General features: G+C 70.1%; 49 protein-coding genes and 1 tRNA gene. 28 read left to right on the top strand and 22 right to left on the bottom strand.

The window, feature by feature from the left end; all coding sequences use genetic code 11:
- The 3 genes from ESP51_RS14960 to galU form a co-directional block, all read right to left on the bottom strand.
- The coding region (locus tag ESP51_RS14960) for a hypothetical protein (protein ID WP_129521691.1) at positions 1-917 on the bottom strand (917 nt) is incomplete at its 3' end.
- A 51-nt stretch (positions 918-968) separates the two neighbouring features.
- Positions 969-1,637, bottom strand: a complete 669-nt coding sequence (locus ESP51_RS14955; protein ID WP_129521690.1) for a GNAT family N-acetyltransferase — start codon at positions 1,635-1,637, stop codon at positions 969-971.
- Positions 1,634-2,533, bottom strand: a complete 900-nt coding sequence (gene galU / locus ESP51_RS14950) for a UTP--glucose-1-phosphate uridylyltransferase GalU (protein ID WP_129521689.1) — start codon at positions 2,531-2,533, stop codon at positions 1,634-1,636. The genes ESP51_RS14955 and galU overlap by 4 nt, the downstream gene beginning before the upstream one ends.
- 83 nt (positions 2,534-2,616) lie before the next feature.
- Here galU and ESP51_RS14945 point away from each other — a divergent pair, with 83 nt between their 5' ends.
- The 3 genes from ESP51_RS14945 to mscL are packed head-to-tail and all read left to right on the top strand — an operon-like array spanning position 2,617 to position 4,108.
- Entirely contained in the window at positions 2,617-3,195 is a 579-nt protein-coding gene (locus ESP51_RS14945; RefSeq protein WP_129521688.1) for a 5-formyltetrahydrofolate cyclo-ligase, read from the top strand.
- Positions 3,196-3,226: 31 nt separating this feature from the next.
- A complete protein-coding gene (locus ESP51_RS14940; RefSeq protein ID WP_129521687.1) occupies positions 3,227-3,604 on the top strand; it encodes an FmdB family zinc ribbon protein in 378 nt (125 codons plus the stop codon).
- 36 nt (positions 3,605-3,640) lie between these two features.
- Positions 3,641-4,108: a large conductance mechanosensitive channel protein MscL gene (gene mscL, locus ESP51_RS14935; protein WP_129521686.1), complete on the top strand. Its 468-nt coding sequence runs from the start codon at positions 3,641-3,643 to the stop codon at positions 4,106-4,108.
- Between the two features lie 9 nt (positions 4,109-4,117).
- Here the strand turns inward: mscL and ESP51_RS14930 are convergent, their stop codons facing one another.
- The gene (locus tag ESP51_RS14930; protein ID WP_129521685.1) at positions 4,118-4,339 is read right to left on the bottom strand and encodes a hypothetical protein; all 222 of its coding nucleotides are present in this window, start codon (positions 4,337-4,339) and stop codon (positions 4,118-4,120) included.
- Positions 4,336-8,106 (bottom strand): AAA family ATPase, encoded by a 3,771-nt coding sequence (locus ESP51_RS14925; RefSeq protein ID WP_422386855.1) that lies wholly within the window; start codon positions 8,104-8,106, stop codon positions 4,336-4,338. Before ESP51_RS14925 ends, ESP51_RS14930 begins: the two co-directional genes overlap by 4 nt.
- Positions 8,107-8,231: 125 nt before the next feature.
- On the opposite strand from ESP51_RS14925, the gene ESP51_RS14920 reads away from it, so the two are divergent.
- A complete protein-coding gene (locus tag ESP51_RS14920) occupies positions 8,232-8,540 on the top strand; it encodes a rhodanese-like domain-containing protein (RefSeq protein WP_129521683.1) in 309 nt (102 codons plus the stop codon).
- Positions 8,537-8,827 carry a metal-sensitive transcriptional regulator gene (locus ESP51_RS14915; protein ID WP_129521682.1) on the top strand — a complete coding sequence of 97 codons (291 nt, stop codon included), beginning with the start codon at positions 8,537-8,539 and terminating at the stop codon, positions 8,825-8,827. Before ESP51_RS14920 ends, ESP51_RS14915 begins: the two co-directional genes overlap by 4 nt.
- A 30-nt stretch (positions 8,828-8,857) precedes the next feature.
- On the opposite strand, the gene ald is transcribed toward ESP51_RS14915, so the two are convergent.
- A complete protein-coding gene (ald, locus tag ESP51_RS14910; RefSeq protein ID WP_129521695.1) occupies positions 8,858-9,955 on the bottom strand; it encodes an alanine dehydrogenase in 1,098 nt (365 codons plus the stop codon).
- Between the two features lie 129 nt (positions 9,956-10,084).
- On the opposite strand from ald, the gene ESP51_RS14905 reads away from it, so the two are divergent.
- The 6 genes from ESP51_RS14905 to ESP51_RS14880 all read left to right on the top strand — a co-directional run bounded on the left by ESP51_RS14905 (position 10,085) and on the right by ESP51_RS14880 (position 13,521).
- The gene (locus ESP51_RS14905) at positions 10,085-10,603 is read left to right on the top strand and encodes an Lrp/AsnC family transcriptional regulator (RefSeq protein ID WP_338420349.1); all 519 of its coding nucleotides are present in this window, start codon (positions 10,085-10,087) and stop codon (positions 10,601-10,603) included.
- Between the two features lie 53 nt (positions 10,604-10,656).
- Positions 10,657-11,703: an ATP-dependent DNA ligase gene (locus ESP51_RS14900; RefSeq protein ID WP_129521681.1), complete on the top strand. Its 1,047-nt coding sequence runs from the start codon at positions 10,657-10,659 to the stop codon at positions 11,701-11,703.
- Between the two features lie 164 nt (positions 11,704-11,867).
- On the top strand, positions 11,868-12,053 hold the full coding sequence (locus ESP51_RS14895; RefSeq protein WP_129521680.1) for a hypothetical protein: 186 nt from the start codon (positions 11,868-11,870) through the stop codon (positions 12,051-12,053).
- Positions 12,050-12,322 carry a hypothetical protein gene (locus ESP51_RS14890; RefSeq protein ID WP_129521679.1) on the top strand — a complete coding sequence of 91 codons (273 nt, stop codon included), beginning with the start codon at positions 12,050-12,052 and terminating at the stop codon, positions 12,320-12,322. The genes ESP51_RS14895 and ESP51_RS14890 overlap by 4 nt, the downstream gene beginning before the upstream one ends.
- A 48-nt stretch (positions 12,323-12,370) precedes the next feature.
- On the top strand, positions 12,371-13,039 hold the full coding sequence (locus ESP51_RS14885) for a TMEM175 family protein (RefSeq protein ID WP_164990540.1): 669 nt from the start codon (positions 12,371-12,373) through the stop codon (positions 13,037-13,039).
- A gap of 113 nt (positions 13,040-13,152) precedes the next feature.
- On the top strand, positions 13,153-13,521 hold the full coding sequence (locus ESP51_RS14880; RefSeq protein ID WP_129521677.1) for a DUF7882 family protein: 369 nt from the start codon (positions 13,153-13,155) through the stop codon (positions 13,519-13,521).
- A gap of 82 nt (positions 13,522-13,603) precedes the next feature.
- Here ESP51_RS14880 and ESP51_RS14875 read toward each other — a convergent pair whose 3' ends face one another.
- Together ESP51_RS14875 and ESP51_RS14870 are read right to left on the bottom strand one after the other, a co-directional pair.
- Positions 13,604-14,668 (bottom strand): acyltransferase family protein, encoded by a 1,065-nt coding sequence (locus ESP51_RS14875; protein WP_129521676.1) that lies wholly within the window; start codon positions 14,666-14,668, stop codon positions 13,604-13,606.
- An 85-nt stretch (positions 14,669-14,753) separates the two neighbouring features.
- Positions 14,754-14,828 (bottom strand) — tRNA-Arg (locus tag ESP51_RS14870).
- Between the two features lie 94 nt (positions 14,829-14,922).
- Here ESP51_RS14870 and ESP51_RS14865 point away from each other — a divergent pair.
- On the top strand, positions 14,923-15,966 hold the full coding sequence (locus tag ESP51_RS14865) for a lactonase family protein (protein WP_164990539.1): 1,044 nt from the start codon (positions 14,923-14,925) through the stop codon (positions 15,964-15,966).
- 77 nt (positions 15,967-16,043) lie between these two features.
- Here ESP51_RS14865 and ESP51_RS14860 read toward each other — a convergent pair whose 3' ends face one another.
- The 4 genes from ESP51_RS14860 to ESP51_RS14845 form a co-directional block, all read right to left on the bottom strand.
- Positions 16,044-16,802 (bottom strand): CHAP domain-containing protein, encoded by a 759-nt coding sequence (locus tag ESP51_RS14860; protein WP_129521674.1) that lies wholly within the window; start codon positions 16,800-16,802, stop codon positions 16,044-16,046.
- 234 nt (positions 16,803-17,036) lie between these two features.
- Complete coding sequence (locus tag ESP51_RS14855; RefSeq protein WP_129521673.1) at positions 17,037-17,534, bottom strand: HNH endonuclease; 498 nt, start codon at positions 17,532-17,534, stop codon at positions 17,037-17,039.
- A 371-nt stretch (positions 17,535-17,905) separates the two neighbouring features.
- A complete protein-coding gene (locus tag ESP51_RS14850) occupies positions 17,906-18,760 on the bottom strand; it encodes a C40 family peptidase (RefSeq protein WP_241843189.1) in 855 nt (284 codons plus the stop codon).
- A gap of 210 nt (positions 18,761-18,970) precedes the next feature.
- Positions 18,971-19,663 (bottom strand): iron-dependent transcriptional repressor DtxR, encoded by a 693-nt coding sequence (locus ESP51_RS14845; RefSeq protein ID WP_129521672.1) that lies wholly within the window; start codon positions 19,661-19,663, stop codon positions 18,971-18,973.
- Between the two features lie 68 nt (positions 19,664-19,731).
- On the opposite strand from ESP51_RS14845, the gene serC reads away from it, so the two are divergent.
- Together serC and ESP51_RS14835 are read left to right on the top strand one after the other, a co-directional pair.
- Positions 19,732-20,847 carry a phosphoserine transaminase gene (serC, locus tag ESP51_RS14840; protein WP_129521671.1) on the top strand — a complete coding sequence of 372 codons (1,116 nt, stop codon included), beginning with the start codon at positions 19,732-19,734 and terminating at the stop codon, positions 20,845-20,847.
- A gap of 2 nt (positions 20,848-20,849) precedes the next feature.
- The gene (locus tag ESP51_RS14835) at positions 20,850-21,107 is read left to right on the top strand and encodes a DUF2530 domain-containing protein (RefSeq protein ID WP_129521670.1); all 258 of its coding nucleotides are present in this window, start codon (positions 20,850-20,852) and stop codon (positions 21,105-21,107) included.
- Between the two features lie 64 nt (positions 21,108-21,171).
- Here the strand turns inward: ESP51_RS14835 and ESP51_RS14830 are convergent, their stop codons facing one another.
- Together ESP51_RS14830 and ESP51_RS14825 are read right to left on the bottom strand one after the other, a co-directional pair.
- A complete protein-coding gene (locus ESP51_RS14830) occupies positions 21,172-21,939 on the bottom strand; it encodes a DUF3027 domain-containing protein (protein ID WP_164990538.1) in 768 nt (255 codons plus the stop codon).
- Positions 21,932-22,312 carry a cold-shock protein gene (locus ESP51_RS14825; RefSeq protein WP_129521668.1) on the bottom strand — a complete coding sequence of 127 codons (381 nt, stop codon included), beginning with the start codon at positions 22,310-22,312 and terminating at the stop codon, positions 21,932-21,934. Before ESP51_RS14825 ends, ESP51_RS14830 begins: the two co-directional genes overlap by 8 nt.
- Before the next feature lie 110 nt (positions 22,313-22,422).
- On the opposite strand from ESP51_RS14825, the gene ESP51_RS14820 reads away from it, so the two are divergent.
- The 6 genes from ESP51_RS14820 to ESP51_RS14795 all read left to right on the top strand — a co-directional run bounded on the left by ESP51_RS14820 (position 22,423) and on the right by ESP51_RS14795 (position 30,148).
- Positions 22,423-22,698, top strand: coding sequence for a multidrug ABC transporter ATPase (locus ESP51_RS14820; RefSeq protein WP_129521667.1), 276 nt, complete (start codon positions 22,423-22,425; stop codon positions 22,696-22,698).
- A 10-nt stretch (positions 22,699-22,708) separates the two neighbouring features.
- Positions 22,709-24,574, top strand: coding sequence for a helicase-associated domain-containing protein (locus ESP51_RS14815; RefSeq protein ID WP_129521666.1), 1,866 nt, complete (start codon positions 22,709-22,711; stop codon positions 24,572-24,574).
- Between the two features lie 64 nt (positions 24,575-24,638).
- Positions 24,639-26,282 carry a DNA repair helicase XPB gene (locus ESP51_RS14810; protein ID WP_129521665.1) on the top strand — a complete coding sequence of 548 codons (1,644 nt, stop codon included), beginning with the start codon at positions 24,639-24,641 and terminating at the stop codon, positions 26,280-26,282.
- A gap of 109 nt (positions 26,283-26,391) precedes the next feature.
- Complete coding sequence (locus ESP51_RS14805; RefSeq protein WP_129521664.1) at positions 26,392-27,429, top strand: extracellular solute-binding protein; 1,038 nt, start codon at positions 26,392-26,394, stop codon at positions 27,427-27,429.
- 26 nt (positions 27,430-27,455) lie between these two features.
- Entirely contained in the window at positions 27,456-29,009 is a 1,554-nt protein-coding gene (locus tag ESP51_RS14800; RefSeq protein ID WP_129521663.1) for an ABC transporter permease, read from the top strand.
- On the top strand, positions 29,006-30,148 hold the full coding sequence (locus tag ESP51_RS14795; protein WP_129521662.1) for an ABC transporter ATP-binding protein: 1,143 nt from the start codon (positions 29,006-29,008) through the stop codon (positions 30,146-30,148). Before ESP51_RS14800 ends, ESP51_RS14795 begins: the two co-directional genes overlap by 4 nt.
- A 6-nt stretch (positions 30,149-30,154) precedes the next feature.
- On the opposite strand, the gene ESP51_RS14790 is transcribed toward ESP51_RS14795, so the two are convergent.
- The 3 genes from ESP51_RS14790 to ESP51_RS14780 all read right to left on the bottom strand — a co-directional run bounded on the left by ESP51_RS14790 (position 30,155) and on the right by ESP51_RS14780 (position 33,023).
- Positions 30,155-30,886, bottom strand: a complete 732-nt coding sequence (locus ESP51_RS14790) for a pyrimidine reductase family protein (protein ID WP_129521661.1) — start codon at positions 30,884-30,886, stop codon at positions 30,155-30,157.
- Positions 30,887-30,897: 11 nt separating this feature from the next.
- Positions 30,898-31,698, bottom strand: coding sequence for a dihydropteroate synthase (gene folP / locus ESP51_RS14785; protein ID WP_129521660.1), 801 nt, complete (start codon positions 31,696-31,698; stop codon positions 30,898-30,900).
- Between the two features lie 65 nt (positions 31,699-31,763).
- Positions 31,764-33,023: an NAD(P)/FAD-dependent oxidoreductase gene (locus ESP51_RS14780; protein WP_129521659.1), complete on the bottom strand. Its 1,260-nt coding sequence runs from the start codon at positions 33,021-33,023 to the stop codon at positions 31,764-31,766.
- Positions 33,024-33,154: 131 nt separating this feature from the next.
- Between ESP51_RS14780 and ESP51_RS14775 the strand changes: the two genes are divergently transcribed.
- From ESP51_RS14775 to ESP51_RS14740, 8 genes are all read left to right on the top strand, one after another.
- Positions 33,155-33,847 carry a response regulator transcription factor gene (locus ESP51_RS14775; protein ID WP_129521658.1) on the top strand — a complete coding sequence of 231 codons (693 nt, stop codon included), beginning with the start codon at positions 33,155-33,157 and terminating at the stop codon, positions 33,845-33,847.
- 31 nt (positions 33,848-33,878) lie between these two features.
- Positions 33,879-35,669 (top strand): sensor histidine kinase, encoded by a 1,791-nt coding sequence (locus tag ESP51_RS14770; RefSeq protein WP_129521657.1) that lies wholly within the window; start codon positions 33,879-33,881, stop codon positions 35,667-35,669.
- Between the two features lie 119 nt (positions 35,670-35,788).
- On the top strand, positions 35,789-36,079 hold the full coding sequence (locus ESP51_RS14765) for a WXG100 family type VII secretion target (RefSeq protein WP_129521656.1): 291 nt from the start codon (positions 35,789-35,791) through the stop codon (positions 36,077-36,079).
- A gap of 183 nt (positions 36,080-36,262) precedes the next feature.
- Entirely contained in the window at positions 36,263-37,342 is a 1,080-nt protein-coding gene (locus tag ESP51_RS14760; RefSeq protein WP_129521655.1) for an ABC transporter substrate-binding protein, read from the top strand.
- A 114-nt stretch (positions 37,343-37,456) separates the two neighbouring features.
- Positions 37,457-38,194, top strand: a complete 738-nt coding sequence (locus tag ESP51_RS14755; RefSeq protein WP_129521692.1) for an ABC transporter ATP-binding protein — start codon at positions 37,457-37,459, stop codon at positions 38,192-38,194.
- 9 nt (positions 38,195-38,203) lie between these two features.
- Positions 38,204-39,004 (top strand): ABC transporter permease, encoded by an 801-nt coding sequence (locus tag ESP51_RS14750; RefSeq protein WP_129521654.1) that lies wholly within the window; start codon positions 38,204-38,206, stop codon positions 39,002-39,004.
- 1 nt (position 39,005) lies between these two features.
- A complete protein-coding gene (locus ESP51_RS14745; RefSeq protein WP_129521653.1) occupies positions 39,006-39,875 on the top strand; it encodes an ABC transporter permease in 870 nt (289 codons plus the stop codon).
- Positions 39,876-39,878: 3 nt separating this feature from the next.
- Entirely contained in the window at positions 39,879-40,517 is a 639-nt protein-coding gene (locus tag ESP51_RS14740; protein ID WP_129521652.1) for a helix-turn-helix domain-containing protein, read from the top strand.
- Positions 40,518-40,549: 32 nt separating this feature from the next.
- Here the strand turns inward: ESP51_RS14740 and ESP51_RS14735 are convergent, their stop codons facing one another.
- The 5 genes from ESP51_RS14735 to ESP51_RS14715 all read right to left on the bottom strand — a co-directional run.
- Entirely contained in the window at positions 40,550-41,923 is a 1,374-nt protein-coding gene (locus tag ESP51_RS14735) for an 8-oxoguanine deaminase (RefSeq protein WP_129521651.1), read from the bottom strand.
- 22 nt (positions 41,924-41,945) lie between these two features.
- Positions 41,946-42,851, bottom strand: a complete 906-nt coding sequence (gene pucL, locus ESP51_RS14730) for a factor-independent urate hydroxylase (RefSeq protein ID WP_129521650.1) — start codon at positions 42,849-42,851, stop codon at positions 41,946-41,948.
- Positions 42,852-42,916: 65 nt separating this feature from the next.
- A complete protein-coding gene (locus ESP51_RS14725; protein ID WP_129521649.1) occupies positions 42,917-45,778 on the bottom strand; it encodes a molybdopterin-dependent oxidoreductase in 2,862 nt (953 codons plus the stop codon).
- Positions 45,775-46,578 (bottom strand): FAD binding domain-containing protein, encoded by an 804-nt coding sequence (locus ESP51_RS14720; RefSeq protein ID WP_129521648.1) that lies wholly within the window; start codon positions 46,576-46,578, stop codon positions 45,775-45,777. The genes ESP51_RS14725 and ESP51_RS14720 overlap by 4 nt, the downstream gene beginning before the upstream one ends.
- Positions 46,579-46,696: 118 nt before the next feature.
- The coding region (locus tag ESP51_RS14715) for an XdhC family protein (RefSeq protein WP_164990537.1) at positions 46,697-47,446 on the bottom strand (750 nt) is incomplete at its 5' end.

Genomic DNA, 47,446 nt, shown 5'->3' with positions numbered 1-47,446 from the left:
GCACGGCGCGCACCGTGCCCCGCCGTGCTCGCGGAGCGCTGGGCGACGGATGCCGCTGCCGGCGCGGGCGCGGCCGCCGGCGTGATGTCGGGCACCTCGGGCTCGAGCTCGGCCGAACGGCGGGTGATCTCGGCCTCGGTCGCCGACCGCTTCAGCTCGGCGGCGGCTTGGATCGATGCCATCGCTGTCGCGGCGATCGTGCCGCGGGAGAGGTGCAGGGGCCGCGGCAGCGGTTGCGGCGTCCACCCTTCGGCCGGCGCCGGCTCTTGGGCCAGCTCGATGGGCTCGAACGACACCGTCTCGCGCTCGACGGCGGCAGGGGCGACCGCACGGGGCACCTGACGCTTCGCGAGTCGCACGATGCCCGAGAAACCGAGCACCATTCCGAGGCCACCGGCGGCAGGCACCAGGAGCGAGCCGCCGAACGCCGCGGCGATGAGGCCCACGACGGCGACGACGAGTGAGGCGAGGAGCGTGAGCGAGCAGAGCGCGCGCTTCCGGCGCAGGGCTCGACGCGCGGCAGCGGCGCTCTCGGGCGTGACCACCGCGACGGGTTCGGTCACGGGATGCGCGGCGATCGCCTCCGCGGCGAGCTCGCGCGCGGCATCCGCTGCCCCCTCTGCGACGCGGCGTTCGGCGATCGCGAGATGTTCGGCGGCTTCGGCCTCGAGTCGGGCGGTGATCTCGTGCTCGTGCAGGATGCGCTGCTGCGTCGCCACTTCGCGCGCGGTCGCCTCGAGGCGCACCGGCTCGGGCATCTCAGCCGTCTCGGCGAGGATGCGCAGCGTCTGCTGGAGGCGCACCGCGTTGCGCTCGGTGGCGAGATACTGCCGACGGCGCAGCCAGCTCGGCAGCAGGTACGCGATCCAGAGCGTCGCGGCCGCAGCCACGAGAACTCCCCCACCGATCACGTCCATGGCACAACGCTAGGTCACCGCGGGCGGAAGGCCTCACTCGCTGCGGGCGTGTCAGCGATCGGCGATCGGGAGCGGGTGGACGGAGGCAGCCCGGTCTTCTGCCGTGACCCGTGCGGCGTCTTCAGGAACGCGGCCTTCCTGCCACCTGCGGAGCACGCCGCGAGGCACCTCCTCGGCGACGAGGGCGAACGCGAAGTGATCGCGCCAGTCGCCGTTGATGTGGATGAAGCGGCGCCTCAGCCCCTCGTAGCGGAAGCCGAGCTTCTCGACCACGCGGAGCGACGGGGTGTTCTCGGGCCGGATGCAGATCTCCATACGGTGCAGGTGGAGTGTGGAGAAGCAGTAGTCGGTCGCGAGGGCGACCGAGACCGGTGTGATGCCGCGCCCAGCGACCTCTTGCGCGACCCAGTAGCCGATCGTGGCCGACGAGAGCGAGCCGAACGTGATCGACGAGACGTTCAGCTGCCCGACCAGCTGACCTTCGTGCTCGATCACGAACGGCAGCGCGTTGCCCGCGCGAGCATGCGCCAGGAGATTGCGGATGCTCGCCCGCGCGTCGACCACCGACCCCCCGCCCGGGTACGTCGCCTCCCACTGCCGCAGCCAGCTGCGGTTGGCGAGCAGCACCCGTTCGAGGAGCTTCGCGTCACGAGCACGGATGGGGCGCAGCGTGACGTCGCCGTCGCGCAGTGTCGGAAGCACCGCGGTGGGCACGGTCAGGGCCTGTCGAAGGAGGCGACGTACTCGGTGAGCCAGGGCCGGAGCTCGGGTCCGAGATCGTCGCGGTCGGACGCGAGCTGGATGACGGCCTTGATGTAGTCGAGCTTGTCGCCAGTGTCGTACCTCCGGCCGCGGAACACGACACCATAGACGCCGCCGGTGCCCTCGACGTCGCCCGCCATCTCCATGAGCGCGTCGGTGAGCTGGATCTCGCCGCCCTTGCCGGGAGGCGTGCGCTCGAGAATGTCGAACACCTCGGGCTTCAGCACGTAGCGCCCGATGACGGCGAGGTTGGAGGGTGCCACCTCGGGCGCCGGCTTCTCGACGAGGCCCGTGACGCGCACGACGTCGGGGTCGTCGGTGGCCTCGACCGCGGCGGCGCCGTACATCTGGATCGACGCGGGGTCGACCTCGAGGAGGGCGACGATCGAGGCTCCGCGCGTGACGTGCTCGTCGAGCATGCGAGTGAGCAGCGGGTCGCGGGCGTCGATGAGGTCGTCGCCGAGGAGCACCGCGAACGACTGGTCGCCGACGTGCTTGCGTGCGCGGAGCACGGCGTGGCCGAGTCCCTTGGGATCGCCCTGACGAACGAAGTGCACGTCGGCGAGATCGCTCGACTCCTTCACCCGCTCGAGCTTCTTCTCGTCGCCCTTCGACGCGAGGCTCAGTTCGAGCTCGGTGACCCGGTCGAAGTGATTCGCGAGGGCGTTCTTGTTGCGCCCGATGATCATGAGCACGTCGTCGAGTCCGGCGGCGACCGCTTCTTCCACGACGTACTGGATTGCGGGCTTGTCGACGACGGGCAGCATCTCTTTCGGCATCGCCTTCGTCGCAGGCAGGAAGCGCGTGCCGAGTCCAGCCGCCGGGATGACGGCTTTCGTGATCCGATCAGTCATGCGATTCAGCGTAGCGGGAAGCGGATGTCGCACGGCCCCGCCACGGCCCCGGATTCCTCGCTGCTCCGCTTAGGATGTGTGCCATGCCCGACGATCCGGACGTTCAGAAGCGCGTGCTGCGCGCCGAGCTCCGCGAGCGACGGCAGAACATGCCCGAGCACGAACGCGAGCTTGCGACCGAGGGATTCACCGCGCGGCTCGAGGAGCTGGTGGGTTCGACGGGAGCCACGTCGCTCTCCTGCTACCTGTCGATGCCCACCGAGCCGAACACGCGCCCGTTCGTGAATTGGGCGGAGGCGCGCGGCATCCGTGTGCTCTTCCCGGTCACGCGTGAAGACGGCCTGCTCGACTGGACGGTCGGCGAAGACGAGACCGAGTCCTACGGGCTCCACGGCGTGCCTGAGCCGGCCGGCGAACTGCTCGGCCCCATGGCGATCAACGACGTCGATCTCATCCTCGTGCCGGCCGCCGCGATCGACGCCACCGGCATGCGCCTCGGCTGGGGCAGGGGTTATTTCGACAAGACCCTCGGTTCGATGGGAAAATGTCCTCCGGTGTACGCCGTCGTCTTCGACAGCGAATTCGTCGAGTCGGTGCCGCGCGAGGTACACGACCAGCCCGTGAACGGCATCGTGACCCCCACCCGCATCATCGCGTTCTGAACTTGCACCGCCCGAAACCGGAAGATCCACCATGCCCACGTACTCTTACCGTTGCACCTCGTGCGACAACGCCTTCGATATCCACCAGGCCTTCACCGACGACACCCTCACCGACTGCGAGGTCTGCGGAGGCCGACTCCGCAAGCTCTTCAACACCATCGGCGTGACCTTCAACGGGTCGGGCTTCTACCGCACCGACTCGCGTGCGAGCGAGGGCGGATCGGGCTCGGGGTCCGGCGGTTCGGGCTCCGGCGGCTCGGACTCGGGCGGCTCATCGGGTGCGGGGTCGTCGGGCTCCGGTTCCAGTGGATCCTCGGGCTCCGCGGCTGGGGGCTCTTCCGGCTCCGGTGCGACGAAGTCGACCGCCTCGACCGGCTCGGGCGGCGGGTCGTCGGTCAGCACTTCCTGAATTCCAGCAATGCAGTACTCGAGACGAGGAGGAACCGTGCTCAAGGGCTTCCGGGATTTCATCATGCGGGGCAACGTCATCGACCTCGCGGTCGCCGTCGTCATCGGCGCGGCGTTCACGGCTGTCGTGAACTCGCTCGTGACGAACATCTTCAACCCGCTGATCGGTGCGATCTTCAGGGCCGACAGCCTCGACAACGCACTCGTGCTCAAGCTTCCGACCATCGACGGGGCCACTGCCGACGTCAGGTTCGGCTCGGTCATCGGTGCGATCCTCACGTTCGTGATCGTCGCCGCCGTCGTGTACTTCGTCTTCGTGCTGCCGATCAACACCGTGAAGAAGCACGCGGAAGAGCGGCTGAAGCGCGGCGGCACGCCTGACTCCACCGACCCGCAACCCGAGACCGAGCTCGTGCTCCTGGGACAGATCCGCGACGCGCTCGTCGAGCAGCGCAACGGCGGCCCCGTCGAGTCCGGCGCGGTGGGCAAGCACCAGCAGTACTGAGGCTCCGCCTCAGCCCCAGTGCGGCGGCCGTTCCCTGCTGATGCGGTCGTCGTCGGCGGATGCCGCGCGCTTGCGCTTCGGCGCGCGCTCGTCACCCTCTGCGCCGTCGGCACTCTCGGCGCCGGGCACCGGAGACTCGGGCGAGGGGTCCGATCCGGGTGCCGGCGTGAGCTTGGCTCGACGCGCCCGTCCGGCGGCACGTTCGACCCGCTGGCGCGGCTCCTCGGTCATCGGCGTGCGGTCGCGGCATCCGCCGGCCGCTCGACCTCTGGCTTGCCGAGCAGCGCGGCGACTCGCATGGCGACCGCCTCGGGGTTGCCGAAGAGCTCGAAGCTGTGCACCCGCAAGTAGTGCCAGCCGAGCCGGCGCAGCACGTCGGGGCGGAGCCGCAGGGACTCCCTGAGGCTGAGGCCCGCGAGGGCGTCATCCGTCTCGACCACGACCGCTTTGCCGGCGTGCGCCGCCGCGAGCGCGAGGCGGCCGCGGTGTCCGACGCTGACTCGGATGCCGCGGCGCTCGAGCCTGGCCGCGAGGTCCTGCAGCATCGACGAGCTCGCCACGGGCGCGGGTTGCTCCGCGGCACGTTCCTCGGTCTGCGAGAGCACGTTCGCGAGCGCGAGCACGCCGTGGCTCTGGCGGTCCTCGTCGATGTCTTCCGGGCGGAACGCCGAGACGAGGTCCATCGAGCGCCGGGCGCGCGTCATGCCGACCGCGAGCAGGCGATCGCCCCCGGGTTCGCCGAGCGAGCCGAAGCTCGAGAGCAGGCGACCGTGCGGGGTACGGCCATAGCCGACCGAGAAGATGACACGGTCGCGGCTCTGCGCCACGGCCTGCTCGAGCGTGAGCACCGTGAACGGCTCGGCTCGGTCTTTCAGGATGAAGTCGGAGAGGTCCGTGCGCTTGGCGAATGCGGCGAGCACGGCCTGGTGCACTCGTGCGGCGTGCCTGGCGCTCGCCGTGATCACCATGAGCGACTCACGCGGGCGCTTCACGGCGTGCTCCATGACGAGCTCGACGACCTTCGCCACCTCGGAGTCGATGCTCTCGACGGTGCCGGTCGTGGGATCGGGCAGTCCGTTGCCCTTCACGTAGTGCAGGCCGAGGCTGCCGTGCCCGAGGAAACTCCCGGCCCATGGCAGCGAGACGATGCGTCCGGCGTAGAAGCGGTTGTTCACGAGCTCGGCGAGGTCTTCGCCGCCGGCTCGATAGCTGCGCGTGAGGGTGAGCGTGGGCAGCAGCTCGCCGAGGCGGGCGAGCGCGGAATCGGCGTGCAGCGCGTCGACACGGTGTTCGGGGGCGGGTTCGTCGGGGCGCTCGAGGTCGGCGATGGCCGTCTCGAAGAGCGTGGGAGTCTGCGTCACGGGATCGCCGAACGCCACGACCTGCTTCGCCCGGCGGATGGCGCCGAGGTTCTCGGCGATCGTCGTCGCGCCCGCGTCGACGAGGATCACGGTGTCGAACGAGATCGAGTCGTCGATCGCGGCGACATCGTAGGGAGAGGCGAGCCAGACGGGAGCGAGGGCGCGGAACAGGTGTGGGGTCTCGGCGTGCAGGGCGGCCGGCCGCACGCGGTCGCCGCGCAGCATCCGCTTCAGCCGATCTGCCTCTTCGGGATGATCGAGGAGCGCGATCTTCCAGTTCTCGGCGAGCCGCCAGGCCAGCTGCGGACCGGCGGCCGAGGCGTGCGCCTCGTCGACGAGGCGGAAGTCGGCCTCGAGCCGGTCGAGCACCGTCGTGTTCGCGCCGAGGAGCGCCTTGTCGCTTGCGAGCATCGACTCGAGCACCGATTGCCACCACGCGAGCTCGAGCTCCGCGGCGACGGCACTCTCGGGCACGTGCCGCTTGGCGAGGTCGAGGAGCAGCGGGTCGAGGCCGAGGTCGCGCAAGCGTGAGAGCACCGCAGTGCGCTCCTGCAGGTTCGTGAGCACCTCGGACTCGGCGGCGAGCCCCGCAAGCGTCGTGACGAGTTCGCGCACGGGACGCGCAGCGAGCTGCCTCGGAGTACCGACCACGCCGAGCGGGCCGTCGAGCACCTGCAGATCGCTCGCCACCGTCTGGAATGCGACGTGCACCTCGTCGATGCCGACCGGCACGCCGGGGATCGCTCCCGCCTCGGAGTACCGCTGCCAGAGCGTGCGCTGCTGCTGGATGCCGCGGAGTGCCCCGTTGAGGTCGGTGACGTGCACGCCGGGCCGAACGTACTCGAGCGCGAGCCGGCGAAGCCGGCGGCGGTTCGCGCCGGACATCCCGGGCGAGTCGCGTCGCGAGGAGGTCGCGGAGATGAGCTCGCCGAGCGGCCGGTCGTAGACGGAGGGCTGGAAGCGGTCGAGCGTCTCGCGCACGTCGAGGAGGAGCCGGAGGAACACCCCGAGCTCCGCGACCGATTCGAAGGGGCGCAGCCGGGTCTGGGCGATGAGCGCTCGGCCGCGTTCGAGGAGCCGGGGCAGCGCGACGTTGCTGAGTCGCTTCGCGAGCTCGTGCGCCGTGGTCGCCTCGGTCGTCGAGGAGAATGAGGCGCCGTACCAGGGCGAGTCACCCGGTCCGTACTTGAACTCGCCGAGCGCTGCCGCGCGCACGAGGTCGCGCGAGACGGCGTCACGACCCTCGGCGAGCGCCACGAGCGACGCGTGGTCGAGGCGCGCCGTCGTGGAGGGTGCTCCGGGCACGAGGGCGAGACGGGCGAGCTCGCTGAGCGCGTCGAGCACCGAGACGTGCAACTCGGGATCCCGTCGCGTGAGCCCCGATCGATAGTCGAGCAGGACCTTCCGCAGCCGCACGAGGGCGTCGTCGACGTCGGCGACCCGCGGTCGACCGGCCTTCTCGTTGCGGGAGATCGACTGGATGAGTTCGCGGCGCAGCCCCGCCGTCGTGACGGCGGCACCTCCGAGGCCCACTTGGCCGAGCCGGTGCGCGATGCCGTCGAGGCTCGCCCGTCGTGAGCCGACCACGAGCACGCGCTTGTCCTTCGCGACGAGGGCGCCGATCGCATTGACGATCGTCTGGGTGCCACCCGTGCCGGGCAGGGTCTTCACCACGAGGGAGGCGCCCGACTCGATCTCGGCGACCGCCTGCTCCTGCTCGGGGTCGGCATCGAGCAGGAGGGTATCGGTCGAGGGCGGGCGCTCGTCTTGCGCAACGGGTCGTGCGCGCTCGGTCTCCACGGCGAGGGCGGCACGCGCTGCGGGATTGCCCGCGATCGCGTCGATGACGGGATGGTCGAGCTGCCTGGCATCCGTCGCCATCGCGGGGCCGACCTCGGCGAACGAGGAGACGACGAGCCGCGGCGCGACGTGGAACCACGGCAGGTGCGAGGTCAGGCCGCGCAAGCGGTCGATGACCGGCTGCGGCTTGAACACGCCGTTCGTGATGGCGAGCGCGACGAACGCCTCGGCGTCGAGCGTGATCTGGAACTGCTCGCGAAGCTCGCGCGCGAGCGCCGGGTTCAGGTAGGGCTGGCCCTTGAGCTTCAGTTCGAAGTCCCGGCCGTAGCGTCGGATCGCGAGCGGTCGCAGGAGCACGGGCGCGAGATACTCCTCGCCCGCGTTGCGCCACGAGGCGAGGCCGATCGCGAGGTGCACCGACTCGATGCCGCGCACCGAGCGCAGCTCGATGCCCTTCTGGGTGATCTCGGCAGCGGCCAGGCGGGCGTTGCGCAGCGCGAGCTCGTCGCGGATGAGGCTCGACAACAGGGTCGACTTGCCCGTGATGAATTGCGGGAGGCCGCCCGGATGCGTCGTCGAGAGCTCGATGCGGGTGCGCGGCGAGTCCGCGAAGCGCACGAGGGGCGAGCGGCCGCCGACGGCCGCGAGCTCGCCCTGCCAGCGGCGCCACACGGGCTCGGCGACGTTGCCTGCGACGAGCTCTGGGTCGCCGAGGCTGAGGCCGTTGGGGCTCGTGATGTCCTGTCGCATGGGATCCGGTGTCAGTTGTTCGGCTGCGGCATCCGTCTCGGAACGGAGGATCTCCCCCTCGTCATCGTTCCGATCGAGCCGCCACACACCGACACCATACGGCGAATCCGACCGAATCACTGGAGCATCGCCGCGCTCGGCCGTGTTTCGATACCCCCTGGGTATCGTGCTACCGTCGGGCGAACCGCTCGCGCCCACCAGGAGGACCCCAGTTGCAGACGATCTCCCCCATCGACGCGCACGCGATCGACGACGCCTTCATCCTCGACGTGCGCGAGCCCGGCGAGCGCGACCAGGCGCGCATCGACGGCACGCTCCACATCCCGCTCGGCACCCTCGTCGAGCGGCTCGATGAGATTCCACGCGACCGCACCGTCTACGTGATGTGCCACGTCGGCGGCCGCAGCGCGCAAGCCGTGCAGTACCTCGAGGCACAGGGGGTCGACGCCGTCAACATCGAGGGCGGCATCCTCGAGTGGTATCGCGCCGGCCTGCCGCTGACCCTCGGCGATGCCGAATGAGCCCGAGGCATCCGACGTCCGACGACGCGCAACGGCGCATCGCCAATCGCCTGAAGCGCGCGCGGGGCCAGTTGAACGCGGTCATCGAGGCGGTCGAGTCGGGTGGCGACTGCCGCACCGTCGTGACGCAACTCGCGGCGGTCTCGAGCGCACTCGACAAGGCGGGCTTCGCGATCATCTCGAGCGCGATGCTCGAATGCCTCAGCGAAGATGCAGCGGTGGCATCCGATGCCGACGATCGCCTCACCGTGGCGGAGCTCGAGAAGCTCTTCCTCACGCTCTCCTGAAGATCCCGGCTGCTCGCCCGCCTCGACCGGTTACGCGCTCGCGAGCTCGAGGCCGTGTGCGAGTGCGACGCCGGCGTTCGTGAGTCGCCCGCCGACGGCGTTCAGGCCCTTCGCGAGGGCGGGGTCGGCCTCGAGAGCCGCCTTCCACCCGAGGTCGGCGATCTTCAGCGTGTAGGGCAGCGTCGCGTTCGTGAGCGCCGGGGTCGCCGTGGCGGGCACTGCGCCCGGCATGTTCGCGACGCAGTAGAAGATGGCATCGTGCACCCGGAAGGTCGGCTCGGCGTGGGTCGTGGGGCGCGAACCCTCGAAGCATCCGCCCTGGTCGATCGCGATGTCGACGAGCACGGTGCCCGGCCGCATCGCGGCGACCATCTCGTCGGTGACGACCTTCGGAGCGGCAGCGCCGGGCACGAGCACCGCGCCGATCACGAGGTCGGCGTCTTTCAGCTGGCGGGCGATCTCGTAGGGCGACGAGGCGAGGGTGCGGATGGCGCCGCCGTAGCGGGCGTCGAGCTCGCGAAGGCGAGGCAGCGAGATGTCGAGCACGGTGACGTCGGCGCCCATGCCATGAGCGGATGCCGCAGCCTGCTCCCCCGCGACGCCGCCGCCGATCACGACCACCTTGGCCTTCGCCGTGCCCGGCACTCCCGCGAGCAGCACGCCGCGCCCTCCGCGCGAGGCGTGCAGGTGCGATGCGCCCTCTTGCGGCGCGAGCCGGCCCGCGACCTCGCTCATGGGAGTGAGCAGCGGCAGGGTGCGGTCGGCGAGCTGCACCGTCTCGTACGCGATCGCCGTGGCGCCCGAGTCGAGGATCGCTCGCGTGAGCGGCAGGTCGGCCGCGAGGTGCAGGTAGGTGAAGAGGATGAGGTCGGGGCGGAGGAAGCCGTACTCCAACGCGATCGGCTCCTTGACCTTCAGCACGAGCTCGGCCGACCACGCCTCGGCGGCCGTGCCGACGATCGTGGCGCCGGCTGCGAGGTACTCCGCGTCGAGGTATCCGGCGCCGACTCCTGCGCCCGCCTGGATCGCGACCTCATGACCGCGCAGCGACAGTGCGTGCGCGCCGGCGGGCGTCATCGCGACGCGGAACTCGTTGTTCTTGATCTCTGCGGGCACGCCGATGCGCATGGTCACTCCGAATGCTGTGTGGATGAGTACCTCCATGTTCGCTGCTTGTTCGCCACCTGGGAACCCTTGCCGCACAGAATTCGGTAGAGTAGCGGCATCCGTCGCAAATGTTCGGAAAGGCACCCTCTCGTGGTCGATCTGCCGCAGATGAGCGAACCGGCTCCCTCGGGCCCGGCGCCGATCGTGCTCGACGCGATCGACCGCGCGATCATCACGCGCCTGCACGAGAACGCCCGCATCCCCAACATCGACCTCGCCCGTGCCGTCGGCGTCTCGCCGTCGACGTGCCTCGCTCGCGTGCGCTCCCTCCGCGAGCGCGGCGTCATCATCCGCTACACCGCCGAGATCAATCCCGCAGCCCTCGGCTTCACCCTGCAGGCGCTCGTGAGCGTGCGGATCCGGCCCGGCGCCCGCCACCTCATGGAACAGATCTCCGACGAGTTGCGCACGCAGCCCGAGGTGGCGCAGCTCTTCTTCCTCGGCGGCGCCGAGGACTTCCTGATCCACGTGCGCGTCCGCGACAGCGAGCACGTGCGGCAGTTCGTGCTCAACAACCTCTCGGCGAACCCCGCGGTCGCCCTCACCGAGACGAACCTCGTGTTCGAGCACCACACCGCGCTGTCGGCGGGGCTGCGCACCGTGCTCTGAGCACGAGCGCCGAGCACTCGCCGGCTGCGGCATCCGGGGCCTATCGTTGACGAATGGCGATCAACCTGGACGTCGCGCCGATGCTCGCGAAGGCCGTGCCGTCGGTGCCCGAGCCCGACTCGGTCGAGGGCGGTCTCGTCTACGAGCCGAAGTGGGACGGATTCCGCGGCATCGTGGCGTTCGACGGCGAGCACGTCGAGATCGGCAGCCGCGGGGCCAAGCCGCTGACCCGCTACTTTCCCGAGCTCGTCGAGGCGTTCGCCCGGCTGCTGCCCGAGCCGTGCGTGCTCGACGGCGAGATCGTGATCAGCGCCGGCGCGATCGGCGGGCAGCGTCTCGACTGGGAGCAGCTGTCGCAGCGCATCCACCCGGCGGCGAGCCGCGTCGAGCTGCTGGCGCGAGAGACGCCGGCGATGTTCGTCGCATTCGACCTGCTCGAGGTCGGCGGCCGGTCGCTCATCGAGCAGCCGTTCTCGGAGCGACGAGCTGCGCTCGAGCGACTCGTCGGCGGCATCGGTCACCCGATCCACCTCACGCGCATCACGTCCGACGTCGACCTCGCGCGCCGCTGGTTCGAGGAGTTCGAGGGCGCCGGTCTCGACGGCGTCGTGGCCAAACCGCTCGCTGCGCCGTACGCGCCGGGCAAGCGAGTGATGCTGAAGGCGAAGCACCACCGCACCGCCGACGTCGTCGTGGTCGGCTATCGGGTGCACACGTCGGGCCGAGGTGTCGGCTCACTGCTGCTCGGCCTCCACGACGACTCGGGCGAGTTGCGCAATGTCGGCGGCGCCTCCGCGTTCAGCGACGCCCGACGGCTCGAGCTCATCGACGAGCTCGAGCCCTACGTGATTCGCGACCCGAACGGCGAGGCGATCCGTGGGGAGACCGATCGCAGCCGCTTCTCGTCGAGCCGCGACGTCTCCTTCGTCCGCCTTCGCCCCGAGCTCGTGGCCGAGGTGCGCTACGACCAGCTCGAGGGGGCGAGGTTCCGCCACACCGCGCAATTCGCGCGCTGGCGTCCTGACCGCGAGCCGCGCTCGTGCACGTTCGACCAGCTCGATCGGCCGCTCGCCTACGACCTCGGCGACGTACTTGCCTGATCAGGCACTGGCCTGATGGCGATGTACCGGCCTCATTGTTGTCAGGAGTAGCACGCGGCTCGGGCCGGGTCAATCCCCTGCCGCGGCGATGAACCGTCGCGTACTGTCGAACGCGGCCGGGCTCGATGGAGAGCACCGGCCACCCATGAGAGAGGGAGCCGCCGATGTCCGATTCTGGCCCAGAGGTTCCGAATGGTCCAGAGGATCCGGACGCGGCGGAGGAACTCGACGCGGCGGTCCACGCCGTCGAGCAGCACCACCGGGCCGAGGAAGACGCAGACCCCGATGAGCGGGTGGTCGTGCGCGACCCGGAGACCGGCGAGATTTCCGAGGAGCCGGCACAAAAATGAGTTCGATCATCGACCACCCCGAGCACGATGAGCGCCGGCACGGCGCTCATGGCCTGCCACCCATCGGCGTGTGGTGGCCCATGCTCGAACGCACCCTCCAACTCGAAGTACTCGAGAACCTGAACGCCCCCTTGCGGTGGTTCGTGGTGCGACGCATCTATGAGCTCTGCGAGCTCGACGCGGGTCCGATCCCGCGCCTCGGCGTGCGTCTCGGCGAGAACGAGCGCGCCTACATCGCCGGCTGGTCTCACGCCGTCGACTGGAGCTGACCGGCGAGTCGGATGCCGCGTGGCGCCCCGGCGCGCCACACTCCTCTCGTGGGCACCGCAACGGAACCGGCCGCGAAACACTACCGCCGCGACAGCATCGAGTTCGCTCGCGCCTTCACGTTCTTCGACGCCGTCTATGCATTCGCGCTGACGCTCCTGGTGGTGAACATCGATCCGACCGAGGTCGACGACTGGGCCGACCTCGGCACGTTGCTCGGCAGCGGGCTCGGCACCCAGCTCGCGGGCTTCGCCATCAGCTTCATCGTGATCGCCGTGTTCTGGCGCGTGAACCACCGACTCGTCGCCGGGTTCCGCGCCCTGAGCCCGGGAGTGATCGTCGCCAACCTCGTGGCCATCGCCTTCGTCGTGCTCATCCCGTTCACGACGCAGGGCATCAGCGACGAGGGCAGTAGCAAGGCACCGCTCGCCGTCGCCGTCTACGCCGTGAACATCTCGGCGGCGATCTTCGCCCAGTCGGCCATGTTCTACGTCGCCAGGCATGACGGCGTCCTCGCCGATCCCCTCCCCCGACGTGCCGACCTCGTGAACTTCCTCGATACGCTCACCGCTCCGCTGGTCTTCCTCGCGTCGATCCCCATCGCCTACGCGTTCGGCGCCGACTGGGCGCGCTTGACCTGGCTGCTGCTCCTCGTGATCGGACCGCTCAGCGGCAACTGGGCGTCCCGGCGCGTCGCCCGCATCCGCGCCGCGGGGTGACGCCGGCTGCGGCCATCTCGCGAGCCTGTCGGGCATGACGTCGGCCCGCGACATCCGTACCGCTCGTCCGCTTCTCGGCGCCGAGACGCGTGGACGCCGATATTCTCTTGGACATGGGGACGCTGTATCTCGGCAAGCTCCGACAGCAAGTCGAGATCGACGATTACGCGCTGGCTCACGTGCACGCCGTGATCGTCGCGAAGTTCCGCGTGCACGAGAAGTTCATCCTGTCGTGGGAGCACCTGCAGGCCGAGCACGGCCAAGACAGCTTCTGGCTGCATCCGGCGATGGAACTCTGGGCGACCTTCGACACCCATGAGCGCCCTCACCTCGACCGGGATTGGCTCGAAGAGCTGATGTGCGAGGCGAACACGAACGGCGGCATCATCATCACCGACGAGATGTTGGCTCGGCACCGCCTGCTCGTGCTCGAAGCTGCCCCGCAGCTCGACCATGCATTGCAGCTCACGGGCCCGGCTTGACCGCTCCGCCCCGGCACGTGCTGTAAACCATCTCACACGGCGCCCCGCTCATCACCTTCGGGTGGAGGTCGGGGCGCTCCCGTCAAGCCCGCTCGAGGTTTTCCGAGGCTGCTCCGATGCGATCGGATCGCCGCGCTGCCCGCTCGAGCATGTCGCCCAGCGGTCTCTTGAGACGCAACGCTGGACGCTCGATCAGATACCAAGACGCAGCCCCCAACGGCAGAGTGAAGGCGAGCGCGAGCATTGCGTTCGCGACCAGACTCGTCACCCCGAGCATCGCAAGACCGACTTGGATCGGGAAGGCGTAGACGTAGATGCCGTAGGACAGGTCGGTGCGGAGTGTCGGACGGCGCAGCAGCGAGCCACCGACGACCAGCGCGTAGGCGAGCGGGAGCGCGCCGAGGAGCCGGTAGTCGGGCAGCATGGCGGACACCGCCACGAGCGGGACGGCGGCGACGACTCCCCACCACGTCGCTGGGATGCGCTCGCGGTACAGGTACAGAGCGCCGCCTGCGGCGAACATCAAGAGGAACCGGGCGATGAGCGAGTACCCGAAAGGAACGATTCCGCCGACGGCGAGCAGAGCGAGGAAGAACGCGCCGACGAACAACACGACCATCGTCTTGCGACGCACCAGCCCGAACACGCCAAGCGCCGCGACGAGGATGTAGCACGCGAACTCCCAGTAGAGGGTCCACAGCGGCTGATTCCACGATCCTGTCGTCGGATTCGGCGAGCCCGCGATGTCGTGCTGGTTGATGAACAGGCCGAGCCCCGACCCGACATACGTCCCGGCCTCTTCCCAGAACCCCGGTGGCAGACCTCGCCCGGAGAGGAGCAGCGCTCCCGGGGCGAGCACGAACGCCGTCATCGCGAGCGCCACCCAGAACGCGGGAATGATGCGTAGCGCTCGAGCCGTCATGAACGGGAACACCGACGGGCGGTGGACCCACGACGCGACGATGAGGAAGCCGGAGATGGCGAAGAAGCCGTCAACGAAGCCGAACTCGATGAGCTGCCCGAAGGTCTCGGAGGGTCTGAACCCAGCGAAGAACACCGCATGGCAGACGATCACGCCGGTTGCGAGGACCAGGCGAATGTGGGAGAGGCTGTTCGCCTTCGGGTCGAACACCTCGGCCAGGTTCATCCGATCAGCTTGGCCTCGTCGATGCCCTCTCGGGAATCCCCCATCCGGGCGCCGCCGATACTGGCGAAGAAACCTGACGAGCGGATGGTGCCCCTGGAGGGACTCGAACCCCCAACCCTTTCCTTAGGACGGAACTGCTCTTCCATTGAGCTACAGAGGCTGACCGCATGAGTCTACCGGCTGACGGTAGCGTGTTCAGCGATGCCGATCGGCATGGATGCGAGCGCGGCGGGGCCGCGAGAGAAGAGGCTGGGGTGAGCCGCACAGCGGGCGCGACGAGGTTCTGGGTCGGCGCATCGACGATGGGCAGGATCGGATCGGCGGCGCGCGGCATCCGACCGCTCGATGTCGCGGCCGACGGCACGGCCACCCTCGGTGAGGTCGTCGACGTCGGGCCGAACCCGATGTTCCTCACGTTCTCGGCGGCAACCGGCGTGCTCGGCATCGTGCACGAACTGAGCAGCGGGCTCGTCTCCGCGTGGACGATCGAGGACGACGCCGTCCTTCCGTTCGGCGACGCGGGCGCGACCGGCGCGGCGGATCCGTGCCATCTCTCCTTCAACGAGGCGGGCGATCTCATCTTCGCCGCCAACTACTCGGGCAGCCGGCTCTCGGTGCATCCGGTGCGTCCGGCGGCCGAGGCCGAGGCCGTGCTCATCGTCGACTTCGAGGGTTCCGGCCCGAACCGCGAGCGGCAGGAGGCGCCCCACCCGCACCAGGCAGTGCTCGATACCGCACGCGACCGCGTGCTCGTGCCCGACCTCGGCGCCGATCGAATTCGCGTGCTCAGCCTCCGCGACCTGCCCGTTGCACTCGAGCACTACGACGCCGACGACATCGTCGTGCACGCCGGCGCCGGCCCTCGCCACCTCGTGATCGACGGCGACCTGGCACTCGTCGCGAACGAGCTCGACCGCACGGTGAGCATCGTCGATCTCGGCGCAGGGCGCGAGGTCGCGTGGGTGCCGGTCGACGAGACCGTCGAGCCGCGCGGTCTCGGGCTCTCCGCGATCCGGCTCACGCGCGACGGCATCGTGCTCGTCGGCGACCGTGACGCCGACGCGCTCAGCGCGCTGCGCTTCGACTCGGACGCGCAGACCCTCGCACACCTCATGTCGGTGCCGACGGGCGGGCGGCATCCGCGAGACCTCCAGCTGACGCACGACGAGCGGTTCGCGCTCGTCGCCGACCAGGGCTCGGACTCCATCGCGATCGTCGCTCTCGACCACGGTGTGCCGACCGGCGTTGTCGGCACGGTTGCGACGCCCGCGCCGTCGTGCCTTGCACGGATGCCGTAGGCCGGAGCCGGCGCCCGGACCGAAGGCTCGATAGGCAGCCTTCGGCGCTCCTCAACCGCCAGACGAGCGGGGCGGGGTCAGCCGGGCGGGTAGAGGTACAGCGCCGACCCGGCGGGGATCGTGCGCCGGTGGTACGAGTGGTCGGAGTTCTGGTTGTACTCCTCGAGGTTCACGCTGCCGTCGCCGTTGATCGACTGCACGTACGCCACGTGGTTGTAGGGGAACCAGGCGATCGCACCGACCACGGGCTCGCTGCTGGTCGGCCACCCGTTGCGCGCCCACGCGTCGGCCCATGAGTGCGCGCTTCCAGCCCCGAGCGAGGCCCAGTCCCACTTCCACGGACCGCTCGTGACGCCGGCGTCACGGTTCAAGCGCCACGCCGCGAAGTCGACGCACTCCCGGAAGTAGTATCGCAGCGGTGAGAGGCCTCCGCCGAAGTCGTCGGGCACCTGGTCCCACCAGGGGTAGTCGTCGCCTTCGGCCTTCACCGTGTAGACGGCATAGTCGCCGGTGCCGCGCGACGCGAGGTTCGAGGCCCATGCGGCACGATCGGCGGCCTCCTGCTCGGCCTTGGCCGCCTCGATCTCGGCCTTCGACGTCACCGCGAATCCCTCGTTCGAGACGGCGGCACCGGCCGCGAGCGACGACACCTCGACGTCTTGGGCCTCGGCGACCGAGAGGCTGAACGAGCCGGATGCGCCGAAGCTCTCGCCGCCCGGCATGAACGCGTAGGCAGGTAATGCCACCGTGCCGATGATCGCCGGAACGACGAACAACGTCGCGAACACGCGGACCGGGCCGTTGCGACGGCGAGGTGCGCGGGGGGCAGCACTCACTGAGCGAGTGGGACGGGATGCGGCGGTGCGAACGCGACCTCTGTCGGCCGTTCGAGGCGAGGAGCGCGGGCGCTGATGGGCCTCGTTCGTGTCGTCACCGCTCAACAGCTGAACCTCCGGATCCCGCGCAAGGCCGCGATGCGGCCCGGTGCGGAGTGGCTTCTTCGGTCATGGAGGTACAGGGGGCCTCCGAACTCGTACCACCATAGGGCACGGCTCGTCGGTTTGTCACGGTCACGCGGCCGTGGCGAGATACTCGTGCCACTGCGGCAGCGGGCGCTCGAAGCCGCGCACGATCCAGCTGCGACCGTGCGGCATCCGTGGCGTGAAACGCAACTCCCAGCCCATCTCGGCGGGGGTGTGATCGCTCTTCATGTTGTTGCAGCGCAAGCAGCACGCAACGAGGTTCTCCCACGTGTCGCGGCCGCCTCGCGATCTCGGCAGCACGTGATCGATCGTCGCGGCCGACCTGCCGCAGTAGGCGCACCGGTGCTCGTCGCGGCGGAGCACCCCACGCCGGCTCACCGGGACCGAGTGCGCTCGCGGCGTGCGGACGTACCGGGTGAGCACGATCACGCTCGGTCTCTCCCATGAGCCGCTTGCAGCGCACACCGGGTTTCCCTCCTCATGGAGGATCACGGTGGCCTTCTGGTTCATCACGAGCAGCAGGGCGCGCTTGAACGACACGACGGCAAGGGGCTCATACCCCGCGTTGAGCACGAGTGTGCGCATGGAGTGCCTTTCGATCGGGGCTGGATGGCTTCCAGCCGCGTGAACGGTTCTGCGCTCCGAGGACGCTGCGGTGTGCTGGCGGGGCGGTGTGAGCGGTCGAAGCCGAAGCACGCGAATCGCCCGGAAAACAAAGAACGGGCACCGTCATGTAGACAGTGCCCGTCGGCGCGTGCGCCCGGTTCGTGCTCGGCTGACTGCTGCGCCGTTGGTCGAATTGCGCGCGCGCGTCCGTGGAATGGATGCTGCGCGTCTCGACCATCGGCTTTCCCCTGCCCGGCTCTCGGATCGTCAGGGTTCTAGGGTAAAGCACGAATTGCGCGCCGAAGACCTCCGGCGCGCAATTCGTGCTTCCTGTCACGCGATGTTCACACTCAGATGCCGATGCGCACGATGTAGTAGTCGCTCGTCCAGATGGGCTGGACCCGAACGGATGCCCCTTCGTAGGGCGCGTGCAGGATCATGCCGTTGCCCGCGTAGAACCCGTCGTGGCCGGGCATGATCACGAGGTCGCCCGGCTGCGCGTCGGCTTCGGAAATGCGCGTGCCCATGGCGCCCTGCCCCGTGGAAGAGTGCGGCATGCTGACGCCGAATTGCGCGTAGACGTACATGACGAGGCCCGAGCAGTCGAAGCCCGCGGGGGTGGCGCCGCCGTAGACGTACGGCACGCCGATGTACTGCGTCGCGACGTTGTAGACGCTCGCGAGGTCGAAGTTCGGGTACGGCGGGTTGGCGAGGAAGTCGCCGACCGACGGGCCGCTGTAGGAGGCCGCGTACGAGGTCATCGCCGTCTCGGCCGCGACGCGTGCCGCCTCGGCGGCCGCCGCGGCTTCTGCTGCGGCCTTGATCTCGGCCCCGCTGACGGCGGCATAGCCGTCTTTCGTGACCGGCGCGGCGATGACGTCGTCGGCGACGTCGACCGACTGGGCCTGCGCCTGGGTAAGCTTCGTCGCGTCGGTGGTGGCGAACTGCGGGCCGCCCGAACCGGGTGCGAACGCGTAGGCCGGGATCGCGAGCGTGCCCACGATGCCCGCGGCGACCGTCATGACGACGACGTTCGCGAGACCGCCGCGGCGGAGCCTGCGGGTGGTCGAGGGAAGCGGCTTGGTTGCGACCTTGTGTGCGAGGTCTGGACTGGGGGAAACGGATGCCTTCGCGGCGACGATCGCCTTCGTTGCGGCTCCGCGAGCGGGGTTCCTGGTGAGACGACGCCGGGAGAATCGAGCCAAAACTTTACCTCCGTCGCCCCACAACACACACGTGTCGCCCCACCGGATGCGCGCGATGGCGCTTCACGGGTTCCGGATCGAGCGGCGGGCAATGGGAGGCGTCTCGACCCTGTTCCGCCGACGGGCTTCTCGTCAGCGGACTTGACCGAGGATACGCGAGGCTCGCCAGAATGTCACATTCTGATTACGGCCAGCCGCTGATCAGGCCTTTTACTCGCCGACGAAGATGTGGCTCGCGACCTCGGTCGGCAGCTCGAGCGCGCCGTCGACGCCGTCGACCTGCACGAGCACGTATCCGCCGGCCTTGCTGAACGACGCCATGGCGCCCGGCATGATGCCCGCCTGCTTCATCTGGCCGAGCAGCTCGGGGTCGAACTGCACGGGCTCGCCGAGACGCCGCACGACACCGCGCACGGGCTCGTCGCTCGCCGTGACGGCGTCGAGCACGCGGACCACGCCGGTCATGAACTTGTCTGCGGCGGGGAGGCCGAGCTCTTCGAGCCCGGGGATGGGATTGCCGTAGGGGGACTCGCGCGGGCTGCCGAGGATCTCGATGAGACGGCGCTCGACCTGCTCGCTCATCACGTGCTCCCACCGGCAGGCCTCGTCGTGCACGAACTCCCACTCGAGGCCGATCACGTCGGCGAGCAACCGCTCGGCGAGGCGATGCTTGCGCATGACGTGCACGGCCTTGCTGCGGCCCGCCTGGGTGAGTTCGAGGTGCCGGTCTCCGGAGACGATCACGAGCCCATCGCGCTCCATGCGGGCGACCGTCTGCGAGACGGTGGGGCCGGAGTGGCCGAGTCGCTCGGAGATGCGGGCGCGCAGCGGAACGATGTTCTCCTCTTCGAGATCGAGGATGGTGCGGAGGTACATCTCCGTCGTGTCGATGAGATCGGTCACCCGTGTTCCTCCCTGCCGCAGTCCGTCACCCAGCCTACCGGCCGCCACCCCCTCGCTAGAATCGACGCATGCCGAGCCTCGTGATCCCTCGTGACCTGCTGCCCGCCGACGGACGCTTCGGCTGCGGCCCGTCCAAGGTGCGGCCCGAACAGGTCGCCCACCTCGCCGAATTCGGCCCCTCGATCCTCGGCACGTCGCACCGACAGGCCCCCGTGAAAGACCTCGTCGGCCGCGTGCGCAGCGGGTTCGCCTCGCTCTTCGACCTGCCCGACGGCTACGAGGTCGTGCTCGGCAACGGCGGGTCGACCGCGTTCTGGGACGCTGCGGCATCCGGCCTCATCGACCGTCGCGCGCAATTGCTCTCGTTCGGCGAGTTCGGCGCGAAGTTCGCGGCCGCCGCCGGCGCACCCTGGCTCGAGGCCCCCGACGTGCGCACGGCCGCTCCGGGCTCGCGTTCGAGCGCCGAGCCCACCGCGGGCGTCGACGTGTATGCCTGGCCGCAGAACGAGACGTCGACCGGGGTCATGGCGCCGGTTTCGCGGGTCGCCGGCGACGACGGTGCACTCACCGTCATCGACGCCACGAGTGCCGCAGGCGGCATCCTCGTCGATCCTGCCGAGTTCGACGTCTACTACTTCGCCCCCCAGAAGAACTTCGCCTCCGACGGCGGCATCTGGTTCGCCCTCATGTCGCCCGCCGCGATCGAGCGCATCGAGCGCCTCGCGGCCGGCGATCGCTACATCCCCGAGTTCCTGTCGCTGAAGAACGCCGTCGACAACTCCCGCCTCAACCAGACCCTCAACACCCCGGCCCTCTCCACGCTCCTGCTGCTCGAGAACCAGCTCGACTGGATGAACGGCTCAGGAGGCCTCGCGTGGGCCGACGCACGCACTCGCGAGTCGTCGTCGGTGCTCTACGACTGGGCCGAGCAGACCGCCGTGGCGACGCCGTTCGTCGCCGACCCCGCGCATCGCTCGCAAGTCGTCGTCACGATCGACTTCGACGAGTCGACGGATGCCGCGCGCATCGCCTCGGTGCTTCGTGAGAACGGCGTCGTCGACACCGAGCCATACCGCAAGCTCGGCCGCAACCAGCTTCGCGTCGCGACGTTCACGGCCATCGATCCCGACGACGTGCGAGCCCTCACCGCATCGATCGACTACGTGCTCGAGCGGATCGGCTGAGCGTGCGGCTCTGGCTGAGCGAGAGCGAGCGGCGGCCCGACCCCGCGCCGGCGCGAACCGACGCCCGCTCCGCGCTCGCCGTCGGCACGGCCGCGTGGATCGTGGCGCTGATCGTCTCGATCGTGTTGCAGGCGCCGCTCGACGAGGCCGGACTCGGCTGGTTCACGGCCGCGTCGGTCGCGGGGGTCGTGGCAGGGCTCCTCGGGCTCGCCGTCGTGTTCGTCATTCGCCGGCGCATACTCGGGTCGACGCGCGACTGAGCGAGCCCGCCCCATTGGGGACGGGCTCGTCTTCATCGTCTCGATCGGCTAGAGCCGATCGGATCTAGGCGTCGCGCGGGTCGCCTGCGTCGTCGGAATCGTCTGCGTCATCCGACTCGTCAGCCTCATCCGAGTCGTCAGCCTCATCCGAGTCGTCAGCCTCATCCGAGTCGTCAGCCTCATCCGACTCGTCGGAATCCTCCGAGTCGTCGGAATCCTCCGAGTCGTCGGAATCCTCCGAGTCGTCGAGCGCATCGATGTCGATCCCGTCGAACTGGTCGTCGGCATCGCCATCGTCGTGATCGTCGTCATCGGAGTCGAGTTCGTCGAGTTCGTCGTCGTCGTCTTCGTCGTCGCCCTCAGCCAGCTCGGCTTCCCTGACCGCGGCGGCAATCGCCTCTTGGGCGGCCTGGTAGTCGGCGAGTCGCTCCGACCACGGCACCCAGTCGGGCGCCACGAGCGCGGACTCCCCCGGCATGAGCTCGGTCTCGAGCACGGTGGCCTCGTCGTCGACGCCGACCCGAGCGATCGTGACGCTCCAGTGCCAGCCGGGATAACCGGCGAGGTCGGCGGCGAAATGCAGCGTGAGCACGTGTTCGCCCTCGACGAGATGGCCCACGACCGAGCCCACGGTCTGCGCGGGCGTCACGTCGAGCAGGGCCCGACGGGCGAGGTCGACGGATGCCAGGAGCACCTCGTCGGCCACGGCCGGCGTCGGCTCGGCCTCGGCGACCTGCGTCTCGAGTTCAAGAGTGCCCTCGACAGTGCCGGACTCGTCGGTCTCGGGTTCCGCTGCAGCGGCGACGGTTTCGGTGTCGGGTTGCTCAGGCATCCAGCTCATCAGCCACCTTGCGCATCACGGCGACGATCGTGCGGGCCTTCGCCCGGTCGGGGTAGCGACCGCGGCGCAGGTCTGCGCCGATGCCGTCGAGCGACTTCACGAGGTCTTCGATGATGACCGCCATGTCGTCGGCCGACCTGCGATTGATCTTCGCGAGGCTCACCGGAGCGTCGAGCACGCGCACCGAGAGCGCCTGCGCGCCGCGCTTGCCCTCGGCGACGCCGAACTCGAGCCGGGTGCCCGCGCGCACGGTCGCACCGGCGGGGAGGGCGGATGCATGGAGGTAGACCTCCTGGCCGTCATCGGAGCTGATGAAGCCGAACCCCTTCTCCTCGTCGTAGAACTTGACCTTGCCGGTGGGCATTATGAAAACCTCGCTCATGTCTGCAGGCGCGCCGAATCGCGGCGCCATGCTCGGCCCAGTCTAGAGTCCCAAGGCCGCGCGAGCGGCCCCGGTGGGCCTATTCTGGACAGGTGAGCGATTCCGGCAACATCACCGACAATCGCGCCGAACGCGTTCTTGCGTACATGTTCGCCGCCGTCGTCGGTCTCTCGATCCTCGCCTTCTTCGCCGTCATGATCGGCACGATGGCGGGCGCTGCAGCCGACGACGGATTCAGTCAGGGCATCTGGCCGTTCGTGCTCATGCTGCCGTGGTTCGGGCTGCCGATCGCGTTCCTCCTGCTCATCACGCTCCTCATCGTCAACGGCATCCGCCGGGCCCGCACATCGCGCGCCGGATCGAGCTGACCCGGAGACGATGCTCGAGCTCGCCGCACGACTTCGCGGGCTGCCGCGAGAGCAACTCGCTGCAGCGCTTCAGACGCGCGAATTCGACCCGGTCGGCATTCGCGATCTCTTCGACCTCGCCGAGGCGCTGCTCTCGCCCGATTCCGTCGACCAGGCCATCAGCCGCCTCGACCGGCCCCGGCTCGCGGTGCTCGCCGCTGCCGCGGGAATCGTCGGCGCAGATGCCGGCACCACGGCCGACGAGGTGCGAGCCGAGCTCGTGCGCCTCGGGGCATCCGCTGAGCTCTCGGATGCCGCGGGCGAGCTGCTCGAGGCACTCTCGAAGAACCTGCTCGTCGTCGAGGCGGGCGATCGCGTGCACGTGCCGTCGGCCGTCGCCTCCCGCCTCACGTCGCGCTCGGGCCACGAGATCCCCTCGGCCGCCGAACTCGCCGCCCCGGCTCCCCCGGTGCTCGTGGCGTTCGACGAGATCGACCGCAGCATCCTCGAACGGCGCGCAGCCGAGACCGCCTACGCGACGGTCGCCGCGACCGCCGAGCTCATCGCCGAGCTCGGCACCCAGCCCGCGCGTGAGCTCGCGAAGGGCGGCCTCGCGCTGCCCGACTCGAAGCGCCTCGCCGAGGCGAGCGGCACCGAGCTCGATGCGCTGCCGAGGCTGTTCCACCGTGCCGACGAGGCCGGTCTCGTGGTGCGCGACGGCGCCTTCTGGCTCGAGTCCGATCTCGGAGCCGCCTGGGCGCTCGAGAGCGCCGCGGGCCGTTGGCGCAGGCTCGCCGAGTGCTGGCGCGACCGCATCCCGCCGGCGTTACGCGAGCTCGTCGCCCGGCGCAGCGAGACCCTCTCCGCCTCGACGTTCCGCGACGACGTGAGCTGGTTCTACCCGGCGGGCGGGCGATGGCTCTCCGATGGCGTTGAGCGGCTCGTCGACGACGCCGAGGCCCTCGGCCTCGCGGTCGCCGGAGAACCCGTCGAAGCCGGCCGGCTCGTGCTCGCCGGCGAGCTCGATCGAGCCGCCGCGCAACTGGCCGCGCACTTCCCGAAGCAGGTCGACCGGGTCTACGTGCAGCACGACCTCTCCATCGTGTCGCCCGGTCCGCTCGACCCGTCACTCGACGCGAGGCTGCGCACCTTCGCCGACGTCGAGGGCCGCGACCTCGCCTCGACCTATCGCGTGAGCGCGGCATCCGTGAATCGCGGCCTCGCCGCCGGCGAGTCGGCGGAATCGATCCTGTCGTTCCTCGGTGCGCTCTCGCTCACCGGCATCCCGCAACCCCTCGAGTACCTCGTCGCCGAGGCGGCGGCGAGATTCGGCTCCGTGCGGGTCGCCGCGGCCGATGAGGCGGATGCCCCGGCGCGCGCCTCGATCCGCTCCGACGACGAGCAACTCATCCGCACGCTCTCGGTCGACCAGTCGCTCGCGTCGATCGGCCTGCGACAGGCCGGCCCGAACCGCCTGCTCTCGAGATTCCCGGCCGAGGTCGTGTTCTGGGCCCTCTCCGACGCGCGCTATCCCGTCGCCGCCGAAGACCCCAGCGGTCGCATCGTGCGACTTCGCCGGCACCGGCTCGCGCACATCCCGGCTCCAGCACCCAAGACCGACCCGATCGCGGCACTCCTCGACCGCGTGCTCGAGCAGGGCGACGAGGGCGCCACCGAGCTCGCGTGGCTCGCCCGGCAGCTCGAGGCCGCCGCGCGGGCGAAGGAGACGCTCACCGTCACCGTGCGCATGCCGGGCGGGCAGACGGCCGACTACCTGCTCGCTCCCGCGAGCGTGGCCAACGGAAGATTGCGCGCGCGCGACCGCAAGGCCGACATCGAGCGCACACTCCCGCTCTCGGCGATCGCCGCCGTCACCCCCGGCCCAGTCGACGGTTGAGCGCTACCCCCGTCTTCGGGCCACTCGGCCGACCGTTCCTCAGACGGGCGTAGACTCGATCGTTATGTCAGACGGCCCCCTCATCGTGCAGAGCGACCGCACCGTGCTCCTCGAGGTTGCACACCCGCTCGCCGAAGATGCCCGGCACGATCTCGCGGTCTTCGCAGAGCTCGAGCGCGCACCCGAGCACGTGCACACCTACCGCATCACGAGGCTCGGCCTCTGGAACGCCCGTGCCGCCGGCCACGACGCCGACGACATGCTCGGCACCCTCGAGCGCTATGCGAAGTTCCCGGTGCCGCAGACCGTCGCCGTCGACATGCGCGAGACCGTCGGCCGTTACGGCCGGCTCATCGTCGACCGCACGGATGACGGAGCACTGCGCCTGCGCAGCGATGACATGGCCGTGCTCACCGAGGTCGCGGGCGCGAAGCGCATCGCGCCGCTGCTCACCGATCGGATCGACGGCGAGAGCTTCCTCGTCGCGGCGTGGGCGCGCGGGCAGCTGAAGCAAGAGCTCGTGAAGCTCGGCTGGCCGGCTGAAGACCTCGCCGGATACACGCCCGGCACGCCGCATCCGATCGAGCTCGACCAGACGGAATGGCACCTGCGCGGCTACCAGCAGCAGGCGATCGACAACTTCTTCGGTGGCGGCTCCGGCGTCGTCGTGCTGCCGTGCGGCGCGGGCAAGACCCTCGTCGGCGCGGGCGCGATGGCGACCGCGAAGACCACGACGCTCATCCTCGTGACGAACACCGTCTCGGCACGCCAGTGGCGCGACGAGCTGTTGCGCCGCACCTCGCTCACCGCCGAGGAGATCGGCGAGTACTCGGGGCAGGTGAAGGAGGTCAAGCCCGTCACGATCGCGACGTACCAGATCCTCACGGCGAAGCGGAAGGGTGAGTACGCCCACCTCGCCCTGCTCGACGCGCTCGACTGGGGCCTCGTCGTGTACGACGAGGTGCACCTGCTTCCCGCCCCCGTGTTCAAGCTCACGGCCGAGCTGCAGGCCCGCCGGCGCCTCGGCCTCACCGCGACGCTCGTGCGCGAAGACGGCCGCGAGGGCGATGTCTTCTCGCTCATCGGCCCGAAGCGGTTCGACGCACCGTGGAAGGAGATCGAGGCCCAGGGCTTCATCTCCCCCGCCGCGTGCTACGAGGTGCGCATCGACCTGCCGCAGTCGGAGCGGCTCGTCTACGCGGCATCCGCCGACGACGAGCGGTACCGGCTCGCCGCGACCGCGCCCGCGAAGCTCGGGGTCGTGAAGGAGCTCGTGGCCAAGCACGCCGGCGAGCGCATCCTCGTCATCGGGCAGTACCTCGACCAGATCGACGAGCTCGCCGACGCGCTGCGGGCGCCCAAGCTCACGGGTGCGACCCCCGTCGACGAGCGGGAGCGGCTCTTCCAGGCGTTCCGCGAGGGCACCACGACGGTGCTCGTCGTCTCGAAGGTCGCGAACTTCTCGGTCGACCTTCCCGAGGCGACCGTCGCGATCCAGGTCTCGGGGTCGTTCGGCTCACGCCAGGAGGAGGCCCAGCGTCTCGGGCGGCTGCTGCGGCCCAAGGAGTCGGGCCTCTCCGCGAACTTCTACACGCTCGTCGCACGCGACACCGTCGACCAGGACTTCGCGCAGAACCGGCAGCGGTTCCTCGCCGAGCAGGGGTACTCGTACACGATCCTCGACTCGCACTCGCTCGCCGCCGCCTGACACTGCACGGTCTGTGACGCCGGGCTTTGTTCGCAAGGCGCAGCTAGCTTAGGCTTACCTAAGCCTTCGTTCGAGGGCGCCCTCCCCCGACTCACGGAGCAGCACCTTCATGCGTTCACCCCGCACCGCCTTCGCCCTCGGCGCTGTCATCACCGTCGCCCTCACCCTCACGGCGTGCGCCGCGGGCGAGACCGGCGGATCGACGTCGACCGCCGACGCAGACACCCTCACGATCTACGCCGGCCGCAACGAGGCGCTCGTCGGCCCGCTCATCGAGCAGTTCACCGAGGACACGGGCATCGAGGTCGACGTGCGCTACGCGACGAGCCCCGAGCTCAACGCACTGCTCCTCGAGGAGGGCGAACGCACCCCCGCCGAGGTGTTCCTCTCGCAGGATGCCGGCGCGCTCGGCTCCATCGCGAACGCCGGGCTCACCTCGCCCATCCCCGCCGAGCTCGCCGACCTCATCCCGGCCGGCTTCACGTCCGACGACGACAACTGGATCGGCGTCACGGGCCGCGCGCGGGTCATCGCCTACGACGGCGAGCACCTCACGAGCGAGACGGTGCCCGACAACGTCGACGCGCTGACGGCGCCCGAGTGGAAGGGCCGCGTGGCCTTCGCACCCGGCAACGCGAGCTTCCAGTCGTTCATCACGGCACTTCGCGTGCTCGAGGGCGAGGAGGCCGCCGCTGCATGGGTCGAGGCGATCGCCGCGAACGACCCGATCCTCACCGACAACAACCTCGCGACGCTCGATCTCGTGAACGAGGGGCAAGCCGACATCGGCCTGATCAACCACTACTACTGGTTCGAGCGTGCCGCCGAAGAGGGCGAGGAGAACATGCGCGCCAAGCTCGAGTTCCTCCCCGGCGATCCGGGCGGCATCGTGAACGTGAGCGGTGCGGCGATCCTGAAGGGCGCGGCCGACGACGCCGACGCACTCGAGTTCGTCGAGTACCTCGTCTCCGAGAAGGCGCAGCAGTTCTTCGTCGACGAGACGTTCGAGTACCCGCTGCTCCCCGGCATCGCCGCACCCGAGGGCCTGCCGACGCTCGACAGCCTCGTCAACCCCGAGCTCGACCTCGCCGACCTCGAGTCGCTCGAGCAGACGCAGCAGCTCCTCGCCGACGCCGGCCTGCTGTAACGGGCTTCCCCCGTAGGCTGGGACGGATGTCTCGCACACCCGCCGTACGGCCGCCTCGAGCGTTGCTCGCGGCGGCCGTCGTCGCGTGTGCGCTCGCAGCGATCCCCCTCGTGTACCTGCTCGTCCGCGTCGGCACTGCGGGGTTCGAAGACATCGCCGCCGTGTTCGAGCGGCCCCGGGTGCCCGTGCTCATCGGCAACACGGTGCTGCTCGCGGCATCCGTCACCCTCGCGACCGTGGCGATCGGCGTGCCGAGCGCGTTCCTGCTCGCTCGCGCCCGCCTGCGCGGCCGCGCGGTGTGGACCGTGCTCGCCGCGCTGCCGCTCGCGGTGCCCTCGTACCTCGCGGCCTACGGCTGGCTCGCCGCGCTGCCGTGGATGCAGGGGTTCTGGGCGGCCTGGTTCGTGCTCACCCTCGTCGCGGTCCCGTACGTCACGCTCCCGGTCGCGGCCGCGCTGCGGGCCGGAACGACCGGGCTCGACGATGTCGCACGAACGCTCGGGCGCGGCCCGCTGGCCGCGTTCCGGCTCGGCACGTGGCCGCAGATCCGGCCGGCGGTGCTCGCGGGCGCGCTCCTCGTGTGCCTCTACACGCTGAGCGACTTCGGCGGGGTCGCGCTCTTCCGCTACCAGGTGCTGACGACGGCGATCCAGCAGGCCTACGGCGCGAGCTTCAACCGCGACTACGCGGCGATCCTCGCGAGCCTCCTCGTGCTCCTCGCCGTCGCGGTCGTCATCGCCGAGCAGTTCGCGCGCGGCAGGGCCGCCCGGCAGTTCGGTGCCGTCACCGGCCCGGCGCGTCAGCGGCGCGTGCGCCTCGGCACCTGGTCGGCGCCTGCGGTCGTGCTGCTCGCCGTGCCGCCCGGACTCGCGGTCATCGTGCCGGTCGCGGTGCTCGTGGTCCGCCTGTTCGAGGCGGAGACCCTGCGGGAGTTCGATGCGGCCGAGCTCGCCGCCGCCGCCGGGAACACCGTGCTCCTGTCGGCGGGCGGCGCGGTCGTCGCCATCGCACTCGCGCTGCCGATCGGCATCCTCGCGGCCCGGTACCGCGGCCGCATCATTCGCGCCATCGAGACGACGGGGTACCTCGCGCTCGGACTGCCCGGCATCGTCGTGGGCCTCTCGCTCGTGTTCTTCTCACTCGCCGCGGTGCCGGCGCTCTACCAGACCGCGTTCGTGCTCGCCTTCGCCTACGGGGTGCTGTTCATGCCCAAGGCCATCGGCGGCATCCGCGGCGCCACGGCGCAAGTTCCGACGTCGCTCGAAGACGTCTCGCTCACGCTCGGAAACGGGCGCCTTCGCACCTGGTGGCTCGTGACCGCGCGGCTCGCTCGACCGGGCATCGCCGCCGCAGCGCTGCTCGTCGCCGTCACCGCGATGAAGGAGCTGCCGGCCACACTGCTCCTCCGACCGACGGGAACCGACACGCTCGCCACCGAGCTGTGGTCGCGCACCGACGTGTCGGCCTACGGCGCCGCCGCGCCCTACGCGGTCACGCTCCTGCTCGTGGCCGCGGTGCCGGCGTTCCTCCTGTCCCGTGCCCGCGCCGGCGCCGGCGAGCTCGACGAGGCCGTGGCATGAGCCGGCTCGAAGTACGCGACCTGGTCGTCGGCTACGACGCAACCGACGTGCTGCGCTCCGTCAGCCTCGAGGTGCCCGACGGCTCGCTCCTCGCGATCGTGGGGCCGAGCGGATGCGGCAAGACCACGTTGCTGCGCACGATCGCCGGGCTCGTGCGCGCCCGCGCCGGCGAGATCCGCATCGGCCACCGGATGGCCACGACGCACGGCATCCACCTCGCGCCGGAGAAGCGCCGCATCGGCTGGGTACCGCAAGACGCCGCGCTCTTCCCGCACCTCACCGTCGCCGAGAACATCGCCTTCGGACTGCCGACCGCTCGCGGTTCGGCCAGGAGCGCCCGGCGCGCGGCGAATCGCGACGATGTGCGGCGCCTGCTCGACCTCGTGGGGCTCGGCTCCCTCGGCGACCGCCTGCCGACGCAGCTGTCGGGCGGGCAGGCGCAACGGGTCGCCCTCGCTCGCGCCCTCGCTTCGGGCCCCGACGTCGTGCTGCTCGACGAGCCCTTCGGCGCGCTCGACCCGATCCTCCGCGCCGAGCTGCGCCGCTCGGTGCGTGAGCTCCTCCGCGAAGAGGGGGTCACCGGCATCCTCGTGACCCACGACCAGGCCGAGGCGCTCTCGATCGCCGACCTCGTCGGCGTCATGCGTGGTGGAGAGTTGCTGCAACTCGACACCCCCGAGCAGGTGTACCGGCGACCGGCGACGCCGTGGGTGGCCGGATTCGTGGGCGACGCCGTGTTCCTGCCGGGCACGTGGCACGGCGACGAGGTGGCGTGCGCCCTCGGGCGACTGCCTGCCGATTGGGTGTCGGATGACGCCGCAACGGCGTCGCCGCTCGAGGCGCCCGTCGACGGGGCATCCGTCGACGTGCTCGTGCGCCCCGAAGAGTTGCTGCTCCGTCCGCTCGAGGCCGTGCTCGAAGGAGCGCCGGCAGCGGGCGGCGCGGCAGGATGGGCGGGCCTTGCGGCAACGGTCACCGCGGTGAGCTACACCGGGCACGATGCCATGCTGTCGCTCGTGCTCGATGACGAGACCCGCATCGACGCCCGCGTGACGGCGGCCGGACTCCTGCCGGTCGGCACTCGAGTCGCGGTGTCGACGACGAGCCGGGTGCTCGCCTACGCGGCGGGCGGCCGCTGACGCCGATCAGCCGCGCGAGTACCGCAGCAACAGCAGGTCGCCCGCCGGGATGGCGTGCACGAGGTGCATGCTCCGCTCCATCTCGACCGCGCCGCGCGAGATGCGGCCCGCGCTTCCGCCCACGAGCATGGGACTCAGGCTGAGGCACAGCTCGTCGACGAGGTCGGCGTTCATGAGCGCGCCGAACAGTCGCGGTCCGCCCTCGCAGAGCACGCGCCCGATGCCCAGGTCGACGAGCGAGGCGAGCATCGCCTCGAGGTCGACGGAACCTTCGGCGTCGGCGCCGGCCTCGCCGTCGCCGCAGATGAGCACGTCGGCAACGGCCGACAGCGCGGCCCGGCGATCGGCCGGCGCCGCCGCGTGCGTCACGACGATCGGGCGTTCGACCGCCTTGGCGAAGAACGGATGCTGCGGGTCGAGGTCGAGTGCCGCCGAGACCACTGCCAGGCGGGGTTGCGGTGCGCGCACGTGCTCGAGCCGCCACGCGGCATCCGCCTCGCCGACCCGCACGCCGCCGTACCCCTCGACACGCACGGTGCCGGCGCCCACGAGCACGACGTCGGCGAGCGTGCGCATGACGCGCATCGCGAGCCGGTCGGTCTCGTCGCCGAGCCCGCCGCTGCGGCCGCCGATGCTGACGGCTCCGTCGAGACTCGACACGAAGTTCATGCGCACATGCCGCGCTGCGCCCTCGGGCAGGGCGTACGCCTCGAGCAGTGATGCGCGGTCGACGGCCACCTCGTCATCCCTCACCGGTTGTGTTCCAGGAAGACGGGCGGACGCCAGCCCTCGATCGCCTCGATCATGTGCATCGCGTCGACGGTCTCGCGCACGTTGTGCACACGCACGATGCGAGCGCCCTGCATGACGCAATAGACGGCGGCGGCGATCGACCCCTCGATGCGCTGGTCGCGGGCGCGGCCGAGCGTCTCGCCCACGAAGTCCTTGTTCGAGAGCGCGACGAGCGTCGGATAGCCGAGCGCGGTGACCTCGCCGAGCCGGCGGGTGAGCTCGAGCGAGTGCAGCGTGTGCTTGTTGAGGTCGTGGCCGGGGTCGACGATGATGCGGTCGGATGCCACGCCCCGCGCCTCGGCGAGCGCGACCCGCTCGGTGAGGAACGCCACCACCTCGGCGACCACGTCGTCGTACTGCGGCGAGGGGTACGGGGTGCGGGGCCTCGCGAGGCTGTGGGTGATGATGATCGCCGCACCGCTCGAGGCCACCACATCGGCCATCGCCGGGTCGTGCAGGCCCGTCGTGTCGTTCACGACGTGGGCTCCGGCGGCGATCGCCGCGCGTGCGACCTCGGGGTGGAACGTGTCGACCGAGATCACGGCGCCGGAGTCGGCGAGCTCGGCGACCACTGGGACGACGCGATCGATCTCCTCGCTCACGGGGATCTCGGGGCCGGGCGCGAACTTCGCGCCGCCGACGTCGATCCAGTCGGCGCCCTCGGCGATCGCGCGGTGCGCGGCGGCGACGGCCGCGTCGAGGGCATCGGTGCGGCCGCGATCGTAGAACGAGTCGGGCGTGCGGTTCACGATGGCCATCACGGCCACCTCTCGGGCGAAGTCGAACTCCCGCGGCCCGATACGTCTCGTCGTCGCGCCTGGCGTCACGTCGCGCCGCCCGCAAGCGTGCCGAGCGGCACGGCCGGGTCGGCGAGCGCCGCCTCGTCGACGACGGACTCGGAGCGGATGATCCGCTGCACCTCCTCGTTCACGTCCCAGATGTTCACGTTCATGCCGGCGACGACGCGCCCGTCGAGTACCCAGAAGGCGATGCACTCGCGGGCTGCGAGGTCGCCGCGCACGACGAGGCGTGCGCTCGCGGCGAGCTCGCCGTAGCCCGAGTACTCCATGCCGAGGTCGAACTGGTCGGTGTAGAAGTACGGGCTCTCGTCGTAGCGCACCGATTCGCCCGCGAGTGCGCGACCGACGACCCGCCCGCTGTGCTCGGCGTTCGCCCAGTGCTCCACGCGCAAGTGGTGGCCGAGCCTCGCGTTCCAGGTGCTCGCCACGTCGCCCGCGGCGAACACGTCGGCCGCGCTCGTGCGGAAGCCCTCATCGGTCACCACGCCATCGTCGACGTGCAGGCCCGCGGATGCCGCGAGGTCCACGTTCGGCGTCGCGCCGATGCCGAACAGCACGAGGTCGGCCTCGACCACCTCGCCCGAGTCGAGCACGACGCCCGTGACCTGCTCGCGCGTGCCGGATCCGCGCCCGCCCTGCAGCCCGCTGACGCCAGTACCCATGCGGAGGTGCACGCCGTTCGCCTCGTGGAGGTCGGCGAACATGCCGCCGAGCTCGGGGCCGATCGCGGACTCGAGCGGCACGTCGCCGCGGCCGAGCACGGTGACGTCGTTGCCGAAGCCGCGTGCCGCCGCAGCCGCCTCGAGGCCGATCCAGCCGGCGCCGACGACGACCACTCGCTTGCGTCCTTCCCGGAACGCGGTGCGCAACCGCGCGGAGTCGGGGAGGCGGCGCAGCGTGTGGACTTCGCGAAGCGAGGCGCCTTGCTCTGCGAACGCGCGCGGCGAGGCGCCCGTCGCGAGGAGCAGCCGGTCGTAGCCGACGACGTCGGCGTCGGAGATCGAGACGGTGTGCGCGGCGGGATCGATCGAGCGCACGCGGATGCCGCTGCGCACGTCGATCCGATGCTCGCGGTACCACGCGGTGTCGTGCGGGTAGACGACGCTCGCGGCATCCGTTCCCTGCAGGTACGCCTTCGAGAGCGGCGGACGCTCGTAGGGCAGCCGCGGCTCCTCGCCGAACACGACGACCTCGCCGTCGAAACCCGACTCGCGGAGGGCCTCGACGGCCCGCGCCGCGGTCAGTCCGCCGCCCACGACGACCACTCGTTCACGACTCGTCATGCTGCCGAGTCTGTCACGCGTGGCGTGAGCGAGCCAATGCGATCCCCAGGCTTGCGGGAGGAGCGTCATCCGTCACCCGACCCTCGAACAACGTTCAGCAAAGTTTCAGCCGATGCGCAGAGAATCGACATATGAGCGACGGACCCCGCATTCTCATCGTCGACGACGAACCCAACATCCGCGACCTTCTGACCACGAGCCTTCGCTTCGCCGGTTTCGCCGTGCGCGCCGTCGGCAACGGTGCACAGACGATCTCCGCCGTGCTCGAGGAAGAGCCCGACCTGATCATCCTCGACGTCATGCTGCCCGACATGAACGGGTTCGGCGTGACGAAGCGGCTCCGCTCGGCGGGCTACACCGCGCCGATCCTCTTCCTCACCGCGAAAGACGACACGGAAGACAAGATCACCGGCCTCACCGTCGGCGGCGACGACTACGTCACGAAGCCGTTCAGCCTCGACGAGATCGTGGCGCGCATCAAGGCGATCCTGCGCCGCACGATGCACGCCGAGGAAGACGCCGTCATCCGCACCGGTGAGCTCACGATGGATCAAGACACCCACGAGGTGCTCGTCGGCGACATTCCCGTCGAGCTCTCCCCCACCGAGTTCAAGCTGCTGCGCTACCTCATGCTGAACCCGAACCGGGTGCTCTCGAAGGCGCAGATCCTCGACCACGTGTGGGAGTACGACTTCAACGGCGACGCCGGAATCGTCGAGAGCTACATCTCCTACCTCCGCCGAAAGCTCGACCAGCACTCCACCGAGCCGCTGATCCAGACCAAGCGCGGATTCGGCTACATGCTGAAATCCTCGAAGCCCTGACTCAGGCTTCGCCGCCTAGACTCGGCCCGCCATGCAACAGTCGAAGATCCTCGAGCGGTGGAACCGCATCTCACTGCGCACCAAGATCACTGGTGTGACGGTGCTCATGCTGACCCTCGGGCTCCTCGTCTCGGGCATCGGCACGGCGGCGATGTTGCGCTCCTACGTCGAAGAGCAGATGTCGTCCAAGCTCACCGCGCTCGCCTCGGGCGACCTCAGGGAGTACTTCGACGACGCCGGCGGCAAGCCCGATCTCGGCAGCCTTCGCCTGAAGCCGGCCGACGACGTGTTCGTCGCGGTATACAGCCCCTCGGGCGCGTACCTGCAGAACAACTGGGAAGAGCGCGACGAGAGCACGTGGCCCCAGTTCCCGCGCACCCTGACGCAAGCCAAGGTCACCCAGCTGAACCCGTCGGGCTACAGCGTGCTCCAGCTCCGCGACGCGCAGAACGCGCCGACCTTCCGCGCCGTCACGGCCCTGATGGTCTCCGATGAGCACGGCTCCCTGGCACCGGTCATCATCGCGATCTCCTCGAAGGAGACCGAGCAGCTGCTCGCCGTTTACCTCACGATCTTCCTCGGCTTCGGCTTCGGCGTCGTGCTCATCGGGGCCCTGCTCACCCGCATGCTCGTGACGAGCACGTTCGGCCCGCTCCGCGAGGTCGAGCGCACCGCTGCGGCGATCGCCGACGGCGACTTCAGCCAGCGGCTCGGCGGGGCGATGCCCAACACCGAGGTCGGCCGCCTCACGCGTTCGCTCAACACGATGCTCAACCGCATCGACCGGGCGTTCCGCGACCGCGCCCGAACGATCGACCAGATGCGGCGATTCGTCGGCGATGCGAGCCACGAACTGCGCACCCCGCTCGTATCGGTGCGCGGCTACGCCGAGCTCTACCGCATGGGCGCCCTGCAGAGCCCCGATGAGGTCGCGCAGGCGATGGACCGCATCGAGAAGGAGGCCATCCGCATGGGCGGCCTCGTCGAAGACCTGCTCGCCCTCGCACGACTCGACGAGGCGAAGCCGCTCGAGCTCGGCGAAGTCGACCTCGTGCCGCTCGCGCGCGACGCCGCGCTCGACGCGATGGCGGCAAATCCCGCTCGCACGATCACCGTGATCGCCCCCGAGGAGACGAGCGGTACGGATGCCGCGGGCGAACCGTCACCCGACCTCGAGGTCGAGGTCGAGCTCGAACCCGAGAGCGGCCGCTTGCCCACCGGACCGATCTCGTTCGCGGGCGCCACGCTCGCGCGGCTCCGCGGACGCCGCACTCGCGCCGACGTGCACGCCACGGCGGCGCCGCAGCGCCGTGGCGGCGCTTCGGGGAAGGCCGCAGCTGCGGCATCCGCTGCCTCGAAGAAGTCGGCGACGGCGACGGTGCCGGCACCGGCACCCCTCACGCAGTCCGCCGCCGTGCCGGTGCGCCATGCGATCGTCCTGGCTGAAGAGAACAAGATCCGGCAGGTCATCACGAACCTGATGGCCAATGCGATCCGCTTCACCTCCGACGACAGCCCCCTCGAGATCCGCATCTCGATCGACGATGCCGCCGAACGAGCCATGGTCGAGGTCGTCGATCACGGCGAGGGCATCCCGCTGCAGATCCGCGAGAAGATCTTCCAGCGGTTCTGGCGCGCCGACACGTCGCGCACGCGAGAGACGGGCGGGTCGGGGCTCGGCCTCGCGATCGTGTCGTCGATCGTGGCCGCGCACAACGGCGTCGTCGACGTGGTCGAGACACCCGGCGGCGGTGCGACGTTCCGGGTCTCGCTTCCTCTCGCGAGCTCGGCATCCGCGCCGCAGCGCGTCGTCGAGGGCTGACACTCCTCCTCGACAGGCGTTCGTCGACGGATGCCGCTCACCACAGTGCGCTCGCTCGGTCTTCGTCGCCCGCACCCCGCGTAGCGTCGGCGGAACACCGAACGAACGGGAGAATCTCCATGACCAGCTACCACGTCGACAGCGACCAGGTGTCCGCCGCGAACCAGACCGTGCAGGGCACGATCGGCCGCATCCAGTCCGAGGTGTCTTCGCTCCTCGGCCAGCTCACGGGCCTCCAGTCGTCATGGACCGGCCAGGCGTCGGCCGCATTCCAGGCCGCCGTCGCCGACTGGCGCGCCACCCAGGTGCAGGTCGAGCAGAGCCTCGCGGGCCTCAACCATGCCCTCGGCACCGCCGGCGTGCAATACGCCGAGGCCGAGCAGTCGAACGCCCGGCTCTTCCTCCGCTGAGCCGTCCGCCTGCCCTCGGCGGGCGTGTTCACGCGAGCGAAACACGGCCGCGTATGTTCGTGAAATCTACATCTCCTATCCTCACGGGGAAGCACCACTTCCTGCGCTGCATCGCGCGAGCCGGCTCCGCACCAGCCGGTCGACGATGCCCTGTCCCCTGTATCGAAGAGTGGAGATCCACACATGACATTCCGTTCCCCCGTCGGCGCTCGACGCCTCCGCAGCATCGCCGTCGCCGCCCTCGCCGCGGCCTCGGCCATGACCCTCGCCGCTTGCGCCTCAGGCGCATCGTCCAGCACCGGCGACGGTGACGCGAGCGCCGACCACGGCGAGCTCACGGTGCAGTTGTCGTGGATCAAGAACGAGGAGTTCGCGGGCGAGTTCTTCGCAGACTCCGAGGGCTACTACACCGACGCCGGATTCTCGTCGGTGAACCTGATCCCCGGCCCGTCGACGGGTATCGCCGAGCTCGTCTCGGGCAGCGTCGACGTCGCGCTGAGCGACGCCGTCTCCACGGGTGCCGCCGTCGCCAACGAGCAGGCCCCCGTGAAGATCATCGGCACCACGTACCAGAAGAACCCGTTCACGATCCTCTCCTTGGCCGACGGCGGCAACATCGCGACGCCCGACGACCTGAAGGGCAAGAAGATCGGCGTGCAGGACTCCAACACGAGCCTCTTCAAGGCGCTCCTCGCCGCGAACGGCATCGACGAGTCCGAGCTCACCATCGTCCCCGTGCAGTACGACCCCGCTCCCCTCACGAATGGCGAGGTCGACGGCTTCGTCGCCTACCTCACGAACGAGTCGATCACGGTCGCCGCCGGGGGCAACGAGACGGTCGACCTCCCGTTCGCCGACAACGGGCTCCCCTTCGTCGCCGAGACCTTCACGGTCACCGACGACGCGATCGCGAACGACCGCGAGAAGCTCAAGGCGTTCCTCTACGCGGAGATCCTCGGCTGGACCGACGCGGTGAACGACCCGGAGGAGGGCTCGCGCCTGGCCGTTGAAGAGTACGGCAAGGATCTCGACCTCAACCCCGAGAACTCGAAGGCCGGATCCATCAAGGCCTCCGAAGAGCTCGTCGTCTCTGACGAGACCGCCACGAACGGCCTGTTCACGATCTCCGAGAGCCTGCAGGAGGAGACCATCGCGAGCCTCGCCGGAGCGGGAATCGACGTGACGGCCGACGATCTGTTCGACCTCAGCCTTCTCGCCGAGGTCTACGAGGAGCACCCCGAGCTCGTGAAGTACCTGAAGTAGCGCACCACCACACGTGAGGAACACGGGAACGTGACGTACGAGCAAGTGGCCGGTGTCCAGGAACAGTCCCTGGGCACCGGCCTGCAGATCACCGGCCTGAACAAGGTGTTCACCATGGGGCGGCGCAATGTCGTCGCACTCCAGGACGCGAACCTCCACACCGACCAGGGGAGCTTCCTCTCCCTGCTCGGGCCGTCGGGCTGCGGCAAGTCGACGATCCTGCGGATCCTCGCCGGGCTCGAAGAGCCGTCGAGCGGCACGACCCGCGTCGACGGCAAGAATCCCAAGGAGTTGCGGGCGGCGAACGAGCTCGGCATCGCGTTCCAGGACTCCGCGCTCCTGCCGTGGCGGAGCGTGCTCGCGAACATCCGCTTGCCGTTCGAGGTCGCCGGCGTGCCGGTCGACCACGATTACGTGCGGGAGATGATCGACCTCGTCGGCCTCAAGGGGTTCGAGAAGGCGAAGCCGGCGCAGTTGTCGGGCGGCATGCGTCAGCGCACCTCGATCGCCCGTTCCCTCATCCTCAAACCCTCGGTCCTGCTGTTCGACGAGCCGTTCGGCGCGCTCGACGACATGACGCGCCAGAAGCTCAACCTCGAGCTGCTGCGCATCTGGACCGAGAAGCCGGCCACGACCCTGCTCGTCACGCACGGCATCTCCGAGGCGATCTTCCTCTCCGACCAGGTCGCGGTCATGAGCCCGCGACCCGGCCGGGTGAAGGAGGTCATCGACATCGACCTGCCCCGCCCGCGCACGCCCGAGATGCAGCGCACGCCCGAGTTCCACGCCTACGTCGACCACGCCTCCGAACTGCTCTTCGGGCAGGGCGGGGCGGCGGTCGACGACCACTGAGGAGCCGCGGTGAAGACGTTCCGACTTCCGCCGTGGGCGACCGGCCTCATCGGCGGCACGGCCCTCATCGCGTTCTGGTGGGTCAGCGCCCTCACGGTGTTCTCGAACACGGGCGCCGGAGCCAATCGTGCAATCCCCACTCCGCCCGAGGTCATCATGGGCTTCGCCGACAGCGGGTTCGAGTTCTACTGGCGCAACTTCTCGGTCACGCTCGTCGAGGCCGCCCAAGGCTACCTCTGGGGCAACGGCCTGGCACTCCTGCTCGCCGCGCTCGTGCTCGTCGTGCCTCGGCTCGAGGGCGCCGTGATGCAGCTCGCGATCATCACGTATTGCGTGCCGATCGTCGCGATCGGCCCGCTGGCACTCATCATCATCGGCGCTCCCTCGCCGGGAGAGCCCTCGGGCACCGCGGTCTTCCTCGCCGCGCTGAGCGTGTTCTTCACGACGGTCGTCGGCTCGCTGCTCGGCTTGAAGGCAGCCGACCCCGCGAGCCTCGACGTCGTCACCGTCTACGGTGGCACTCGGCTCACGCAACTCGTGAAGGTGCGCATCATCGCGGCGCTCCCCCACATCCTGACCGCACTGCAGATCGCGGTGCCCGCTGCCTTCCTCGGCGCCGTGCTCGGGGAGTTCCTCGGCAAGGTCGAGCTCGGCGTCGGCCCCGCGATGATCGCCGCCCAACAGGGACTCGACGCTCCGCGAGTGTGGGGCATCGCGCTCGTCTGCGGCGCCGTGGCGCTGCTCGGCTTCGCGCTCGTCGGCCTCGTTGCCCGCGCGGTCGCCCCGTGGTCACGCGGAAGGAGCACCTGACATGGAGGTCTCCACCACGACGCAGCTGAACGCCGTCGTCGCACTGCGCAAGGAGGTCCGCGCCGAGTCGATGGGCGCGGTGCTCCGCGCGCTCGGCACGAGCGTCGTCACCTTCCTCGTCACGATCGTGACCGTGCTCGTGCTGTGGGTCGGCGTGCTGTGGGCCCTCGACATCTCGCCGTACATCGCCAAGGGCCCCGCCGACGTCTGGAACTTCCTGTTCACCGTGCCCGAAGCCGCGGCGAACCGTGCCACGGTCGGCGACAACCTCGCCGTCACGCTCGGCGACGCGCTCATCGGCTTCGCAGCAGGTCTCGCGGTGGCGCTCCTCGGCGCGATCGTGTTCCAGCTCTCGAAGGGCGTCGAGCATGCGCTCATGCCCGTCGCGATGCTGCTGCGGTCGGTTCCGCTCATCGCGATGGCGCCCGTCATCATCATGATCTTCGGACGCGACCACTGGACCGTCGCCGTGATGGGCGGCATCGTCGTGCTGTTCCCCGCACTCGTCAGCATCGCCTTCGGCCTCAAATCGGCCTCGCCCCAGATGAACGACGTCATCACCGTGTACGGCGGCACCCCCGTGACGGCGCTCCGCAAGGTCGCCCTCCCCTCATCGCTCCCGTCGTTCTTCGCGGCGGTGCGCATCTCGGTGCCCGGTGCGATCACCGGCGCCCTGCTCGCCGAATGGCTCGCGACCGGTGAGGGCATCGGCGGTTCCGTCGGCGGCTACATCGCACAGGCCCAGTTCTCCGCCCTCTGGGCGTCTGTGGTCGTCGTCACCGCCGTCTCGCTCGTGCTCTACAACGTCGTGCAGATCGCCGAGAACGTGGTGCTCACCCGCATGGGCATGCATCCCGACAAGCGCGTCTGACGCATGGCGACGACCGGTCGTTGGTCAGCCGAGACGGATGCCGCCGCGCTGCGCCTCGGCGCACACATCCGCCGCCTCCGCCGCAGCCGCGGCGACACGCTCGTGCAGCTTGCAGAACTCACCGACCTCTCGCACCCGTTCCTCAGCCAGCTCGAACGGGGACTCGCGCAGCCGAGCCTCTCGTCACTCCGCCGCATCGCGGTGGCGCTCGGCACGAGCCCGATCGAGCTCGTCGCCGCAGCCGAAGACACAGCCGACAGCGCCGCAAAACCGCCGGTGGTCGAAGTGCGCCGGGCGGGCGACGCCGCGCCCGATGGGCCGGGATTCGCCGAGGGCACGGCACGGATGCTCGCGCACAGCGCCCGACCGTTCCATCCCCTCGAGTACGAGGGACGCAACACTTCGCCGGGCGACTACTACGTGCACGCCGAAGACGAGTTCCTGTACGCCACTGCGGGCCCCGTCATGGTCGACCTCGACGGCGAGATCGTCATGCTCGACACGGGCGACGCGGTCTACTACGCCGGCGGCGTACGCCACCGCTGGTGGTCGGAGGCCGGCATCTTCCGGCTCATCGTGGTCAAGGAGCGGTCGCGCGTCGTCGCTGCGCCACGAGCGGCGGCGGCGAAGCGCGGCGCCTGACCGCTCCGTTCCGACGCAGGCCGTCGGGTCGCTCAGCTCCGTGCGGCGAGTTCGAGACTGGCACGCGCTGCGCTCCCGGCGATGAGCCGCTCGTCGGCGAGGGTGAGCCGGCCGTCTTCGACGACCGTGCGGCCACCCACGATGAGCCGGCTGAGCGGCGGCAGTGCCGCGAGGCCGAGGGACGCGACGGGGTCGGCGATCCCGGCGTGCTCGACGCCGTCGATCCGCCAGAGCGCGAGGTCGGCGAGCTTGCCGGGCTCGATCGATCCGAGCTCCCGTTCCCGGCCGAGCACCCGGGCGCCGCCCATCGTCGCCATCCGGAGCGCCTGCCGCACGCTGAGCGAGTCGGCGCCCGCGCGCAGCCGGCCGAGCAGCACCGCCTGCCGGATCTCCGTGCCGAGCTGGCCCGACTCGTTCGAGGCCGCGCCGTCGACGCCGAGGCCGACCGGCACGCCCGCGCGCAGGAGATCGGCGACCGGGGCGATTCCCGCCGCGAGCCGGGCGTTCGACGACGGGCAATGCGCCACGCCCGTGCCCGTGCGGGCGAAGCGGTCGATCGCGTCGTCGTCGAGGTGCACGCAGTGCGCCATCCACACGTCGTCGCCGAGCCATCCGAGCCCCTCCAGGTAGCGCGTGGGCGTGGCGCCGAACCGCTCGAGGCAGAACGCCTCCTCCTCCACCGTCTCGGCGCCGTGCGTGTGCAGTCGCACACCGAGGTCGCGCGCGAGCAGCGCCGATTCGCGCAGCAGGTCGGCCGTCACCGAGAACGGCGAGCAGGGCGCTACCGCCACGCGCACCATCGAGTCGAAGGAGGGGTCGTGATAGGTCTCGACGGCCGCCTGGCTCGCGGCGAGCGCGGCATCCGTCGTCTCGACCGCGAAGTCGGGCGGCAGCCCGCCCTGGCTCGCACCGAGATCCATCGAGCCGCGCGTCGCGTGCACGCGCACGCCGATGTTCGCCGCTGCCTCGACGATCGCGCCGACGAGGTCGCCCGCGCCGCGCGGAAAGACGTAGTGGTGGTCGCCGACCGTCGTGCAGCCCGACCGGGCGAGCACGGCGAGCGCACCTGCCGCGCCGGCACCGACGAGCCCGGCGTCGATCCGCGACCACGACGGGTAGAGGGCGACGAGCCAGTCGAAGAGGATCGAGTCCTGCGCGACACCCCTCGTCAGCCACTGGTACAGGTGGTGATGGGTGTTCACGAGACCCGGCGTGAGCAGGTGTCCCCGGCCGTCGATCCGCACGTCGGCCTGCTCGAGCGCCTGCGCCGGCGCGGGGCCCTGCCCGACCGACGTGATGCGACCGCCGTCGATGACGACATGACCGACGGCGTGTTCGGTGTCGCGCGCGTCGACCGTCGCGACGTACGCCCCCTCGATGACGGTGCGACCGGCTCTCCGGGTCACGCGTGGTCCGCTCGAACGTTGGTCACACGAGCCCGCTGTACTGGTGCCACGCGGGGCCGGCGTCGGGCGCGTCGTCGCGGATGACGCTCGCCTGGATGAGCCCGTAGGGGCGGTCGTCGGCGTGGAACACCTCGTTGTCGTTCTCGACGCCGAAGCGCGAGAGGTCGTAGAGGAAGTGGTGCTTGTTCGGAGCCGACAGGCGCACCTCGGCGATCGAGTCGTAGGCCTCGAGCACGGCCTTGCCCATCTCGAAGAGGGTCTGCTGCAGGGCGAGCGAGTGCACGACGGCGAACTGCTTCACGAGGATCGCCTTGACGCCCGCATAGACCTCGTTCCAGTCTGCCTCCGTCGTCGTGAACCGCCACTTGGCGACGAGGGACGTGGCCATGACGCGATCGGTGGTGGGCTGGAGCACCGTGTACTCGTCCTCATAGAAGCCGTGGAACTCGGAACCCGTGGACTTCAGGATCACGAGGTCCTTGAGTCCGCCGGTGATCCACGTGCGCTGCTCGTCGCCGGTGCCCTCGACCGTGACGGACGCCGTGCGCACCTCCTGCCCCTTGCGCACCCACGTGTGGTCGTGCTCGGCGCCGTCGACGAGCGCCCGCTCCCACGCGTACTCCTCGATCTCGATGCGCGCGGCCTCGACGGGCGGCACGTCGTCGACGAAATGACGGGCGAGCTCGAGCCCGTACTCCTCGATCGAGACGAGTCCCTTCTCCTTCGCGAAGGCGTAGGCCGTCTGCTTCTGCGTGTCAGTCGGCAGCACGCTCGACTGGTCGCCGGTGAGGTGGGCCGCGGCGAAGTCGCCGCGGAGCGCGGTCGAGACGTTGACGTCGTGGATCTCGTGGCGAGGCGAGTCACGGTAGATCCGCACGATGCGGTTCTCCGCCTTGCCGTACTGGTGGTCTCCGAGAACGATGGCCATCTGCTGCTCCTAGTCGTTGGTCGTCGGGGGCATCGGGCGTGCCGGGGCCGGGCTGTGCGTGTCGTTCATGCTGTCCAGATCGGGGCGACGGATGCCTCGGCATCTCGTGCGAGCCGCCACACGCGGTCGCGTGAGAACGGCGTCTCGTACGGACGGGAGCCGATCGCGCGCCGGATCGCGTTGCCGAGCGCAGCGGCGACGGGGTTGTAGGGACTCTCGCTCATGGACTTCGCGCCGAACGGCCCGAGGTCGTCGCTCGTCTCGGCGAAGAGCACCTCGGTGTCGGGGATGTCGGCCATCTGCGGCACCCGGTACATGCGGAAGACGGGCGTCTGGATGCGGCCCTCCTCGACCATGACCTCTTCGTAGAGCGCACCGCCGATCGCCTGCGCGGTGCCGCCCTCCACCTGGCCGCGGCACTGCTCTGGGTTCATGACGGTTCCGGCATCCGCGCTCTGCACCGACTGCAGGATCCGAACGATGCCGGTGCGCACGTCGACCGCCACGCGGAACGCCTGCACGTTGAACGCGAGCGAGCGGTGCTCGCCGTACTCCGCGGCGGAGGCGGCGATTCCGTCGCCCGTGCGATGTTCGGCCGGGGCCGCGGCGATGAGCTCGGCGAAGCCGACGAGCCGACCGCCTACCGTGATGCCGTCGGGGCCGAGCGTGCACGCCGAGGCATCCGTTCCCGAAATGGTCGCCGCGGTGCGGACGAGGACGTGACGCAACGCGAGCGCCGCAGCGTGCAGTGCCTTGCCGGCGACCGTGGTGCCGGCCGAGGCGAATGCCCCGGTGTCGTAGTCGGCCGCGTCGGTGTCGGAGTTGCGCAGCCGGACGCGGTCGATGGAGGTGCCGAGATCGGTCGCGACGATCTGGGCGTGCACGGTCGTGGTGCCGTTGCCGAACTCGCTCGTGCCGACGCCGAGCACGTAGCTGCCGTCGGGGCGCAGGGTCACCGTGGTCTTCGAGATATGCCCGCCGGGCGCCATCGTGGCGATCATCGATGCCGCCATGCCCTCGCCGACACGCCAGTGCTCGCCATCGGGCGCCTCGACGCCGTTGCCGCGCCGGAGCGCCTGCTCCGCGAGGTCGAGACACTGGTCGAGGCCGTAGCCTCCGGGGCGCATGTCGGGCTCGGGTTCGCCGAAGAATCCGAGCGGTACTTCGCCCTCACGGATCGCGTTGATGCGCCGCAACTCGAACGGATCGATGCCGAGCTCGATCGCGAGCTCGTCCATCGCGGATTCGACCCCGAGGATGACCTGGCCGAGCCCGTAGCCGCGGAATGCGCCCGACGGGGTGTTGTTCGTGTAGACGGCCTCGGCGTCGATGCGCTTCACGGGGCTCGTGTAGAGGCTGATCGATTCGGCGCATCCGTGGAACATCACGCCACGAGAGTGGTTGCCGTACGCGCCGGTGTCGCTCAGCACGTCGACGCGCATCGCGGTGAGCCGGCCGTCGCGGGAGGCCCCGAGCGCGACGGCGACCCGCATCGGGTGCCGCACCGACGTGCGCACGAACTCGTCGGTGCGACTGAGCTCGTAGACGGCGGGCTTGCCGGTGCGCAGCACGGTGATCGCGACGAGGTCTTCGGTGAGGAGTTCCTGCTTGCCGCCGAAGCCACCGCCGACCCGTGCAGTGAACACGCGTACGCGATCCTGCGGCAGGTCGAGCAGCCGGCACAGCTCGTCGCGCGTGAGGAACGGCACTTGCGAGCTCGTGCGCACCACGAGCCGGCCGTCGTCGTCGAGCCACCCGATCGATCCGTGCGTCTCGAGCTGGGCATGGCTGAGCCGCTGCGTCTGCCAGGTGCCCGAGACGGTGACGTCGGATGCCGCGAGTGCCTCGTCGACGTCGCCGCCGTAGCCGGCGCGGAGCGTCGCGATGACGTTCCGGCCGGCCTCGTCGACGCGATCGGCGGGCGTTCGGTCGGGATGGATGAGGGGGGCGCCGGGACTGCGGGCCTCCTCGGGGTCGAAGACCGCCGGCAGCACCTCGTAGTCGACGACGATGCGCCGGCACGCCGCTTCGGCGGCCGCTGCGCTGGTCGCTGCGACTGCCGCCACGCGCTGTCCGACGAAGCGCACGACGTCGTCGAGCACGCGGGTGTCGTCGGGATCGTCGCTGCGGTGCTCGTGCCGGCCCGTCGAGAAGCGCAGTGCCGGCACGTCGTGATGGGTGAGCACGAGCTCGACGCCGTCGACCGCGAGGGCCGCGCTCGTGTCGATCGAGCGGATGCGCGCGTGGGGATGCGGCGAGCCGAGCACCCTGAGGTGCAAGGCGCCGGGCGTCGCCGTGTCGAAGGTGAACGGCTCGGTGCCGGTCACGACTCGCCGTGCCGCCGGCGGTTCGACGGAGCGTCCGATGAGCGACGGCGGGCGGTCGTCGGCGCCGGTCGAGCCGAGGTTGCGGGCGCCGCGTGGGTGCGCGGCATCCGTCTCGGGGAGCTCGATTGCCGGTGCCGTGGTCGCTGCGCTCGACGCGGCCTTGCCTGATGCCGCGACGCCCGCCGTGATCGATTCACGGATGCTGCGATACCCGGTGCAACGGCAGAGGTTGCCCTTCATGAGCCGTGGCAGGTCGCCGAGCTGCTCCTCGTCGAGGGTCGATGCCGTGACGATCATGCCGGCCGTGCAGAACCCGCACTGGAAGCCGAAGTGGTCGACGAACGCCGCTTGCATGGGGTGGAGCTCGTCGGGCGTGCCGAGGCCCGCGACGGTCGTGACGGAGTGCCCCTCGATGCGCTGCGCCGGGTAGATGCACGAGTGCACGGGCACACCGTCGACGAGCACCGAGCACGCGCCGCAGTCGCCGGCGTCGCAGCCCTTCTTCACCTCGAGATGCTCGTGGTCGCGCAGGAAGGTGCGCAGGCACTGGCCGGCGCGCGGCTCGGCGTCGCGCTCGCTCCCGTTGACGGTGAACCTCATGCGGCGAGCTCCTGCCGGATCTCCTCGAGGAGCACGCAGCTCACCTCGCGCCGCCAGTCTTCGGTGCCGAGCGGGTCGGTGTAGTAGTCGTCGGCGGATGCCGCGTCGGAACGCAGCGTCGCGGCATCCGGCAGCTCGGGGTATCGCAGCACCGTGGGGCGCCAGGTCGCCGCCGTGATGCCGAAGACCGCGCGACCGTCTTCATCGATCCGGCCCGTGAGGACGGCGCCCGAGCGGCCGAGCTCGGCGAGTGCGATCTTGCGGTATCCGGTGCGGGCGCGCAGCGCGTGGGCTGGGATGTCGACGGCGCGCAGCACCTCGCCGGGCGCGAGCGAGTTGGTGCCGTTGCCGGTCACGAGGCGCTCGACCGGCATCCGGTATTCGCCGCCGTCGGGGGTCCACACGAGAGCGGCACCGTCGAGAGCGACGGCGAGCGACACCATCGACCCGGCGGCGAACGACCGGCAGACGTTGCCGCCCACGGTCGCGACGTTCCAGATCTTGAACGAGGCGAGGAGCGCAGTGGCGCACTGGAAGAACAGCGGATGCGCCGCCCAGCCCTCGTGCTCGGGCATCTCGGCGAGCTCGGCGATCGTGCACGTGGCGGCGATGCGGAGCCCGTCGTCGCTCGCCTCGAGGGCCGGCCAACCCATCGTGGAGAGGTCGACGAGTCCCGTGGCCTCGAGCTGCGGCTCGGAGAACATCCAGGTGCCGCCGGCCACGAACCGTTCGGCGTCGCCGAGCAGGAGGTCGCTGCGCGAGCGCGCGTACCGATAGCCCGTGATCGTGTTGAGGTCCATGGCGATTCCCTTCGGCACCAGTGAATCGAAGCGACATGACGGGGATGTTTCCCAGATGAACATTTTCGACTCACGCGCGACACGTCGGTCGCCGGGCGGGCGACCTCGCGAAGCGGGACTACGACACTCCGACCACCGCCTCGCGATCGGCGGTGGCGTGGATCGGCCCCGTCGTCGCGCTGAGCGGTCGCGCATCGCGCCCGGATCGCACGGCGATCACCTCGGCGAGGATCGACACGGCCGTCTCCTCGGGCGTCGCCGCGCCGAGGTCGAGGCCGATCGGGGATCTCAGACGCTCGAGCTCGCCCGCGGTGGCGCCCGCCTCGCGAAGCAGCTCGACGCGCTCCGCGTGCGTGCGCCGGGAGCCGAGGGCGCCGACGTAGGCGACCGGCAGCGAGAGCGCGAGACGAAGGAGCGGAACCTCGGTGCGCGCGTCGTGGCTCAGCACGCAGACGACCGTGCGCTCATCGACCTCGAGGCGGGCGAGGTAGTCGACGGGGCGCTGCGCGACAACCTCGTGCGCGGCCGGGAACCGCTCGGCCGTCGCGAACGCCGGCCGGTGGTCGCACACGCTCACCCGGTAGCCGAGGAGGGCCGCCGCTGAGGAGAGCGCCTCGGCGAAGGCGACGGCCCCGAAGATCACCAGGCGCGGCGGCGTGAGGCGGCTCTCGCAGAAGAACACGAGCTCGTCGCCGTCGCACTCGAAGTGCACGAGACCCGATCGGCCGGAGCGGACGCTTCGATCGAGTTCGGCGACGATGCGCGCGGCGGAGATGCCGCGGACGCCCGCCGCGGCGAGTTCGCCGTCGTCGAGCGCGGGCAGGCTGCCGGAGAGGCCGGCACCGTGGGCGCCGGGGACGCCGGGGCC

The sequence above is a fragment of the Agromyces albus genome (assembly GCF_004134825.1).
Lineage (GTDB): Bacteria > Actinomycetota > Actinomycetes > Actinomycetales > Microbacteriaceae > Agromyces > Agromyces albus.
Note: the sequence above shows the minus strand (reverse complement) of the source record. Positions and strands in the feature narration are given on the sequence as shown.

Coding starts and splice junctions, on each gene's coding strand:
- galU (WP_129521689.1), bottom strand. CDS start 2,533: ATGACTGATCGGATCACGAAAGCCGTCATCCCGGCGGCTGGACTCGGC.
- ESP51_RS14945 (WP_129521688.1), top strand. CDS start 2,617: ATGCCCGACGATCCGGACGTTCAGAAGCGCGTGCTGCGCGCCGAGCTC.
- ESP51_RS14940 (WP_129521687.1), top strand. CDS start 3,227: ATGCCCACGTACTCTTACCGTTGCACCTCGTGCGACAACGCCTTCGAT.
- ESP51_RS14930 (WP_129521685.1), bottom strand. CDS start 4,339: ATGACCGAGGAGCCGCGCCAGCGGGTCGAACGTGCCGCCGGACGGGCG.
- ESP51_RS14915 (WP_129521682.1), top strand. CDS start 8,537: ATGAGCCCGAGGCATCCGACGTCCGACGACGCGCAACGGCGCATCGCC.
- ald (WP_129521695.1), bottom strand. CDS start 9,955: ATGCGCATCGGCGTGCCCGCAGAGATCAAGAACAACGAGTTCCGCGTC.
- ESP51_RS14900 (WP_129521681.1), top strand. CDS start 10,657: ATGGCGATCAACCTGGACGTCGCGCCGATGCTCGCGAAGGCCGTGCCG.
- ESP51_RS14895 (WP_129521680.1), top strand. CDS start 11,868: ATGTCCGATTCTGGCCCAGAGGTTCCGAATGGTCCAGAGGATCCGGAC.
- ESP51_RS14890 (WP_129521679.1), top strand. CDS start 12,050: ATGAGTTCGATCATCGACCACCCCGAGCACGATGAGCGCCGGCACGGC.
- ESP51_RS14880 (WP_129521677.1), top strand. CDS start 13,153: ATGGGGACGCTGTATCTCGGCAAGCTCCGACAGCAAGTCGAGATCGAC.
- ESP51_RS14875 (WP_129521676.1), bottom strand. CDS start 14,668: ATGAACCTGGCCGAGGTGTTCGACCCGAAGGCGAACAGCCTCTCCCAC.
- ESP51_RS14855 (WP_129521673.1), bottom strand. CDS start 17,534: ATGCGCACACTCGTGCTCAACGCGGGGTATGAGCCCCTTGCCGTCGTG.
- serC (WP_129521671.1), top strand. CDS start 19,732: ATGCCGAGCCTCGTGATCCCTCGTGACCTGCTGCCCGCCGACGGACGC.
- ESP51_RS14830 (WP_164990538.1), bottom strand. CDS start 21,939: ATGCCTGAGCAACCCGACACCGAAACCGTCGCCGCTGCAGCGGAACCC.
- ESP51_RS14825 (WP_129521668.1), bottom strand. CDS start 22,312: ATGCCCACCGGCAAGGTCAAGTTCTACGACGAGGAGAAGGGGTTCGGC.
- ESP51_RS14815 (WP_129521666.1), top strand. CDS start 22,709: ATGCTCGAGCTCGCCGCACGACTTCGCGGGCTGCCGCGAGAGCAACTC.
- ESP51_RS14810 (WP_129521665.1), top strand. CDS start 24,639: ATGTCAGACGGCCCCCTCATCGTGCAGAGCGACCGCACCGTGCTCCTC.
- ESP51_RS14805 (WP_129521664.1), top strand. CDS start 26,392: ATGCGTTCACCCCGCACCGCCTTCGCCCTCGGCGCTGTCATCACCGTC.
- ESP51_RS14800 (WP_129521663.1), top strand. CDS start 27,456: ATGTCTCGCACACCCGCCGTACGGCCGCCTCGAGCGTTGCTCGCGGCG.
- ESP51_RS14795 (WP_129521662.1), top strand. CDS start 29,006: ATGAGCCGGCTCGAAGTACGCGACCTGGTCGTCGGCTACGACGCAACC.
- folP (WP_129521660.1), bottom strand. CDS start 31,698: ATGGCCATCGTGAACCGCACGCCCGACTCGTTCTACGATCGCGGCCGC.
- ESP51_RS14780 (WP_129521659.1), bottom strand. CDS start 33,023: ATGACGAGTCGTGAACGAGTGGTCGTCGTGGGCGGCGGACTGACCGCG.
- ESP51_RS14775 (WP_129521658.1), top strand. CDS start 33,155: ATGAGCGACGGACCCCGCATTCTCATCGTCGACGACGAACCCAACATC.
- ESP51_RS14770 (WP_129521657.1), top strand. CDS start 33,879: ATGCAACAGTCGAAGATCCTCGAGCGGTGGAACCGCATCTCACTGCGC.
- ESP51_RS14765 (WP_129521656.1), top strand. CDS start 35,789: ATGACCAGCTACCACGTCGACAGCGACCAGGTGTCCGCCGCGAACCAG.
- ESP51_RS14760 (WP_129521655.1), top strand. CDS start 36,263: ATGACATTCCGTTCCCCCGTCGGCGCTCGACGCCTCCGCAGCATCGCC.
- ESP51_RS14755 (WP_129521692.1), top strand. CDS start 37,457: ATGGGGCGGCGCAATGTCGTCGCACTCCAGGACGCGAACCTCCACACC.
- ESP51_RS14745 (WP_129521653.1), top strand. CDS start 39,006: ATGGAGGTCTCCACCACGACGCAGCTGAACGCCGTCGTCGCACTGCGC.
- ESP51_RS14740 (WP_129521652.1), top strand. CDS start 39,879: ATGGCGACGACCGGTCGTTGGTCAGCCGAGACGGATGCCGCCGCGCTG.
- pucL (WP_129521650.1), bottom strand. CDS start 42,851: ATGGCCATCGTTCTCGGAGACCACCAGTACGGCAAGGCGGAGAACCGC.
- ESP51_RS14725 (WP_129521649.1), bottom strand. CDS start 45,778: ATGAGGTTCACCGTCAACGGGAGCGAGCGCGACGCCGAGCCGCGCGCC.
- ESP51_RS14720 (WP_129521648.1), bottom strand. CDS start 46,578: ATGGACCTCAACACGATCACGGGCTATCGGTACGCGCGCTCGCGCAGC.